This window comes from Betaproteobacteria bacterium, from assembly GCA_009693245.1.
GTDB lineage: Bacteria > Pseudomonadota > Gammaproteobacteria > Burkholderiales > SHXO01 > SHXO01.
On the sequence record SHXO01000012.1, the window covers coordinates 1 to 47,138 of the forward strand.

Genomic DNA, 47,138 nt, shown 5'->3' on the forward strand with positions numbered 1-47,138 from the left:
GGCTCATCGACCTCGGCCCCGAAGGGGGCGACGCCGGCGGCGAGATCGTGTGCGTGGGAACTCCAACGGAAGTAGCGCTGCACCCCACCTCCCACACCGGCAAGGCCCTGCGCGACTATGCGCGCGCGGCGGACCGCCACGTGGGGGAGGCGGGAGGAGGGAGGTGGCAGGTGGAAAGCAACTACGCCATTGCTCCTCCCTCCTCCCCCCTCCCTCCTCCCTCTATTCAGGTTCGCGGCGCGCGCGAGCACAACCTGAAGAACATCTCCGTCGATATCCCGCGCGAGCGCTTCACCGTGATCACCGGCGTATCCGGCAGCGGCAAAAGCACGCTTGCCTTCGACCTTCTGTTCGCCGAAGGGCAACGCCGTTACTTGGAATCCCTGAACGCCTACGCGCGCCAGTTCGTGCAACCTGCGTCGCGTCCCGACGTGGACGCCATATTCGGTATTCCGCCCACGGTGGCCATCGAACAGCGCACCAGCCGCGGCGGGCGCAAGAGCACCGTGGCCACGCTCACGGAGATCTATCACTTTCTGCGCTTGCTCTACGTCAAGTTGGGCATGCAGTATTGCCCTACCTGCGACGTGGCCATCGAGCCGCAGAGCTTCGAGGCCATCGCGGCGCGCATCCAGCGCGACTACCGCGGGCAGCACATCGGTTTGCTGGCGCCTTTGGTGGTGGCACGCAAGGGGTTCTACACAGACTTGGCCCGCTGGGCGAAGGGGAAAGGCTTCACGCATCTGCGCGTGGATGGCGCCTTCCTGCCCACTTCTCCTTGGCCGCGTTTGGACCGCTTCAAGGAACACTCCATCGAGCTTCCGGTGCTCGGCCTCGTGGTCTCTCCGGGAAACGAATCCGCTTTACGCGACGGACTGGCTCGCGCGTTGGAACACGGCAAAGGCATGGTGCATGTCATCGCGCCGTTGGATGGCCTGATGCAAGGTGGCGCGCAAGCGATCGAGACGGTGTTCTCCACCAAGCGCGCATGCCCCAGTTGCGGCACCAGCTTCGCGGAACTCGACCCGCGGCTCTTCTCCTTCAACTCCAAACACGGTTGGTGCGAAGCGTGTTACGGCACGGGCCTGAGTCTCGAAGATGTGCAGTGGGACGAAGAGCGCAGCCGCAAGGGCACCGAGGACCATGTGCTGGACTCCTGGCTCACTTGGCTGGAAGTCGATGAGGCGTGCTCCGCCTGCGATGGAAAACGCCTCAATCCCACCGCGCTGGCCGTGCGCATGCATGGCCAATCCATCGCGGAATTGTCGGCCAAGCCCGTGGCGGAGCTGGCGGCGTTTTTCAGCGGCGTGCGCTTCGAAGGCCGCGACGCCGAAATCGCGCGCGACATACTCGCCGAACTGAACTCTCGTTTGGGATTTCTGGGCGAAGTGGGATTGTCCTATCTCTCCCTCGACCGCTCGGCTCCAACTCTCTCGGGCGGCGAAGCGCAGCGTATTCGCTTAGCCGCCCAACTGGGCTCCAATCTGCGTGGCGTGTGCTATATCCTGGACGAACCCACCATCGGCCTGCACCCGCGGGACAACAGCATCCTGCTCGATACCTTCGCCAAGTTGCAAGCCAAGGGCAACACCTTGGTGGTGGTGGAACACGACGAAGACACCATTCGCCGCGCCGATCACGTCATCGATTTGGGGCCGGGCGCTGGCCGCCAAGGCGGCGCCATAGTCGGCCAGGGCAGCGCCGCGCAACTCACCGCCAATCCGAACTCCCTCACGGGGCGCTTCCTGGCGAACCCTCTGCGGCATCCCTTGCATGGCTACCGCGCCACCGATCAACACACGTCCTCCTTGCACATCGCGGGCGCGCGCTTGCACAACCTCAAGCAAGTGGATGCGCGCATTCCCTTGGGACGGCTGGTGTGTATCACTGGCGTGTCGGGCAGCGGCAAGAGCACGCTGGCGCGCGACATCCTGTTCACCAACCTTCAGCATCTGCTAAGCGAGGAGGTTCGCAAGGCCAAGACCAGTGCGGCATTGTTGGGTTGCGAGCGCATCGAAGGCTGGGAGCAAATCTCCCGCGTGCTCGAAGTCGATCAAACCCCCATCGGCAAGACCCCGCGCTCGTGTCCCGCCACCTACGTCGGTTTCTGGGACACCATCCGCAAACTCTTCGCCGGCACCACCGATGCACGCATGCGTGGTTTCGCCGCCGGGCGTTTCTCCTTCAACACCGCGGGCGGGCGTTGCGAGGAGTGCGAAGGCCAGGGCATGAAAACCATCGAGATGAGCTTCCTGCCTGATGTGAAAGTGGGCTGCGATGCCTGCCACGGCATGCGCTTCTCCCCCGAAACGCTGGCTGTGCGCTTCAAGGAAAGAAGCATCGGCGAGGTCTTGCTCATGAACGTGGACGAAGCTGTGAATTTCTTCGATGCCCACGGTAGTATTCATCACGCCCTTCGTCTGATGCAAGACGTCGGATTGGGATACCTCACCCTGGGCCAACAAAGCCCCACGCTCTCAGGCGGCGAAGCCCAGCGCATAAAACTCGTGACCGAACTTTCCAAGACGCGGGAACGCCTTTCCACTCCTCCCTCCTCCCTCCACGCGCCTCACGCCTCACGCCTCACGCCTCTCGCAAAATCCACACTCTACGTCCTAGACGAACCCACCGTGGGCCTGCACATGGCGGACGTGGAAAAATTGATTCTCGTTCTGCACCGCTTGGTGGACGCCGGCAACACCGTCGTGGTGATCGAGCACAACCTGGACGTAATGGCCGATGCCGATTGGATCATAGATCTCGGACCCGAGGGCGGCGATGGTGGCGGCCGCATCGTGGCGCAAGGCGCTCCACAGGCCATCAGGGCAGCCGCCGCGCAATCGCACACGGCGCGGGTGTTGGATGAGTTCTTGGAGCATCGCACGGGCGTCCCGGCGCCCTCATCCGAAGCCCGGACCATAATCTGACGCGGGCTCCTTCACCTGCTTGCGGGAGAAGGCTGGGATGGGGCGTTGTTTTGGTTTGTTCCTCGCTATTAATCTGTCACGTTCCTCTACTGCGTAAGGCAAAGTACACGAAGTCACACCGAAGATTTTGGTACGTAACCTTTCGTCCTCCTTCCGAGGGATAGTAGAGGCGATAACTCACCACGAAGCCGGGTTTGTGTCCTCGTATTTCCTCGTACGTTCTCATGAGTCGCGCTGTTGTGACGCCGAACTCCGAGCATGAGGGGCGCATGGAAACAGCCGAAGGCTGCCGTAAGGCGTCTCCTCGATGCGACAGTTCGGCTGATGGCAAGAATGCCACAGCATGCACCCCGACACCCCATGGCTTTTCTGACCTGAACGCATGCGCCTAGCCTCGCTACGCCGCAACCTCTAGTAACACCTCTGGATGCTTGTCGGCAATGCGCAGGATGGTTTGCGCTGCCCCTGATGGTTCTCTTCGACACACCCAACACCGCAGCAAATTGCGCTTGCGAAAGACCACTCTTCATGCGGACACGCACAACCTCAGAGGTGGGTTTGACTACCGTTCTTCTCCCCCCGCCGGCCTTTATCTCCTTCACACCATCAAGAACCTCTTGCCAAACATCACGCTCAGCTTCCAGCTTCGCCAATTCTCTCTTGGAAAGTTTCTTAGCCATTTCGGAATGCCTCCAACAACTGCCTACGGCGAAAAAAACGACGTGGGGCCTTCTTCCAGAGGTAGAAGGGCTTTTTGCTTCCTTCTCCCGGCGGGAGATGGAACGAGGGTGAAGGAAGAATCTGTCCTGAATTACGAAAAGATCAATAGCGTTACGCCGCGCTCCCGGCCTTCTTCGCTAGCTTCGCCAGGAAGCGCGCCCTGTCGATCACCGCGCGTTGGTGAATGCCTTCGCCGATGCGCTCTTGTTCATCCTCGGCCCAGACTTTGAAGGTCAGCATGCGGCCATCGATTTCGGTGAGTTCGGAATGGAAACGCACTTTCATGCCGGGCGGCGTGGCGGCCAGATGCTTGATGTCCACGCTCGTGCCGACGGTGGAGTGTCCCTCGGGTAGCAAGGCCTGCACGGAATCGGATGCGGTGCCTTCCATGAACCCGATCATGGTGGGAGTGGAAAGCACGTCAACTAGGCCGCTCCCGAAATTGGAAGCCAAATGCTCGCGGGCCACCTTCAGTTCCTGGGTGCCCCGAATGCCAAGCTTCAGAGAATAATCCTCACCCATGCGCGTTATGCTGTGTGGTGACACATTCACCGCCGCCGCAACCGTCCACGCCTTGCGCTCGCATGGCCTGCGCCAGCATGGCATCCATGGTCGCCGCATGGTTTTGAAACCAGACTCCCAGCTCGCGGGCAAGCACGCGGCCGACTTCGAATTTCCCCTCCTCCACGTACCGCCGGGCTTCGCGCATCACTTCCAATACGCCTTCGTGTTCCACGCCGTGGCAGCCCAGCAGTGGAAAACTCATGGATTCCATCCGCCTTGTTTCTTGCGAAAAATGCGCTTCCGTGTGGGTCATCAGCTCGGTCAAGCGCGCGAGCACTTCGGAATCCGGGGCGGTCTCCACCCACGCGATATGCTTGACGAATTCTTCGTGGGTCTGGTCCATCTCCGGGACGCCCAGGTGCGGGACCATCCCTCCTTCGGCGGGAATCATCTCAAATGCCTTCCATGAAAATGAGGTTGCGAGTTGCGTGCTTGAGCGCCACTTCCATTGCCTTGGCGTACTCGGGCGAGTCGTACCACTCGCGGGCTTTCGCCATGTTCTCGAACTCGCACACCACCACGCGCTTGGGGTTCCAGCTTCCTTCCACCACTTCCACTTTTCCGCCCCGAACCAGAAATTTTCCGTTGTACTTCTGTAGGGAGGGACCCACCAGCTTGCGGTACTCCTCATAGCCTTGCGGATTGTGCACGTTGACTTCCGCGAATAGATAAGCTGCCATCCTGACCTCCTTGTTATCTTTCAATATCGCCCTGGGCGGTGATGCTACGCGAGACCGTGGGAAAGCTATCGCTCGGATCGCTGAAGGCGAAACTCTTCTCGCCTGCCTCGTCCTCGTCGAAGATCAGCCCGCAGGTCCAGCGCGTGGCGCGCTTCGGATCCTGTCCCTTGGTGGCGTTGAAGGTGACGATGGCTTCGCCTCGCGCCACGCCGCCGGCCACCGCCACGCGATACTGCCCCGATCCGATGGGCGTCCCGCCTTGCCACACGCTGCACGCCACGCGCATGAAGCGGATTTCGGGAGGAAGGTTGGTGGCATCGAAGGGCACGGTAAAGGAAAAGTCCTCCGCGCTAGCATTCGCGCCGAGCAACGCAAACAATAGGGGCAAAGCCATTCTCATGTCACACAACTCTTCCTGTTATTTTCCGACCACCACTAGTTTCTCGACCTTGACCGTGAGATGGGTGCCGCGCACTTCCTCGCGCAACCGGCCTCGCCCGGCAATCTCAAGGGGCTCCACGATGATATCCAACCACGGTGACTGTGGCACCGCGGCCGCGCGCTCTTGAAGCACGCCTTTGCCTAATATCGACAAGTGCGTCACGCGCATCGAGAAGCTTGGCGAAGCCTCCTTCGCGACCGGTGGTTGCGCGTCGGCTGCCTGGGTGACGAGCGGCGGAATGGAGTCGCTTGGGCGCGTGGCGGGCTTGCTTGCCTCGCCCCCGGGCCGCGTAATTTTTTTCGCATCCTTACTGGCCTTTGCCGCCAACGCCTGTTCCCGCTCCCGTTGCGCGCGCGCGGTCTTGATTTGCGCGCGCACATTACAAAGCGCCAAATCGTAGGAAGGCATGGGCTTAGCCCAGCGGCCAAAGCGAACCAAGGGCCCTACCAGTTCGGCCAGCGCCTGGCACGCCACGACATTGGCCGGTTCATCCTTGGCGGCCGACACGCAGCGCTTGTTGGAGCACTTCCACAGAATCTTCCCAGTCCTCACCATACCTTGCTTGCGCGCGTTTTCGTTGGTCTCGGCCACGAGCAGCGATGCCTCCTTATCCGCAACCGTGCCCTGGGCCCGCGCAACAAGGCTGGCGGCCGCCAGCATGCATGCCAGAAAAAGTAGCCTCAACGCCATGCCGTAAAGGTAGCACAAGTTCGGGACCTGCAAGCGGGCTGTGCGCTTGCGCGCCGGGCGCCGCGAGGCGAGAATTCGGCGACTCCTTTTCATGGCATTCCATTGCTCTCATGACCTGCGCGCCAGAAATCGTTTGCCTGGGCGAACCGCTCTTCGAGTTCAGCCAACTCCCCGGCGAGGACCGCCGCTACCTGCAAGGATTTGGCGGAGACACCATGAATGCCGCCATCGCGGCCGCGCGCCAAGGGGCGCGCGTGGGCTACACCACCCGCCTCGGAGATGACGAATTCGGAAGGCAGTTTTTAGCGCTTTGGAAGGATGAAGGGGTGGACGCCAGCGCGGTGACGCAAGATCCGGATGCTCACACGGGCGTGTACTTCATCACCCACGATGCCGGGGGCCACCGGTTTAGCTATCTGCGCGCGGGGTCCGCGGCCAGCCGCATGAGGCCAGAGCACCTGCCCTTGAATCTGATCGAAAAGGCAAAGATCCTGCATACTTCTGGCATCACTCAGGCTATCAGCGCAAGCGCTTGTGACAGCGCCTTCGCCGCCATTGCTCATGCGCGCGCCTGTGGCGTGGGAGTGTCCTTTGACTCGAATCTACGGTTACGTCTATGGCCAATACAACGAGCAAAGTCCATCATTTGCTCGACCATCCCGCTCTCTGATTATTTCCTGCCCAGCCTGGAAGACGCGCAAGCGCTGTCCGGATTGAACGACCCAGATGCCATTCTGGACTGGTGTCATGCCTTGGGTGCGAGGCACGTGGCGCTGAAACTGGGTGCCCAGGGTGTGTTCGCCAGCGATGGCACACGGCGGCAACGCATTGCTGGCCACGAAGTGCGCAGTGTGGATGCCACGGGCGCCGGGGACTGTTTCTCCGGTTCGCTTCTCGCCCGCCTCGTTGCCGGCGATGATTATTGGAAAGCGGTCCGCTACGCTAACGCTGCCGCCGCGCTGGCCACCACGGGATACGGCGCCGTGGCGCCTTTACCCCGTCCAGACCAAGTCATCGCATTGCTGGCGGACGCCTAGAAATTCCACGCCACGTGTGCTCCGATCGCATGGTCCGGACTGCCCTCCGCGATCCCCTTCAGCACGTAGCCTTGCAGCTTCATGTTGGGATTAACGCGAAAAGTCACGGAAGCGGTGAGGTCGAATTGCTCCTTGCTGAAGGCGGAAGCCGCCTCGCGCTAATTCAAGGACAATCCGCCGGTGAACCGTTCGTCGAATTTGTACGTACCCCCCACAAAGCCGAAGAATACGTTGTCTAGCGGGATGGCCTCCGAATCTCCCAGTATCGCGTGGCCGAGGCCCGCGAACAACGTGAGTTGCGGGGTATAACTCTTGTACGCTTCAGCCTGGAAGCTCACATCGGTCTCGCCCGTGCCAAGTCCTTTATCCTCGTCCGCCGTGCCGAATTTGATCTTGCCGGTGATATCCAAGTTAATGCCCTGCGTGCCGTGCAAAGGCAAGGTATAGGTCACGGCACCGGCGACGTCCGCCATGCCTGACTCAGTCGTGCGCACGGCAGTGCTTGGCGTTCCTGGATTTCCTTTCCTCCTTCCTTTCACCGCGCCCACTTGGCCTACATTGGGGATCACATCGCCGGGACCTTCTATCCGCAGATAAGGGAGCGTACCTTGAAAGGTCCAGGGACCGGTTTCGTACTTGGCGGTGAAGGGAATGTAGAGGATATTGGTATCGGAAACCTATCCGTAGTCGCCTCTGCTGTACTCCATGCCAACACCCACTTGCGTGGATTGGCCCGCGCAATAAAGCGGAGCCAGCGAAAGGCCTGCCAACAGCGGCAGGATGATTTGTTTTTGCGTCATTAGAGGTCTCCTATGAATGGGCGAATGAATTAGTGGCGGCGCTCGGAACGATCGGGGCGCTGGGGGCGCTCTGGACACTCCACTCTCGCGGCTCTTTCCGCCTTCTCTACTCGCGTCGTTTTATCAGCGCTGGCGGTCTTGTCGCGCCGGGGAGACTTGGCCCCTTCCGAACTCGACCGGGGCCCCGCGGAGTCGCTGCGCTTCAACTCGCCAACCTTGAGTCCCAGCGAGTCCGCGATGACGCCCCAACCCTTGCCTTGCGCCCGCAGGCTCAGAACGCCCGCAAGCGTTTGAGTTCCCGAAGCAGTGGTAATGCTCCCACCCACGAGCGCCGCTTCCAATTGCGAAGGAGTGGGACCGGCGATTCCCGATTTGGCGAGCGAGATCCTCGCCATGGCCAGCGCAAGATCCACATTACCGTTACCCATGGTCTTGGTGGGAGGCGTGAAAGTCACGGTTTGCGCACCCGAGATCAATTTCACCTCACGGCCGGTGCGCAACCCTTCCACCAACGATTGCGCGTTTTCCTTGGAACCTGCGAGAGCGGTGTATTCGCTCACCATTCGCTCCACCGGTACACTGTCGTCCGCGAGCAGCGCGCCCTGGTGAACCATGAGCAATGCCGTGAAGGCCATCGCACCCAGCACCATGAATATGTAGTTTCCGGTCAATCGAAACATCGGCATTCTCCTTTACGAAGCTGTGTATCGGCATACGTGGCATTCTAGGGGCGAGGAACAATGCTTCTTGCGTTTCGGAACCGGTTCCTGGCAAAGTGTCGCCGAAAACAACACAGCGTTCTCCCATGACCTCTCCCATCGTCATAGCCCATCGCGGCGCCAGCGGTTATCTGCCAGAGCATACGCTGGCCGCCTATTTCGTCGCCATCGAACAGGGGGCCGACTATATCGAACCCGACTTGGTCATGACCAAGGATGGCGTGTTGGTCGCGCGCCACGAGAATGAAATTTCCGGCACCACCGATGTCGCGCAACATCCGCGCTTCGCCAGCCGCAAGACCACGAAAACGATCGACGGAGAAAAATTGAACGGCTGGTTCACCGAGGATTTCACCCTCTCCGAACTCAAGCAACTGCGCGCGATGGAGCGCATCCCGCAACTGCGGCCCGGCAATACGCGTTTCGACCGCATGTTCGAGATCCCCGCATGGGAAGAAATTCTATCGCTCGCGCACGACCTCAAAGTTCGCGGAAGCCTTGGCGGTAAGGTGGGTGTCTATCCGGAAACCAAGCACCCTTCCTACTTTCAGAGCGTCGGTTTGCCCATGGAAGCCAAGCTGGTGGAGACGCTCCATCGCTTTGGCTACGCAGGCCGCGAGGGCCGGGCCTTCATTCAATCCTTTGAAACCGCGAATTTGAAAGCTCTGCGCAAACTCACCGAGCTGCCTCTCGTGCAACTCATCGACGACCAGGGCAAACCTTGGGATTGCGTGCTGCGCGGCGAGGACACTACCTACGCGCAAATGACCAAACCCGGAGGTCTTCGGCAAATCGCCACCTACGCGAACGCCATCGGCGCCAACAAAAATCTGGTGATCCCCCGCGCGCCGAACCGCCAACTCGGCGAAGCCACCCCCCTAGCCGCCAATGCCCATGCCGCGGGGCTCAAGGTCCACGCATGGACTTTCCGCGCGGAGAACCATTTCCTGCCAGACAATCTGCGCAGCGGTGGCGAGGCATCCCAGCAAGGCCGCTTGCAAGACGAAATTGCAGCCTTTCTCGCCACCGGTTTGGATGGTGTGTTCAGCGATCATCCGGACTTCGCGCTGCGCGCTCGGAGGGCAGCGCATGGAAGGCAAGATTAGTTGGGCGGTGCGTTACTGGACTGCCGGAAATCGACCCACACCTACCTGTGCCGATTTCCTGGTCGACTGTCGCGTAATGCCTATACTGTGCGAACATCTTTCGCGAGGAGATATACGATGTCGTCACAATCAAGAGCCACAAGAGAGAATCAGAAGAAGCTGTCCGACGAGCGTCTGCAAGCGCGTCAAACCGTCCTCGAGAAACGAGGAATGGCCCCCAACGAGTTCAAGAAAGACAAGGTTTATGAGCACTTGAAGGCCAAACATCAGGCTGTCGCCAAAGCCATTGCCGCCATCGACGCTAGCCTCACACGCAAAGAGCACCCCGAGGCAAAGGACGCGAAGAAGGCGGCACCAGCGCCTGCCCCCACGGAGAAGAAGCAGAAGAAGGAGAAACCCGAAAAGGCCGCAAAGGCCGCTCCCGCTCACTCCGGCGAGTAGTCAGCCCGCGACTGGCTCGTCTTTCCGGCAGCATCCATCGCACGCCTTGCTTGGTCGGAAACGGTCAGTCACCCGGCCCATCAACGTTCCGGCGCTCGGACTCCGCGGCGATGACCTTCGCGCCGAGCTCATGACGGAGCAGACGCAGTACTTCTCCGGTGAATATCGCTTTGACCTCGTTCCTGGCGCGGGGCATTTCTTCCAGATCGAGAAGCCGAGCACGTGACACGACTCATTCTTGGCTGCTTCGATTCCGTTATCAGCGGCCGTTCGATGCGCTTTTCGGGCTGGTTGGCGTCCCAAAATTGGGGCGGTCTGCTTTGGAGATCGCTCGCCGCGTTTGCGGCATCGAGCTATGGCCGCTGCAGCTTCAGACCGGTCATTTCCAGCGCGAATTTCGGAGGTCGTGAGAGTCTGGAGTTGGCCGATAGACAGGCCCTATCCGCATATGGCCGCCTCCCATTGCCTGTGGAGGTTGCCCCGAAGGCAAAGGGAGATGTGACCTAAAGCAAGATAATATAGCCCGCGCCCTTGCAACACAAATCAATGCCACAATATACCTTCATCGATCTCGCTTTGGGACCGTCCTGGCGGATCACCCTTTCGGTGCCGCTCCGGTCTCTCCCATCGTCTAGCTAGATGCTCAGCGCAATCCTGCGCGAGTCAATGCACGATTTGGAGAGCACCATGCCTACAGGTAAAGTCAAGTTTTTCAACAGCGCCAAGGGATTCGGCTTCATTCAACAAGATGACGGTTCCAAGGATGTGTTCGTACATATCTCAGCCGTGGAGCGCTCGGGGCTCGATACCCTCAAGGAGAATGACGCGCTGTCCTTCGACCTTGAAAAAGGCGACAACGGCAAAATCGCGGCGGTCAATCTGAAGAAGGGCTGATATGCCATCACCGGAAATGCCGGTTTCCGGTTTCTAATACAGCATCACATCATCCGCCCGCGCACACCCGTATTTAGGCGCGCGGAGCGGCTGTAGTTATCATAAGGGTCGCAACCGTGGCAAAAGAGGAAGTCATCGAGATGGAAGGCCTCGTGAACGAGGTGTTGCCCAACACGCAATTCCGGGTAACGCTGAGTAACGGGGTGGGCATCATTGCCTACGCTTCAGGGAAGATCAGGAAGCACCGCATTCGTATCCTGGCGGGCGATAAGGTGACCTTGGAAATGTCGCCTTATGACCTGACCAAGGGCCGTATCAATTTCAGGCACAAGGAAGAGGCGGCCGCACCCCGCACGCCCATGAACCGCTCCTGGAAACGCTAACACCCGCTTGCGTTCGCGGCTACAAGCGAACGCGTCCGTGATAGCCCGTCAGCTCCAGATACCCAAGGCCAATTTCTAGTCCGTTGCGTTTCGCACGCACGGCACCTTCCCAGTACACCGTCCCCGTGCTGGCGCGCGCATCGAGTTCTTGATCATCCATGAGCGGTTCGAGATCCAACTCGAACTCACCCGCCCTTACGCGCATGGCAACCGGATAGTGCGCGCCGGTGCGTGGCGAACGCCAGCGGCGCGTGGGAGTGAATGCGACCCCATCCCTAGGTAGGATCTTGGTACGCCCCGCCGCATCGCGATGGCTCCCTCCCGCCCAATAGGTGTTGCCCGCCTTATCTCGTAGCCGGAAAAACATGAGGGCGCTGCCGTCGTGTAGATTCACTCCAGCCCAATCCCAGCCAACCGCTTCTTCCGCCAGCATTTCGCTGGACCACTCATGGTCCAGCCATGCAGTACCCGTCACTTGCAGCCGGCGGCCTTCCAACACTACCGTTCCGCTGGCATCCATGTGCGGCAAGCTGTAGTAGTAACTGGCTTGACTGGGATGCGGGCCTTTGCGGCTGAATCCCCCGTCTCCTTGCAACAGCACCGGCTGGCGTGGCTCGAAAACCAGCGCAAGACCGAAGCTACGCGCGGCGATGGCCGCCGCGTAGCGGGAGCCGTTACGCTTCAGCGACCATCCGTCCAGCGCCACATTCGTATCGCCTTCTTTCGCGAAAGCGAGCCCAAGAACTTCGCGTGCCGCTCGTTGATCGTGGAAAAGTCTTCCATGCTTGGCCTGCGCGATCGCCGCATGCGCGAAGATGAGTTGCTTGGGAGCGAACAGGCTGGGATTGTTCTCCTGAACGCGAGGCCGGTGCCGAAAGAAAGTGACCTGCACGCCCAGTTCCTCGCCGGTCTGGGTGCGCAGCCATCCGGTGATGTACCACCATTCGGTGCGAAAGGCAGGGTGCGCGCCGTGATCCTGGGGAAAACCAAGTGGCTGCCGTGCGATGACCTGATCATAGCTACCCGCCGGAGCGACGATCGATGCTAGTAAAAACAGAACGCCGAAATGACTAATCGCACAGTGGTTACATTGCATGCGATTTATGGCGCTACGGCTATGGTCTAGGATCACTGTAAGCAGTGTCGGAATCCTTTACAGTCCATCGCCTCAGATCCTTGTTTAATCTCATAAGAACTTGATTGTAAGATATAAAATATATATGGCGCAAATACTGCGTTATCGGAACTATCCACACCATGGCGCAATATAGATTGTCTGCGGGTCCGATATCAAACACATTGAAGGAGAAGGAAAATGAAGTCCGGATTATTGAAGCACACCACAATATTCCCCGCGATAATTGGAGCACTGATGTGTCAAAGTGCATACGCAATCCTGGTAACGGGGAATACCAACGCGACGGACTTGGGCAATGCGGTAGCCACAAGTGGGGGAGCAGGCCTGACCGTGCTCAGCTCCACGCTGAGCGGAAACACTTCGGGCAGCGCTGTGTCGCGCGGTACTTATACCAACGCCTCCGGTACCTACAACATCGGCGATGGGATCGTCATTTCCTCAGGCAACGTGAACGACTATAGCGACGGCCCTAACACGAGTACGGGTAATACTACCAATTATTCAACCGCAGCCACGGCCGCCCAGCAGTTATTGCTGAATCAGGTATCGGGCCTATCTAACTATCTTGACGTTACGCAACTGGATGTGACCTTCACGACCACCACCGGAGAAGTATTCTTCAACGTAGTGTTCGGCTCCGACGAATTTCAGGAATTTCAGAACAGCCCCTTCATCGATGCCTTCGGCCTGTTTCTAGATGGCGTTAACATCGCCGTGTTCAACGGCAAGCCCATTAACATAAACCATCCGGATATGGCCTTTAGGGCTGGCACCGAGCTCGATGGAGTCCTACCTGGAAGCGGCGGCCCCATGCTGTTTTCCGGCACAGGCTTGGATATCACCAAACAACATACCTTGACCTTTATCCTTGCAGACCGTGGTGACGGCGCTTTAGACAGCACGGCCTACATTGGTGGCTTAGGCGGTACCGCACCTCAGGGATCTGTTCCGGAGCCGACCACTCTAGCACTGATGGGCCTAAGCTTGGTTGGTCTTGGTGCTATGCGCAAACGGAGAACCTAGAATCCACTGTCGGAATTCTTTACACTCAACGGCGGCCAAGGCCGCCGTTTGTTTTTGGGAATTCGAACGAGAGACATTATCTCGACGGCGCGCAGCGGTGATCTATTACCAGTCATGTTTCACCGCCCGCACCACGTCGGCGCCCATGGCATTGCGTGCACTCCACCAGCTCGTCAGCGTCGCCAGCGCCAACAAACTTAGTGCAAAGACCGCGAGGCCCATCCACGGGATGAGTACCTCCATGCTCCAATGGAAGGACTGTTTGTTAACCACATGGATAAGGATCAGACTCATCACCCATCCCAGGGCGGCCCCTACGAGAATGCCAACACCCGTGGTCATCGATCCTTCCACGGTAAGCAATCCTCGAATCTGAGAGCGAGTGAGTCCGAGATGGCGCATCACGCCGAACTCGCGTTTGCGCGCCAGTACCAGCGCACCCACGCTGCTGGACAACCCTACCAACCCGATGATGACTGCCACCGCTTCCAGCGCGTAGGTGATGGCGAAGGTGCGATCGAACACGGATAGGGAAATCTCACGAAGCTCTCCGGGCGACGCGGTCTCCAATGCACCACCTCCTGGCAAGCGATGAATAGCCGTGCTAACCGCCTCCAAGGATCCGCCGGGCGCAAGCCATAGTGCGAACTCGTTGACGCGCCGGTCGCCTGTGATTTGCGCGTAAATCCCGCGGTCCATCAAGAGCGCGCCTTGCTGGCGCGCGTAGTCGCGCCATACGCCAGCAACCGTGAAAGCCACGAACTTTTCCCCGATGGGGAGAGACAGGGAGTCACCCGTCTTGAAACCGTAGAGACCGGCGGCGGCTTCGCTCACCCAAAGAGCGGGCGCGCGTGGTTCGCCTGATTCGGGCGCCTTCCCTACCACCGGAAGAACATCCCTCGAATCCGCGCCCCAGGTGTCGCGCGCGAGGAGCGTGACGCGGGGCCGGCCCGCCTCAAGCGCGATCTGCTGGCTGCGTTGAAACTGCACGCGCCTCACACCTGGGAGGGTTCGCACGGATTCTTGCAACTCTTGGTCAAGAAACGCCGAATCGTTGTACTTGACTGTTCTCACGTACAGGTCCGCGGGCAATACGCGATCCAGCCAGGTCACCAGGGAATCGCGAAAGGAGGCGACCATGATGGCCATGGATACCGTGAGGCTCACGGCGGTCACGGTGGCGGCAAGGCTGAGCGAAACCTGGCGCAAGGAGCCGCGCAACTGCGCCACGGGCAAGAATAATCCTAGCGGCAGGCCAAAGTTCGCCCAACGCAACGAGAATTCCGCCAAACGCGGGAGCAAGGCGATCGTTCCCAGCAATAAGGCGGCGATAGCGGCATAACCGAACACCGGAAGCCCGCCAATGGGAGGCAGAAAACTCAAGACTGCTCCCGAGACGAGTGCTGCCCACCCGGCGAGGGGACGAATGGATGCACCAGTTTCGTCGCGCAGGCCCTTCAACGCAGCGGCCACGGAAATCTTCGCGCTCCGCAACGCAGGCCCCAGGGCTCCGGCAAGTGCCGCGAGAATTCCGCAAAGGATCATCGCGAACGCGATGCCGTGGGAAAATTCTATTTGCGCATTGGCCAGCGGCCGCGCACCGGAACCCAGATCCCCCTGCGACCATCGCAGTACCAAGTTCGCGGCGGCGGCGCCGAGCAATACGCCGGCGACCCCTCCCAGCAAACCGATGGCCAGGGCTTCCAGCAGCAAGGAATTTCTTATCTGCGCTCGCGTGGCGCCGAGCGCGCGCCACAGCGCATGTTGCGCCGAGCGTTGTTCCACCGAGATGGATTGAGTCGCGTAGACCAGCAAAGCCCCGGTGAACAATGCCACCAAGGCCAGCACGCCGAGATTGACTCGGTAGGCGCGAGAGACCTGGGCCACGCTGGATTCGGTTTTCCGCGCGGTTGCCACGTACACTCCTGGCGGCATCAGGCGCTGCATCGCTTCGCGTGCCGCTTCCGCATTCACTCCTTCGCGTAGCTTCATATCGATTCGGTCGATGACACCGAGCCGCCCGAATAGCTGTTGCGCCGCGCCGATATCCATGACCGCTAGTGGAGTTTCGCTAGCGGCGCTACCAGCGATGCGTAGCGTGACGATGTTCGTACCAGCTTGTACCCGAAGCTCGCCGCCCGGCCACCTCTTGCGCGCGGCGGCGCTCAAGAAAACGCGATCATCGCGTAGCGATGCAAGCATATCGGTCTCGTCCGAAGGCAAGGGCAATAGCGCGGGTTGCACACGGGATACGCGGAAAACATCGAGAGCCAGCAATTTGAGCGGCTCATCCTGCCCTGTGACCTTGACTTCCAATTCCAGCGCGGGACTGGCGAACTCCACTTCGTCCCGGCTTGCGAGCAGGGGGTAGAGTTCTTCGGAGAATCCCGCCCTGGGGCCGCGCACGATGAGATGGGCCTCGCCGGAAAGCTCGCGCGTGGCGCGCACGAATTCGTTCTTGGCCTGGCGGTTGATGAGTTGAATGGCGCAACCCAAGGCCACCCCGAGAGATATAGCCAGTAGCGCGATGGCGAATCGCAAAGGGTCTTGGCGCACTCCTGCGAGAACGAGTTGCGCGGGCGGGCTATGCCGGAACAAGGCCCGATCCCGTGAGCATCATCACTCTATCGGCCCGCCGCGCCGCCAGTTGCGAATGGGTGACCAGAAGCAGGGTGATACCGGCCTTTCGCACGCAATCCTCCAAGACGTCCAACACGCGGACGGCCGTTTCGGGATCCAGATTCCCCGTGGGTTCGTCCGCGAGAATCAGCGCGGGGCGATGCACGATGGCGCGTGCGATGGCCACACGCTGCATTTCGCCTCCGGAAAGAACCGCGGGAGAATCCGAGGCACGCTCGGGCGCGATGCCCACTTGAGCCAGCGCTTCCCCAGCGCGCGCCAAACTCTCGGCGCCGGAATGCCCGAGCAATCGCAGCGGCAACGCCACGTTTTGCGCAATGCTCAGGTAAGGTAGTAGATGAAAGGCTTGGAACACGAAGCCGATTTTTTCTCGCCGGAGCAAGGTCATCTCATCCTCGCCGAGCGCGGTAACATCGGTGCCGTCCAGGAGGATTCGGCCTGAATCTGGCCTGTCTAGTCCGGCCACCAGATTGAGCAGCGTGGATTTGCCCACGCCAGATTCGCCCATCACGGCAATGAATTCTCCCCTGCCCGCCTGGAAACTTAGGGAATCCATGAGCCGCCTTCCACCGGGGACGGATTTGCTGACGCAGTCGAGGCAGAGCATAGGTGTGCATAATAAATGCTCTTCGGCGGCCATTGAACCGAAGAATCGATTGATGGAACCTTCATGACGAAACGCACGGTTGTCATCGCCCTCTTTGTTGGAGCACTTGCGGCGTGGATCATTTCCGCACCCGCCCGCACTGGCGCTCACCCAGGCGCCCTCACCGCCGACGGTGGCCGCTACTTCGGCAAATTGGCGAACGGCAAGCTGCACGGCCAAGGCCGTATCGAATGGGAGAACGGCGCCTTCTACGAAGGAGAGTTCGCCGAGGGTTTGTACTCTGGCCGCGGGCGCTTGCGATTGGCTTCTGGCGATGTTTACGAAGGGCAGTTCAAGAAAGGGCTGATGGAAGGCCCGGGCCGCACGCGCTATTCGGACGGCGATACCTACGCTGGAGAGTTCCGCTCAGGACGCATGCACGGTAAAGGGCGCTATGAGGATGCCCGGGGAGATGTTTACGAGGGAGAATTCGACAAAGATAAATTCGCCGGCCAGGGCCTTCACATCCGAAAAGGCGGCGGCCGCCACGAAGGCCGCTTCGCCAACTGGCAGCCCGAGGGACCGGGCCGCCACACCGATGCCATGGGCCGCGTCTATGAGGGCGAGTTCGCCAACGGAGAACTCAACGGCCGGGGCCGCTCGGATGGCAAGGCGGCGGGACGCTACGAAGGCGAGTTCAAGAACTGGCTCTTCCACGGACAAGGCGTCCTTTACCTTCCCAACGGAGATGTCTACCGGGGAGGCTTCGCCGATGGCCTCTACGACGGCGAAGGCACGCTCACTTACGCCAAGCCAATTCCCGGTGGCCGCACGCAAGATAGCGGCATCTGGCGTAACGGGGAACTGGAGGATGCGGCGCGCGAAAAACTAGATCTAGCCAACAGCGAAGCCGCGCTCTACAACCAACGCGCGCTGCTGGACAAGGCGTTGAGCGCCATCGAGGCGAGGGATGCGGGAAAGATCAACTTGTACATGCTCTCCGTCGCCGGTGAAGGCACGCAGGAAGTATTCAGGCGCGAAGTGGATTTCGTGACGGATTTATTTGGGCGCCAATTCGGCATCAAGGGCCGCGCGCTTGCCTTGGTCAACAGCCGCAACACGGTGGCCACGCACCCCATGGCCACGGTCACCAGCATTCGCGAAGCCCTTCAGGGCATCGCCAGACGCATGGATAGGCAGAAGGACATATTGTTCCTGTTCATCACTAGCCATGGTTCGAAGGAACACGAGATTTCGCTGGGCCAAGAGAAGATAAAGTTGCGCGGCCTGCCCGCCCAGGATCTGGGCCAGATGCTCAAGGAGACGGGAATTACCTGGAAAGTCATCCTGATTTCGGCTTGCTACAGCGGCGGTTTCATCGATGCCCTCAAGGACGATCACACCTTGATCATGACCGCCGCGCGCCGCGACCGGACCTCCTTCGGCTGCGCCGACGAAAACGACTTCACTTATTTCGGGCGCGCCTTTTTCAAGGAGTCGTTGCCCGCCAGCACCTCGTTTCAAGACGCCTTCCAACGCGCGGAGAAATTAGTGCGGGAGTGGGAGCGAAAAGATCTGAGCGGGAACGGCCGCGCCGGCGAGGAAGAATATTCTCTCCCTCAAATATTCAATCCCGCGCCGGCGGAAAGGTATTTGCGGCGATGGTGGGCACAGGTGCAAGCGAGCGCCCGTGCCCCGGAAGGTCGCGCCGCCCGCTAATGCGCTTCCTTGCTCAAAGTGGGAATGGGCACTTCGGGTGTCCCAGGCAGCGCGGGTTTAAGGGGTTCCTTCACCGCATCCTCCGGATCGCTTACCGTGCGCATCAGCAAGGTGTACATGGTGGGAATGATGAAGAGAGTGAAGAACGTTCCCAGCAGCAACCCGCCGACGATGACCCAACCGATGGCTTGGCGCGCTTCCGCGCCCGCGCCCGTGGACACGGCGAGAGGGATGGCGCCCAGCACCATCGCGGCAGTGGTCATCAGGATGGGACGGAGCCGCAAGGTCGCCGCTTCCACCACCGCGCCGAACTTCTCCGCGCCTTGGCGGCGCAGTTGGTTGGCAAACTCCACGATCAATATGCCGTGCTTGGTGATGAGGCCGATCAACATCACCATGCCGATCTTGCTGTAGATGTTGAAGGTACCTCCATTTCCGAGGCTCAAATTGATCTTCATCACCAGCAAGGCGCCCGCCCAGGCGAGCGGCACCGTGAACATGATGACGAGCGGACCGGCGAAACTCTCGAACTGCGCGGACAGCACGAGGTAAATGAACAATAGGGCCAGCCCCATCACCAAGTACATTTCTATTCCGGTTTCACGCAGTTCGCGCGATTCCCCATCGAGATCGGTGCGCGTGCCCGGCGGCAACACTTCGGCCGCGACCGCCTCGACGTGCTTGAGAACCGTTCCCAGGGCATAGCCTTCGCCCACGTTGCCATTGATGATGGCGGCCCGGCTCTTGTTGTAGTGGTTGAGTTCCTTGGGCGCCACGACTTCGCGCACCGTCACCAAATTGGAAAGCTGGTGCAGCGATCCGTCCTTGCCGCGCACGTAAATGGAGGTGAGATCGGAGGGCTGGCGCCGGTTGGCGTCTTCCACCTGCACCACCACGTCGTACTGCTTGCCCTCGCGCTTGTAACGCGTCACGTCGCGGCCCCCCATCAGGGTTTCCAAGGTATGGCCAATGGTTTCCATGGAAATGCCTAGATCCGAAGCCTTGTCGCGGTCGATGTCCACCTTGAGCTGGGGTTTGTTGAGTTTCAAATCCGTATCGAGCCCGGTGATACCCTTGTACTGGCTCAGCTTGGCCATCATTGGCTTTACCACGCCAGACAACTGCTCGTAGCTGGTGCCGTAGATCACGAAGTTCAATTTCTTGTCCAGGAAGTTGCCTCCCAGCGATGGCGGATCCTTGGTGAAGGACAGCACGCCCGGCAGCCCACCGAAGAGCCTGGGCGTCAACTCCTTGCTGATCTGCATCTGGCTCTTTTCGCGCTCGCCCCAGGGCGACAGCACCGAGAAGGCGATGCCGATATTGACCGGATTCGGGCGCTCCAGTCCCGGCGCTACCACGGCGAACATGGTTTCAATTTCCGGAATCGAGGTAGCCATGGCTTCCACCTGGCGCATGTAGCGGTCGGTGTACTGCATGGTGGAGCCTTCAGGCGCGATGACGAAGGCCATGAACATCCCGCGGTCTTCCACCGGGGAGATGTCGTCGGTGTCCTTCAAGGACCAGAACAAGATGCCCATGCCGGCGATAACCGCGACATAGACCGCGACCATGGCCCATCTCGCCCTCAGGGTGGCGCGCAGCATGCGCCGGTACAGGTCATTCATGCCGGTGAAGAATCTCTCCGTGGCGTTGTACAGCGCACCGTGCTCGCCGTGTCCCTTCAGCAGCCGCGAACTCATCATGGGCGTGAGGGTCAAGGCCACGAAACCAGACACGATCACCGCCGCCGAAACCGTCATGGCGAACTCGATGAAAAGCTTGCCCGTGCGCCCCGTGATGAACACCAGCGGCATGAACACGGCGGCCAGGGTAATGGTCATGGCAATCACCGCGAAGCCAATCTCCTTGGTGCCCTTGAGGGCCGCCTGTATGGGAGACAAGCCGCGTTCGATATGGCGGTGGATGTTCTCGAGCACCACAATGGCATCATCAACCACCAGCCCCACCGCCAGCACGATGCCAAGCAGGGTGAGCACGTTGATGGAAAAGCCTATCGCGTAGACGAAGAAAAACGCGCCGGTCAGCGACACCGGTATGGTCACCGCCGGAATCAACGTGGCGCGCGGGCTGCGCAGGAATAAGAAAATCACCAAAACCACCAGGGCCAAGGCTTCCAGCAGCGTCTCGAACACCGAAGCGATGGAAGACTGGATGAAAAGAGAGGTATCCACAGCCACCTTGAGGTTCATACCCTCGGGCAAGGTGGTCTGGAGCTTCGGAATCACATCCTTTACAGCTTGCGCGATTTCCAAGGTGTTTCCCGTGGACTGTTTCACCACGCCCAGCCCCAGAGCTTCCTGGCCCTTGATGCGCACGACTTTGCGGTTCTCGTAGGGCCCGGGTGCGGCGTGCCCCACGTCGCGCAGCCGCAGAGGGTAGCCGTTCACTTCGGCGATGATCATGTTGTTGAACTGCTCGGCGCTCTTCAGGTCCGTTTCCGCCAGCACCGTGAACTCGCGCTCCGTGCTCTCGATGCGCCCGCCCGGCGAATCCAGGTTTTGCCGTAATAGCGCGTCTTCCACGTCCTGGGCCGTCAGCCCTTGGGCGGCAAGGCGCTCTCGGTCGATCCAAACCCGCATGGAGTATTTGCGCTCGCCCCCGATCACCACGGTGGCAACGCCGGGCAGTGCCTTGAGCGGATCGGTCAAGTAGCGATCGGCGTAGTCGGTCAATTCCATGGCGCTGTGGCGGTCGCTGGTGATGGCGATCCACATGATGGGCCAGGCATCGGCTTCGATCTTGTTCACCACGGGATCGGTCACCGCGCGCGGTAGCTGCGCCTTCACCCGCCCCACGCGATCGCGCACGTCGCTCGCGGCGGCGTCCACGTCGCGTTTGGTCACGAAGGTGACGGTGATCTCGCTCACCTCTTCCTTGCTCTTGGACTTGATGGTCTTGATGCCCTCGATGCCTGAAAGCGCGTCTTCTATGGGCTGGGTGATGACACTTTCCACCACCTGCGAAGTGGCGCCTTTGTACACCGTGCGCACGGACACCGTGGGCGGATCGATCTTGGGGTACTCGCGCACCGCCAAGCGCTCGAAGGAGATCGCGCCGATGAGCACGATCATCAGACTCATCACCGTGGCGAGGACGGGACGCTTGATGGATAGATCCGATAGAACCATGGTGGGGTCTCCTGCTTGGAACTTACGTCTTGGGTTGCGCCGGCTCCTCCGCCGCAACAGGGGCCATGACGGACACCGGTGTACCCGGAGGCATCATCTGCAGCTTCATGGCGCCCTCCGTCACCACTTGGTCCTCAGCGCTCAAGCCGCTGACGATCTCCACCTGGCCAGGGCGGCGTGCGCCGATCTGGACCTGGGTGATTTCCGTGGCGCCGCCTTTCTTGATACGGTAGACGAAGGCATCCTTGCCCTGGGGAACGATGGCTTCCTCCGGGATAATGAGCGCACTGGTCCGGCTTTCCAGCATAACGATCACCCTGGCGAACATGCCAGGTTTGAGTTTCGCCTCCTGGTTCGGCACCTCGGCACGCGCGCGGACGGTCCGGGAACGCTCGTCCACCACCGGCTCCAAGGCGTATATACGTCCGGTGAAGCGGTCGGCGGGATAGGCATCCACGGCCACGGCGACATCCTGGCCTTTCTTGAGCCGGCTGGCGTGAGTTTCCGGTACTCGAAAATCGAGCTTGATGGCGCTGATTTTCTCCAGGCGAACGATATCCTCGCCGGCCTTGACGTAGGCGCCTGGGCTGATCAGACGTAACCCGACCGTGCCATCAAAAGGCGCCACGATAACCGTTTTTGCCAGCCTCGCCTGTTCTTGCTGCACGCGGGCCTTGGCCCGCTCCATGTTGTTGCGCGCCACATCGAGCGCTTCCTGGCTGATGAAAGCCTTCTCGAACAATCCGCGCGCGCGCTCATAGCGGCTGTTTTCCGTGCGTTGGTCGGCTCTGGCCGCAGCAAGGCCCGCCTCCCGTTCCGAGTTATCGAGGGCCACAAGGCGCGCGCCTTTCTTGACAGCTTGGCCTTCTTGGAAGGGTAAGCTCACCACGCGGCCATCGATCTCGGAGCGAATGATCACGGATTCATCGGCTAGTAAGGTACCCACCGCGGTGAGCTCGGTGCTGAAGGTCCCTACCTCGACGTGCGCTGCCTTGACGGGCAATCCGGAAGACTTTGCGCCACCGCCAGGTGCGGCTTTACCGTCCGTGGGTTTGGCTTGGGCCGCAGCAAGATCGTCTTTCTTGCCACATCCAAAGCACAGGGCCGCGCAGGCGATTAGCGCGATTAATGTTGGATTGCGGGTCATGGTCGCGTGCACTGCCTTCAAAGAGCTACGGGTCGGTCGTCGTAGTCATGCATCCGCAGGGGATGGGCGCGACACCGATAGCAGCAGAAAATTACAAGTATGACCAGTTTAGCTCAGTTTGCCGTGCTCCGGTCTTATTTGCGCGAACGCGCCGGTCCGCTACGCACCGTTGGGCAAGCCCGGCGCATGAGAAGCGCCTCCTGCGCCTGCCGTTGCGCTTCGATTTCCGCGTGCACCTCGTCCATATCCAGTTGCTGCATCCTCGCAAGCAAGGCCTCCAGCCCCGGCGCGGTGGGTTGAACCGGCTCGGCGTAAAGAGCGCCCCGGTCGCGAAAGATGAGTAAGTAGGGCGTTTGCACTACGCCAAACATGGCGAGAAGGCCGGGGATTTTCGTACTGTCCACCGCCGCCAGCGCGCAGGGCAAGGCTGTACGCTCGCACACCCGCGCCAACCCTTCGAGTTGCTCCGTGGCAAAGTTATCCGGCGCGTGAATCAGCACCACGGCCATGGCCTGCTAGGCGATGAAACCCTCGAAGTTCGCTTCCGTGACGTCGTTACGCAAGATGGCCACCTCCTCGATACCTATCGCGCGCGCCCGCGCATGGGCGATCCGCGATCCCGTGAGCCTTAGGGCGTTGGCGCTACGCCGGCGAGCCTGCCGCCGCTGGGGGGCTGGTTTTTTTTCCTTCCTCGATCTCCCGGTGGACGGCTTCCATATCGAGGGCCTTGGCTTTGCCGAGGATGTCCTCGAGTTCCTGGGGCCGCAAGGCCCCGGCCTCGGAATAGAGGATCACGTTGTCACGCAAGATCATCAAGGTGGGAATGGAGCGAATGCCGAACATGCCGGCAAGCTCTTGCTCCTCTTCCGTATTCACCTTCCCGAATACCACGTCCGGGTACTTTTCCGATGCCGCCTCGAAGGTGGGCGAAAAAAACCGGCACGGCGCGCACCAGGGCGCCCAGAAATCGACCACCACCATGGCGTTGCTGCTCGCGGTACGGTCGAAATTGTCCTTGGTTAGATTGACGGTGGTCACTGCGGCTCCTCGGATCGCTAACCCCGAGAAGAAGTTTACCTCCTAAAACGATAAACCTTATTTGGGGCTCGGCTGCGAGTCTGTGGGTCAAGATAAGCCACGCGCGCGCGAAGTACAAAGTCAAAGGGTTGCGATTACGCCTTGTGAGCGATCCGCAACCCTTTAAATAATGCGCGGTTCCGAACCAGGGTCAGGTCAGCCGGCGTGCCCGCCGCTCGGCCACCAACCCTGCGAGACTGAGCGCCATTAAGCTCACGGTCCCTGGCTCATGGACAAAGTTACCATTCCTGATTTGAACGTTGCCAGCAAGAGTAGTTGGAACGCCAGCCGCGTCGGTATCAACCACAGTGAGCCCACCCACCGCGCCAAAGGAATTGTGTGTCGGATCGTTCATGTCGGAGTTAGTCAACCCCGGAAACAGCGCTGCTCCCGCGACTGTCAGCGCATAGGGTGCCGATGTCGCAACTGACGTCACCACCACCGGGAGGAACCCAAAGAGATCCGGATTCGACCCTAAGGTATCGTCTAAACAAAAACCACTAGCCGGAGAACACTCGGAAAGAGCCAGTAGGCCACCACCTGCATTGATGAATGTCGCGATGTCCGTCTTTCGCGCGATGAGCGCGTCCAATTCCGCCTGCTTCAGCATGCCGCCGAAGGAGGAGGCGATAGCGATGGCTTCGTAGTTCGATAGATTCGCGCTTGCAAATCCCGCCGCATCCACCCAGTCATACTCCACCCCGAGGGTCAGGAGTATGGCGTTCAGGCCGTCCTCTCCAACAAGATGGCCTGGCGTCGGAGAATCAAAGCTCTCCACCCACAAAAACTTGGTAGTTATGTTGGTGTAAACCCCCCCGGTGACAAAGCTCAATCCAGCTTTCAGTAGGTTCTTGGCTCCTAGGCTGCTCCGGGCGTGAAAGTCCGGATCATGCCCCGTTAGAAATACGGGACCGGCAGCGGCTGGGGCCGTTGCCAGCGCCGACAACGCAAACGCCAGGGCAGTAATCTTTGTCTTTAGATCGGTCATGCTGAAGTCTCCTTCTTTCAGTTATGCGTGACAGCCGCCGACGCTACATCGGCAAACTTCTCTGAGCGAAGATATTGTGGACGCACCTCACTCTTCCTGAGGCCACTGCAATAATGGAGCCACCTGATCTAAGAACATACACATCAACGCGTTACGTATGTGGGTCCTCTGCCTGTGTAAATTCAGCCGACACCTGAGTTCTCGGTTGGATGGACCACCTAGGCCGATATTAATCGCACTAGATCAGCCGATTCGAGACCAAGGCTCTGATAACGCGACAGATTTACTCACGGGATGAGATACCGGGCAACCTTTCCTGTTCGCCAAGACACGCTAAATCAGGTGTAAAGAAAGCCGACAGTCATTGGATTCCCTATCCATTCGGCAACATTGAGAGCTTCCCAGCAATAATGAATACTGGATCACGCGGATGAAACAACTGGCACGCCGGAGTTGGCGGGAAAACGCCCGAAGTGCAACAGAATCGCCGGCAGGACCAACAAGTTGAGCAAGGTGGAGGTGAGCAAGCCACCCACAATGATGCTGGCCATGGGCCCTTCGATCTCGCGGCCGGGCTCGCCACTGCCCAAAGCCAATGGCAGTAAGCCAAGCGCCGTCACCAAGGCTGTCATCAGGATGGATGGCAAACGCTCGGCCGCACCGCGTAGCGCCGTCTCCGGCCCCCAGGGTAGTCCTTCCACTTCCACCAGATGCTGGTAATGCGACACCAGCATGATGGAGTTGCGAAGCGTAATGCCGAACAAAGTAACGAATCCCACCAGCGAGCCCAAGGTCATCCAGCCTCCGCCCGCCAGCACTGCCGCCACGCCACCGATCAAGGCGAAGGGCAAGTTCAGAAAAGTGATGATCAAGTTGCGCAGATTGTTGAAGGCGATATACAGCAGCAAGAAAATTCCCATCCCCGCGATGGCCGAGTGCACGATCAAGTCCTCGCGGGCCTGGGCTTGCGCCTGCGCCGCGCTGGAATAGACCGCGTAATTGCCCTTCGAGAGCCTGGCGTCCCTGGCGATGCGCTCCTTCGCGTCCTTCTCGAATTGGGCGGCATCGCGTTCTTCGATGTTCGCCGTCACCGTCTGGATGCGGCGCCCGCCCGAATGCAGAATCTTGTAGCGCCCGCCGGTCACGCCGATGTCGGCGATTTCGTTCAAGCGCACTAGCCGCCCATCGGCCGCTTTGACCTGTAGCTGCCCCACGTGCCCCACTTGGTTGCGCAGCTCCGGCGCGAGTACGGCCACGACGTCGATCACTCTCGCGCCTTGATAGACCTGCCCCACGCGCGCGCCGGCGTAGGCCGCATGGATGGCTTCCAGCACATCGAGACTCTGCAAACCCAGCACCGCCAGACGCTCCTGGCGCAATCGTATGGTGAGTTGCGGCGTGCCGGGTGGCGCTTGCAGTTGCACGTCGCGCGCGCCCGGCACCTGGGCCAGTACGGAGGCTACCGATTTGGCATCGTGATCCAGCAAGTCCAAGGAATCCCCGTGCAAGCTGACCACAAAATCGGCGGGGAACCCGGTGATGGTCTCACCGATGCGCTCCGTGAGAAAAGTGTTCACGCCAAAAGTGACTCCAGGGAAACTCCCCACGCGCTCGCCCGCAAGCGTGGCGCGAATCTCCTTCAGCACGCGCTCCTGTTCATCGCCCCCGAGGGGGCCGATCTCCACTTCGTACTCGCTATAGTGTGTGCCGAAAGTATCAGCGCCATTGGGTGCGCGTCCCACCCACTGCGCCACGGACTTGACCCCCTTGATGTCTCCGATGGCCTTGGCGATGCGCTGGCCGATGCGCAAGGACTCTGCCTCCGCGGTACCCGGCACTGCGGTGACATGGATGATGTAGTGTCCTTCGCGCAAGGCCGGAATGAACTCGCCGGATAACAGCGGCAGAACGGCCATGCCCGCCGCGATGACCACGAATACCGCGCCAATCAAGCGCCCCGGAACCGCCTCGATCCTCCGCAAGACTCCGGCGTAACGCGGTTTCAGCCAGCGCACGAAAGGCGGATCTTCCGGTTTGAGTGCGATGCCGCCCAGCAACAGATGACACAGGGCCGGTGTGAGGCTGACCGCCACCACGAGGGAAGCGAGAATGGCGAAGATATAAGCGAGGCCCAAGGGCGCGAAAAGTTTTCCGGCAATGCCCGAGAGTGTCAGCAAGGGCACGAACACGAGCGCCACGATGAAAGTTGCGTACAACACGGAACTACGCACTTCCATGGAAGCGTTCAGTACGACCTGGGAGACCGGTAGAGGATTGGCCAAGGCCATGTTATTTCGCAAACGCCGGAAGATGTTCTCCGTGTCGATGATGGCATCGTCCACCACTTCGCCTAACGCAATGGCGAGGCCCCCCAGCACCATGATGTTCAAACCCACGCCGAAGTAATCCAGTATCAAGACCGCGCCCAAGAGTGACACCGGAATCGCCGTGGCGCAGATGAAGGCCGTGCGCAGGTTATATAGAAACAAGAATAAGACGGTCATCACCAGAACCGATCCGATGAGTAGATCGCGTTGCACGTTACTCACGGCGGTTTCGATGAAGTTGGCGGGGCGGAACAAACCGGGATGCAGCGTGATGTTTTCCGGCCTGATGAGAGGTTCGATCTCGGCCAGGGCTTTCTCCAAGGCAAGCGTCACCGCCCGCGTGTTGGCACCCAATTGCCCCTGAATGAAGAGAAACACCCCTGGCGTTCCGTTAATGGCGGCGGCGCTGATGGAAGGCGCGGGCGCGGCCACGACGGTAGCTACGTCGGAAAAGCGCAACATCTGGCCGTTACGCAACGCCAGTAGAGAACGCGCGAGTTCCTCGATCACGGCGGGCTGGCCTTGCGCGTCCAGCGTGATGTGCTGGTTAGGGCTTTGAATGAACCCGGCGGGGACCAAACCCGTGATCCGTTTCGCGGCCTCCGTCACTTCGTTCAAGGTCACGCCGTGCTGAACCAATCGCGCCGGGTCAGCCTGGATTTGCCATTGCAGAACTTCGCCGCCGAAGACATTCACCTCCGCCACACCGGGCACCGCCATCAGGTGCGGCCGGATGGTCCAATACACCAGCGTGCGGATATCCATCAGCGTACGTTTGGCCGAGGTCAAGCCCACGCCCAACACGGTGCTGGCGGAAGAAGTGAGCGGGGTGATGGTGGGATGCGAAACACCCAAGGGCAGTTGCAGCCCACTCAAGCGCTCTCCCACCATCAGGCGGTTGCGAAAGACATCGGTATTGTCTTCGAATACCACCGTCACGACCGACAAACCGGGAATGGATTGGGAGCGGATCACTTCCACGCCCGCCGTGCCCGAGAGCGCATTCTCGATGGGCTGGGAAACCAGCCGCTCCACCAATTCCGAGGACAGGCCCAACGCCTCGGTCTGTATCACCACCTGGCTGGGAGAGAATTCCGGAAACACGTCCAGGTTCGCGCGCCCGAGAACGTAGAGCCCATAAACCACGATGGTGAGCGCCAAGGCCACCACGACGCCGGAATAGCGGATGGATTGGCGAACGATGAACGAGATCATTGGTTATTGAGCACTCCAAAATACATGACTGAACTTCCATTCAAGATCTTTTCCCTCATCCCCACCCTTCTCCCGGAGGGAGAAGGGCTATTTGCTTCCCTCTCGCGGCGGGAGAGGGACTGAGGGTGAGGGAAGAATCGGTCCTGAATTACGAAAAGACTAATAGCTGAACCGATGACTAGCTCGCTGCGCGAATGCAACGGCGTTTTGTCTCCGGCCGCTCGCGTTGCTCGCTTAACCTTGGCTGCGCAAAGGTTAGCCTTCGACGAAACGATGACTAGCTCGCTGCGCGAGCTAGTCATCGTTTTCTTCCCGTATCTGGAACTTCTGCTCTTCCGACAGCAACAATTGCGCGCCCCGCACGACCACCTTCTCGCCCGCTTCGAAGCCTTCCGCGTTGAACCAGCCGCCGCCAAGTTCTTCCGTGGTATTCACTTCCTTGCGCACGAATTTATCGGACTCCTCCTGCACGTAACACCACGCCTTGCCGCCGTGCCACACCACGGCGGCTTGCAGGACGAGAACGCCGCTGCGTTCCCCGCCGCCGGTTTCCAGGCGCCCGGCCACGCGCATGCCCACGCGCAAGTCCTTGCCTTGGGCCAAGTACAAAAAGGTCGCGCCCGATAATCCCGTATCGGGATGGTGGCTTGGCGACACGTAGCGCGCGGGCCGCACGCCGTCGCTAACACCGATGGGGCCGATCGTCATCTGCTGCTTGGAGGCATTCTCGCGAAGTTGGTAGGGCAGTGAGATCTGCACCAGCACCTCTCTCTGGCTGCTCAAATTTTCGAACGTTTTTGCGCGCGGATCCACTGCCAAGGACATCAATTTCTCTCCCCAAGCGGAGCGCACGCTTTCGCGTAGGGTGTTGGTCGTTTGCTCCACGGCCGCGAGCTTGGCCTGTTCGCTTTGCCATTGCGTTCGCGCCACGATGACGGCACGCTCGGATACGTTGCGGTCATCGGCGTAGAGACGTTCCAAGCGCTGGTGCTCGCCCTGGGCGCTGGCCAGGGCGATGCGCTGCGTTCGCGACTGCGCCAAGGCAGCCAGGTATTGGGCGCGCAGTTCGAATAGCGGTTGGGGGTTCAATACCACACCAAAAATTTCGGCGGAGGCTTTGCTGTCCATACCTCGCAAATCCGCTGTTGCAATACCGCTCGCTTGCTGGCTTTCCACCGAGAGCGATACGGTAGCGAACCCTTCCTTGTTCCCCACGGCGGAGCGGGTCGCAACCTCTTTCTCCTCATGGCTTGCCGCAGGCTTGATCTCGTCGCGTGCGTAGAACACCAGCGCGAAAGCCAGCACGGCGATGATGAGCGCCATGCAAGCGATGATGATATGGCTGCGGGTCAATTTCATTGGCCGTAAGCCTTTCTGAACGCCGGCAGCGGTCCGCCGCGCAGGGGAACTTGCATGGCGTTTTCCAACTCTCCCAAAGCTACCAGGGCGGCTTGCCGCGCGGCCCAGGCACCGCGCGCGGCGGTCATGGATTCGAGCTTGCCCTGCACCAGGGCTACGCGATCCGCGACGCCGCCGGCGAACAGCGCCTGGGTTTCGGCCAAGCGTTTTTGCACCAACGCGGTCTGGCTTTCCACCGCCGCTAAACTTTCCAGGGATTGCCGGTAAACGGCGGTGCTGGATTCGCATTCGGCCAACACCCGCGCTTGTGCCCGCTCGAACACTTTTGACGCCACTTCGCGCTTTGCCACAGAGTGCTTGATCGCCGGTGCGTTACCCAGCGCGCCAGGGAGCACAAACCCGAGTGCTAAGGACCACACCGAATCGCCCTGGTCCCAAAAATATGCCGGTGAAAGCCGCACTTCCGGGTACTGTTTGGCCACCTCCAACTTAATGGCACTCTCGGCGGCAGCGTAGGATAAAAGCTGCTGGCGCAGGTCCGTCCGATTGAGCAGCGCTTGCGCGCGCACCGACGATCCCTCGGGCGAAGCCGGAAAGGAATCGAAGCCGGTAAATGACAATACCAAGGCACGCGTAATCTCGAGCGGCACGCCCAGAGCGCCCGATATAACTCCCAGCGAACGCTCGGCGGCAAGCTTTTGAGTTTCCACCTCGCCGCGCGCCTGGGTGGCGCGCAATCGCGCCGTGGTCACTTCTCCCGTGGATGCCATCCCTTCCTGCAAGCGGCGCTGCAAGAGCTTGAGCAGCGTTTCGTTCTCTTGTGCTTCTTTCTCGAATAATTCCAGATTGCGCCGCGCGGAATAAAGGCCAAGTAGCGCATCTCTCACCTGCGCGCGCAGTTGCCAGGCGGTGTAACCAACCTCAAGTTCAGCGGTTTCCGCGGCGATCTGTTCACGTTCCACGACTACTGCCCGGCGCGAGCCGCCAAAAACCGGAATCTCCAATTCGAAGCCCAAGCTCCAAGGGGTATTGTCGCTGGCCGGCCTTTCGCTATGGTGTTCCACGCGCGGAGCGATGCCCCAGGAAGGACGCGACTTGGCAAGCTCCAAGGAAGTTCGCGCCGCGGCCGCCTGCGCTCGCGCGACGTTGAGATCGGGGTGAAAGTAGAAAGCGAGCAGCGTCAGTTCCTTCAACCCCCAGCTTTCCACGGGCCAAGCGGATACGCCGTGGGCCAGCATGTAGTGCTTGAGCCCCGCTTCCCCCGCCGATCGCGTTGCGTAAGCGGCAGCCAGGCGTTCCGGATCGATGGGCTTGGGACTGTAAGATTGACGCGCGCAGCCCGCGCACACGACCAGGAGCAGTACGCTGCAAATTCGCGCCCGCCTCATTGCAAACGACTGGCACGTTGTGGCGAGTAGCGCAACTCCGCGGTGGCCCACAGCGACAAGGCAAAGAGCAACATGGCGCCCGCCTGGTGAGTGGCCGCCAGCGGCACGGGCACACGCATCAACAAGGTGGCGATGCCCAGTCCGATCTGCACGAACGACACGCAGAGGAGCAAGTTAATGACAAGCCGCGCGGCGGGCGTCAAATCCCAACCGCGGCTCCTCCACCAAAACCAGGGAACCAGCACGAATAAAGACCACGCAATACAGCGGTGCACGAACTGCACCGCTCCCACGGTGTAGAAGAAATTCTTCCACCAGGGCGTGAGTTCGAAGGCTTCCGGCGGTACGAGGTAGCCGTTCATGGAGGGGAATGTGTTGTAAGCGAGTCCCGCGTGCGTGCCCGCTACCAATCCGCCGGAGAGCACCATGACGTAGATGAGAATGGAAAGTGCGCCCGCATGGCGCGCGAGGGGTTCCACCGGGTTCCCGCGTTCCTTAAGCAGCCCGAGAGCCGTCCAAAACATGGCGGCGAATATGAGAAACGCCAACCCAAGGTGAACGGTGAGCCGGAACTGGCTCACGCGCGGATCGTCCACCAAGCCGCTCTTCACCATCCACCATCCCACCGCGCCTTGCAATGCGCCCAGCACAAAGATGCCGAATAATTTCGGCACCAACGAGCGCTCGATGCGTTTGCGCACGATGAAGTAAAGCAGCGGAAAGAAGAACACGGCACCGATGAGGCGGCCCAACAGCCGGTGGAAGTACTCCCACCAGAAGATGCCCTTGAAAGCCTCCAAGGACATGCCCTGGTTAATCTTCTGGTATTCAGGCGAGCCCTGGTACTCCTGAAACAACTCTTGCCAATGACTTTCAGAAAGCGGCGGGATCGCGCCAATCAGAGGTTCCCATTCCACGATGGACAGCCCCGATTTCGTGAGCCTGGTCACGCCTCCAACCACCACCATGGCGAATACCAGGGCGCAGCAGACGAGCAGCCAATAGGCGATGTTTTCTCTGGAACCGCGTTGCATTACGGCTTATTCTGAAACGGTATCGTCACGCAAAGGGGTTGAATAGCTCGATCCCGCACCCATCGAAGTCCTTGGTATTACGGGTAGCCAGGGTGAGTTTGTTGGTGTGCGCGGTGGCTGCGATCAGGATGTCCGGCTGCGTCCGCGGAGAGCCCTTGCTCGCGAGCTGGCCTCGAATCCGCCCGCCCAGCTGGGCAATCTCTTCGGTAATAGGCAACACCGTGCAATGCAGGGAGAGGAACTGCTCAAACCAAGCCGAGATGCGCCGATTGGGTTTCCAGGCAAGGCCAAAGCAAATCTCTTCCACTGTTATGGCGCTTACCGAGATGTGAGTCACGCCTTGTGCCCAGAGCAGCACTTTGCCAGATGGCGCACGGCGCGCGAGTTCGCTGATAACGTTGGTATCAACTAGATACATCGTCCAGGACGTTTAAGAGGGCGTTGCGCCGGTTCTTGCGGCGGGGAAGCGTTAGCTTGTACCGCTCCTCCTTTGCCACCCGGCGTAGTTCCTCGAAGGCATCCGCGAGCGATGCTTGCCCAGATTGCTTTCGCCACGCCTCGAACTCACCGAAAGAACGCGCATCGATCACCGCCGCGACGCGCCGGTCGCGGTTGTAGATGAGCTGCGGCTCCTTGGCTGCGCGCCGAACCACATCGGAGAATTTCTGTTTTGCTTCGGCTACTTTCCAGTCCATGATCTTTTTCCGCCGGGGCGTACCATCAATTAAAGATGTCCAAGTTTATCACTTGTTATGGACATAACGCCCGAGCAATCTCATGAGCGGTTTGGGCGGTAATTGACGCGCTAATGACATCCGAGTAGTGTCTTACCTTATTAGCTTACCGTTGGAATGGAAACCATGGAAACCATCAAGACATCGAGCAAGGGTCAGATTGTCATTCCCAAGACTATTCGCCAAGCACTTGATATCCAGAGCGGGACCGAATTGAAAGTCGAGCTCTTGCCAGGGGAAGGGTTCAAGGTGACGGTCAGCCATGCCGGGCGCATGGGCAAAGTCAAGGCGCTCTCTGGCATGCTCGCGCGGCATGTGGCTGAAGAAGCTCCTGCCCTGGACGACCGGAGCTTACTCGGTGCGGTACTTCAGGACGATGCGCGCACCCGCTCCTACGGAAAAGCGAAGGGCCGAAAACGCAGATGATCGCCCTCGACACGAACCTTCTCGCGCGCTTTCTGCTCGGTGACGAGCCGGTGCAATCGGCGGCGGCCAAGCGGGTACTGGAAAATCCGGACGAGCCGCTCTGGATTCCAGTAACGGTGACGCTCGAGTTAGCGTGGGTCCTGAAGTCACGAGGTGTTCCGCGCGAGGCATGTATCGAGGCCCTGCGCACGTTGTTCGCGCTGCCGAATGTGCGGCCGCAATTACCCGGCGCGATTGCAACGGCTTTCCAGTCGAGCGATGGCGGAATCGATTTGGCGGACGCGTTGCATCTTGCGCTGAGTGCGAACGCTGGAAAGTTCCTGTCTTTCGATACGCAACTCGCGAAGCAGGCCCGCAGGCTTGGCACGTACCCCGTTGTGTCGCCGCCGTGATGAAAACCTTGCCGAAGTTGAAGGTCTAGCGCCGTTATGCACTGCCCGCGCTGCCATCACGAGACTCGTTCTGGGGCGAAATTCCGCTAAGAATGCGCCGCAGCCTTGCCGCGCTTCTGTGCGAATTGTGGCGCGGAGCTTTCCCAGGCAGCCAAGTTTTGTTTCGAATGCGCCCATCCCGCCAGCGGCGGCCAACAGGCCGCCCACTCCGCAGATCTACACCCCCACGCACCTAGCCGAGAAGATTCTGGCGAGCAGGCCTGCCTTGGAAGGGGAGAGGAAGCAAGTCACGGTATTGTTCCCGGATCTGAAGGGTTCCATGGAACTGCTGGCTGACCGCGACCCGGAGGAAGCGCGCAGGATTCTCGACCCGGTGCTGGAGCGCATGATGGAGGCGGTGCACCGGTTCGAAGGCACGGTGAACCAGGTTATGGGCGATGGCATCATGGCGCTGTTCGGCGCCCCGCTCGCACTGGAGGATCACGCCGTGCGGGCGTGCTACGCGGCGCGGCGCATGCAGAAGAGCATGCGGAGTTAGGCGAACCTAAACGGGGCCATCCATTGCTTGCTTACGACTGTCCGATCACCGTGCGCGCCTCTCGCGCGGACAAGTGCCGCTCGCACAGCGAGCCGAGTAACGCGGAGCATCCAGCAGGGACAGCTTGCGAGGGGCAGTCCTCTTTCGGTTCCAGGCATCGATGGACCTCCCATGCAGGCCATTTAGGAGGCACCCGCTACTCGATCACTTCGTTCGCCTAAACCAGTATTGTCTGCGGGAGCTTTATTCCAAGGGTTTTCGCGGTCTTCATGTTCACCTTCATCTTGAAGGTTGAAATCTCCTAGATGGGAAGATCCGTGGGCTTGGAACCGGTCAGCAACCGGTGGATGTAGTATCAGGCTCGCCGATAGTCGGCCCACGAATCCGTACCGTAGGCCAAGAGGGTATCCACGCCATCGAAGCCGTAAATGTTGATCATTGGAATCTTGTACTTGAAGCTCAACCTGCCGGTGATCTCGCGATTCACGTAAAACACCGGCCCGAAGAGGTGCATAGCGGCCGGAATTTTCTTCCGCTTGATCTGCCTGAACGCCGGTGCCGAGATCGATCTTCTGATGCTCAAGTACGGGCGGCGGATTGGCATGGAATTCAAACGGACCGACGCGCCCGCACTAACGACTTCCATGCGCATCGCGATGAATGACTTGAAATTGGATCGCATGCTAGTGGTCTATCCGGGTACACGGCGTTATTCTCTGGCACCCGGCGTGGACGTCGTGCCCGCGGCCGATGTGGCGGTGTTCGTACCCTAGATCACTCGAAAAAAGCTCCTGCACACGAAGGACGCGAAGTAACACGAAGAAAACAATGTTTCGGTGGAAGCCAATGGACGGAGAGCGTTTCTCTCTACAAACTCCGCAAGAACGCCACCACCGCCTCGCGGTCGCTCTTGGTCATTTCCGCGAAGGCCTTGCGCGAGATTTCGGCCTCGCCGCCGTGCCAAAGAACTGCCTCGGTGAAATTGCGCGCGCGGCCGTCGTGAAGAAAGGCGTTCGCGCCGTTCACCGATTCGGATAATCCGATGCCCCACAAAGGCGGGGTGCGCCAGTCGCGGCCGCTCGCCTGAAAATCCGGGCGGTGGTCGTCCAACCCTTCGCCCATGTCGTGCAACAGCAAATCCGTGTAGGGGCGGATGGTCTGGTTGGCTGCCTGGGGAAATTGTGGGTGCTCGCCGGTTTTCAGCTCGGGGACGTGGCACGCGGTGCAATGCGCTTGCGCGAACAGAGCTTCGCCGCGTTGCACTTGGGGATTGTCCAAGTCGCGGCGCGCGGGCACGGAGAGGCTTTGCAGGTAGGTGACCGTTGACGCCAGCCTGAGCGCTGTGATCTCGGGCCGGCCGGAGACCATTTGCTCTTGGCAGCTTTTCTGGATGGGCGGGCAGTTTTGATCGGGATAGAACGGTGTGCTCAAGCCCAGGTCATTGAGGAAAGCCGCAGCCACCTGCTCCTTGAGGGTGGGGTGATTGGCCTTGAGTCCGAAGCGGCCGATGACGGTTTTCTTCTGCTCCGGTTCCCACACGTAGTTGGGTCTGCCCTGGATGCCGGCGGGTTTACTGGCCTTGGCGAGCACCAGCAAAGTCTCGCTGGGAACTGCCTCCAGCAAGCCAAGGCCGATTACGGGCGGTGCAAGACGCGCGGCCACCATGACGTCGTCGCCCAGCGGGCCGTAGGCAAGATCGCTCAAGATGATTTTGGGCGAACGCAGACTCACCGCTTCTCCATCCACCAAGGTGACGGCGTGCTCGTTCCATTGCACGCTGAAATTGGCCTCGATGGGAACCACCCCCTTGACGCCGAAATTCTGTAGCTGGTCCCCGTAGTGTGGATGAGGCAACGGCCCGCCATGAGGTCCCTCGCCCTTCATGCTCACGCGGATCACCAAGTTGGGCGCGGGCTCGAAGCGCACGGGAATGTGGCTGTCGAGGGTCGGGCCGTCGGGACCGTCCAGGTTGGCCGCTTCGGTCCCCGGTGCCGCTCCCCGGCCGTTGCCCGCGTGGCACGTAGTGCAAGCCTGCGCGTTGGAAGTGGGACCGCGGCCCCATTCGGCTTGCTCGAACCAGAAGAAGGCCCAGCGGTTCTGGAACATTCGCTTACCCAAGGCGAAGGCTTCGCCTTGTTGGGCGGTCAATAGCGCCGTGGGGATGGAATAGGCGAGGCGTCCTTGTTCCGGGTTGGTGAGCACACCGCCCGAGAGCGCTTGGGCCGGTAAAGCCGGCGCGAGGGAAGCGCCGGCCGGCGCCAATGCCAGCACGGCGGCCGCTGCCCACGGCGCGCCAATCTTCCAAGCGCGAAGGGTCACTTCTGGGTTACTCCTCATCTTGAATTTCATTTACCCCACACAGTCTCCGTGGTTAAGCAGTTCGAGGATTTCCCACCAAGATCGTCGCGTTTTCCTTGGCTGGAGTCACCCGAAACCGGGGCCTTGTCCTACCGGCCGCCTGGGCGAAGAGCGCATCGAGGAACTCGTCGCTGTGTTCAGGATCGTGGTGAAATGGCACGAGGTGTTTGGTCTGCGATATCACGCCAAAGGCGAAGGTGCCGGAGACCGAACTATGCCACCAACCCACCCGGCCCTCATACTCCGCATCGGTATATTGCGCGTCATGCAAGAGCAGATCCACGCCGTGAGCCAAGGCGAATCCCGAAGTCCATTCCCCCGGCAAATGCAAGCGCTTCATGCCCAGGACCGGTTCGTGATCTGGTAGGTAAGCCATGCTCAAGCCATCGGTGGCGATGCGGTAACCCACCGTGGGACCTGGGTGGCAAACCAGGGCGGAAGTCACCTTGAAGGGCCCGATGGCGCTCTCCCCGCAGGGCACTTCGTGCAGCGTGAGCTTGCACGGCAGATCCCTCAGTCTGACGGGGAATAACGGCGGCGACAGGTAGCGCGCCAATCGTTCGCGCAAATTCTGCGTGGTGCTGGCCGGGCCCCAAATGTGGATCTCCATGCCCTCTTCGTACAAAGGCTGAAAGAAGCCCAGCCCTTGGATGTGATCCATGTGCAGATGCGTGAGCAACAAGTCCACGCGGCGCAATGTGCTCGGGAGCGCTTTACCCAGCGGCCGAATCCCCGTGCCGGCATCTAGCACCAGAGTCCAGCCTTGCTCCCAGGTGACTTGCACGCAAGACGTGTTACCGCCGTAGCGCGTGGTGTCCGGCCCCGGAGTGGCCAGGGAGCCGCGCGTGCCCCAGAAGGACACCTGCATCACGGTTTGATTTCCCAGAAGATTGCCACGGCGCCGGTGCAGCGCTGGGCTTGGCCGGTCAAGGGAAGCGCCGTGACCGCCAGGTGCCTACGCTGGCCGTCCAACCCGCGAATCCAGAATACGCGGTGGGCCGGGCGGCCCTCGCGCAGGGCGATGATAAGCGGCAATTCGTCCGGAGGAATCATACGGCCCTCCTCATCCACGGGAGTGAACACGGTGGTCCACTCGGGGGCCGCCATCTCTCCGGTATCTTCGAAGCGATGCCCCAATATCACTTCCGCCGGTTCGTTATAGAACAGCATGGTGCCCTCGGCATCCACAAGGAATACCGGCGTGGACAGATAGCTCGCGAGCTGGCGAGTGAGGATGGCCTCTATCTCGTGCTGCATGGGTTTCATGGGTGAGCCTCCTTGCGGTTGCATCACTTTCCCCTCCGTTAATGCGCGCCTTAGCCGCGATTGTACGAAGTATCCTCGCCTGGCTTGCGCGGCGGCTTAGAATCCAACCATGACGACAAGCGCACTGGGCACCTCCTTCATTCGCACGGGTAAACGAATCACGGCGGGGCTCGAAGAGTTGGGCGCGCTACATGGCCTCGCGCGCGAGCTTTGCCCAGGCGGTTTCCCGGCGGAGGAAACGCGCGAACTCCCCGCGCTCCACGACCACATCCGCCTTGGGTTCATCGATGGCCTGCGCGACCAGATCGTTCATGAACTCGGCCTGCCCCGCGCGATTTTCAGCCGCGACCGCTTCTCGGTACACGGCTGCGGGCCGGTGGGTTTGCACGACGATTTCTTCCGCTTCCCCTACGTGTACTTCGTGGTGGTCGTGGCGCATTCGGGCCGTCTGGGATTGGTGGACGAAACCAACACAGCCAAGCGCCACGAGGTAGGCGAGATTATTTTGCTGGACCCTCGCCGCAAACACGGCCTGGTGCGAGAGGGCACGAACGCCGCGCAGCATGTCTACGACCAGACCCATCGCGAGGTCCGCGATCCGGACGAGCAATTTCTATTTCTCGGCTTCGACGTCATGCGGCCGGATTTGCGCTCCCGGTTTCGCCCTCGATGATGCATTGCGCCATGGGTGTCCTATTCACAAGAGCCTTGCTTCGCGGCGAAGGAAGTCTTATCTTGGCGGCGCAATCGGCTAGGCGAGGCCCGGCCAATAGTTTGGAAAGAAGCCGTACCGCGCATGGAGGAGGAAACCCAGCGGGGCGGTAAATAATAACTTCGCGCGAGCAGGTGCCCAAGAAGCCGTGAATTCCATCCCATTCTTCTTCAATGTGGCCGCCTACGGCGCCATCTTTGTCTTGGTAGTGCTGGGGCTGGGTGTCATCGCCAGCATGATGGGCATCTTCAATTTCGCCCACGGCGAGTTCGTGTTGTTGGGGGCCTACACCGTTTATTGGTTTGACCAGCATGGGCTGCCCCCGTGGCTCGGCATGCTGGCCGCACCCCTCGTCGTGGGGGTCATTGGCGCCGCGCTGGAGCGCACGGTCATCCGGCGCTTTTACGCCGCGCCCATAGTGGCCATGCTGGGCACTTACGCCATAGGAATGGTGCTGCGCGAAGGCGTGCGCATGCTGCTGGGCGGCCAGTTCTTCAACGTCCTGGCGCCCTTCGTCGGTTCCTTCGAAATAGGCCACACCAACATCTCCAAGTGGCGCACCGCCGTGATCGTCATCACGGCGCTGATCATGGTGGGAAGCTATTTGCTGCTCGCCAAGACGCAATGGGGATTGCGCATGCGAGCCTCGTTGGAGAATCCTTCCCTGGCCCGCAATTCCGGCATCTCCACGAGCCGCGTGTACGCCGCCACCTTCGCCTTCGGGGCCGCCTTGGCGGGTTTGGCAGGCGGGCTCATGGTTCCCATTTATGCCATCAACGCGGACATGGGAGTCCCCTTCCTCATCAAATCCTTTTTGGCTGTCATGCTGGGCGGCATGGGCAGCTTCGAGGGTTCCATCCTGGGCGCCGCATTGGTGGGGACGACCAGCGCCGCGCTGCCTTGGGCCATCAAGCCCGTGGTGGCGGATGTTTTAGTCTTCTTGATCGCCATCGCGATCGTGAAGTTTCGGCCAGATGGCCTTTTGACCACAAGGAGGAGTTAGCCATGAGTAATTCCAAGAAAGAACCACCATATCAATCCCGAAGGGAGTTCATCCAACGTAGTTCGCTGTTAGCTGGAATGACCGCCTTGGGCGCGGGAAGCTTCCTGTACAACCCGGAAAAAGCCCACGCCGCCGATGCTATCAAAGTGGGCATCGCGACGGATCTGACGGGCGCTATCAGTTGGGGCGGCATTCCCAACTCGCAGGTGGCAAAGATGGTGATCGACGAGATCAACGCCGCCGGAGGTTTGCTGGGCCGGCCGCTGCAGATGGTCCTCGAGGACACGGCCACCAACGAGCAACTGGCCGTCACCAAAGTGCGCAAGCTGGTCACGCAGGACAAGGTGGCCGTGGTGTTCGGCGGTATCACGAGTTCCATGCGCAATGCCATCAAGGACACCATCGTCAACCGCGGCAAGACTCTCTACATTTACCCGCAGCTCTACGAAGGACTGGAGTGCACCAAGTACCTGTACTGCACGGGGCCTTCACCCGCGCAACAGTGCGACACGTTCATCCCGTGGTTGATCAAGAACGGCGGCAAGAAGTTCTATCTGCCCTCCGCGGACTACGTGTGGCCCCACACGCTGAACAAATACGCGCGCAAGGTCATCGAGAAACACGGCGGCGAAGTGGTGGGCGAGGAGTATTTCCCTGTCGATCACAACGAATACAGCGCCACGGTCAACAAGATCATGTCGAGCGGCGTGAACAACGTGTTCAACACTACCATTCCGCCGGGTGTCGCGGCCTTCTTCAAGCAGCTCTACGAGGCCGGTTTTCAGAAACGCGGCGGCCGCCTGTCCTGCGTGTACTACGACGAGAACGCGCTCAGCATCACGCCCGCCCACGAAATCGAAGGCTTGGCCAGTTGCCTGGATTACTTCAAGGAAGTGAATGACCCCTTCGGTAACAAAGTACAAGCGACGTACAACCAGCTTTACGGCACCAAGAACCCCCTCACTGCGGGGAGTGCCGCCACCGGCATGTGGCGCGGCATCAATCTATGGGCCGAGGCGGTGAAGAAAGCCAAGAGCATCAAGCGCGAGGAGGTCGCCGCGGCGCTTGAAACGACGAAGCTCGCCGATGGTCTGGGCGGAGGCTGCGAAATCGTACCCGGCAAGTGGCACACCAAGATGAACATGTATATCGCGGTGGCCAAGAGCGGCAAGTACGAGATCGTCGAGAAAAGCAACGGGCTGGTCGATCCGCGCGAGTGCTAGATTTAATGCATCACAATGCGACTTAGTGTCGGCGTTCTCCCTCACCCCAACCCCTCTCCAGCAGGGAGAGGGGTCTTTCCTCCCTCGCCCTCCGGGAGAGGGAACGAGGGTGAGGGAAAGCTTTTGACGCCATCGGTTCAGTTTGCGACACAGCAGGGCTAACCAATTGCCATTCCATCCGATGCCACAGGCCTTGCCGGCCTGTCCTTCTAATCCTCGCCGCCTTCTGGGGGCGAGAGGACGGCTCGTGAGATGAACGGCAAGTCCAGGAAGATCCGCGTCGCGCTTCCCGTCATCGAGGCGGTGCTGCTGGCCGCCGCGGTGCTGCTTCCGCTCGTGCTGGATGATTTTTGGATTTTGTTCACCACGCGCGTGTTTATCCTTGGACTGATCGCGCTGTCCTTCGATCTCGTGTGGGGTTACGCGGGGATCATGAGTTTTGGGCAGGCTTTATTCTTCGGCATGGCGGGCTATAGCACCGCGCTGATCGCCACCAAATTAGACGTTACATCGGTATTCATCATCGTCCCCGCCGCAGCGTTGGTAGGTTTGATCGTTTCGTTCCTGATGGCCGTATTGGTGATTCTGGGAAAACGCCAGCCCAGCATGGTGTTCATCGCATTGGGTACGCTCACCGGCAGCTACGTCGTGGAACGCCTCGCGCGCGGCTGGTCCTACGTGGGGGGGCAGAACGGAATTCCCAGCCTGCCCCGGTTAACGGCCGGCAGCTTCGAGATTACCGAGGGACCGATCTTCTACTACATGGCGCTCGGCGTACTGCTCGTCGTATACGTGTCGTTGCGGCTTCTCACTCGCTCGCAGTTCGGCTTGGTTCTCGCCGGTATCAGGCAACAGGAGAACCGCATCACCTTCTTCGGTTACAACACTCAGAACTATAAAGGCATCGCCTTCTGTCTCGCGGGGGCCATCGCGGGATTGGCGGGCGGCCTCTATGGATTCCACGAGGGCTACATCGGACCGGGACAACTCGGGCCCGTGTTGTCCACCCAAGTGGTGCTCTACACCTTGTTTGGCGGGGCGGGCACCTTGATCGGTTCGATCCTCGGCGTGGGGCTCATCGACTTGTTCAGCTACCACCTGTCCCATGTGTGGGACATGGGCTGGCCCATACTTTTGGGATTGCTACTGCTCATCGTGGTGATGTTCAGGCCCACGGGGTTGATCGGTTTCATCGTGAGCGACCGCGAGCGCATGGGCGTCTTCGGGCGCCCTGGAAAAAAAACCTCTTCGGGCAAGGATTCAAGCGAGGTCAAGACTAGCCATGAGCCTGCTTGAGTGCCGGGGTTTGACCAAAACCTTCGGCGCGCTGACGGCGCTGGATAACGCTCACCTGGACGTCCAAGCCAACGAATTTCATGGCTTGATTGGCCCCAACGGCTCGGGCAAGACAACGCTGTTGAAATGCATTGCCGGTGCCGAGTTGCCCAGTTCTGGAACCGTTTCCTTGGCGGGCGCGAACATCACCAACCACACCTCGACGCAACGTGCGCGTGCCGGATTGAGCATGAAATTTCAGATCACCGCGGTGCTGCCACAGCTTTGCGTTTACGACAACGTGTTGCTAGCACTGCAGTCGCGGGAGTCCTCCATGAACTTGATGTTGTCGCGTTCGCGCCGGAGGATGCACGGGGAGGTGATGAACACACTCGAGCGCTTTAATCTGGCGGATCGTTCCGGGGAAATGGCGGGCTTCCTATCCCATGGCGAGCAGCAATGGCTGGAAATCGCCATGGCCTTGGCGCGCGAACCCGCGCTGCTGCTGCTCGATGAGCCCACGGCTGGCATGAGCCAGCAGGAGCGCCGCGCCACGGGGGAGCTGTTGATTTCCATCAAGCGCACATGCTCCGTGCTGATCGTGGAGCACGACCTGGATTTCATCAAGGACATCTGCGATTCCCTCACGGTGCTCGACCAAGGGCAAGTGGTCGCCACCGGCCGCACGCGAGAAGTGCAGGAAGACCCGCGCGTGAAGGAGGCGTATCTAAGCCATGTCTGAGGTACTACTCCAGGCTAAGGGGCTGAGCACTTTCTACGGCACCAGCCAGGCCTTGTTTGACGTGTCGCTATCGGTGCCAGCGCGCGGCGGCGTGGCCATCCTGGGACGCAACGGAGCCGGGAAAACGACTTTGCTCAAATCGCTTTCGGGCGATCTGCATCCAAGAAATGGCAGCTTGTTTTTTAATGGCATGGAGGTTGGCGAGCGCTCCACGGAACAGCGGGTGCGGCAAGGCTTGGGTCATGTACCGCAAGAGCAAGCCGTATTCGGGGGGCTCACCGTGCGCGAGAATCTCTTGGTGGGCGCCATGGCCGATCCGAGAAAAGAAGTCCGCATCGAGGAAGTGGTGCAGCTTTTTCCCCGCTTGGGTGAGCGCATGTCGCAGCAGGCCGGCACCTTGAGCGGTGGCGAGCGTAAGATGCTTGCCATCAGCCGCGCGCTGTTGGGACGCCCAAAACTGCTGATGCTCGATGAACCCACGGAAGGCGTGTGGCATGAAGTCATCGAGGAGATCGCGCAGCGGCTGGAGGCGTTGGTGAAGGACATCGCGGTGTTGATCGTCGAGCAGCACGTTCAGTTGGCGCTGCGAATTTCGCAGTACTGTTACGTCATGGATCGCGGGCGCGTGGCCTTGGAAGGGCCTTCCAGCCAAGTGCGCGACGATCCGAATCTCATGCGCCTGCTGGCGCCCTAGTCACCTGGAAGGAGGAAACCATGGCCGTACCACCCATCACCCCCGAGCAAGTTCTCGACGCGGCGGACACCGTCGGACTATCGCTGACCGCCGCCGATGTGGATTCCTACATCGGCTTGATGAAGGGCTTCATCGATGCCTACAACGCGGTCGATGCCATGCCGGATAATTTGCCGCCCGTGAAGTACCCGCGCACGCCGGGGCGTTTCCCCACCGCGGAAGAAAATCCGCGCAACGCCTGGTACGTGAAGACCTCCATCAAAGGCGCGGCGAGTGGCAAGCTGGCGGGAAAGAAGATCGCCGCGAAAGACAACATCATGGTGGCGGGCGTGCCCATGATGAACGGTTGTTCGATCCTGGAGGGCTACGTGCCCGAGATCGACGCGACCGTAATCTCGCGCATTCTGGATGCGGGCGGTGAAATCGCCGGCAAGGCGCACTGCGAAAACTATTGCATCTCGGGCGGAAGCCATACGGGCGCGAAGGGGCCGGTGCACAATCCGCACAAGATGGGTTTCTCCGCTGGCGGTTCCTCATCCGGTAGCGGCGTATTGGTGTCGCTCGGTGAAGTGGACATGGCGCTGGGGGGTGACCAAGGCGGCTCCATCCGCATGCCCTCGGCTTGGTGCGGGATCGTCGGCATGAAACCCACCCACGGGCTGGTGCCGTACACGGGCATCATGCCCATTGAGATCTACGTCGATCACACGGGGCCCATGACCAAGAACGTCAAGGACAACGCGCTCATGTTGGAAGTGATCGCCGGAGCGGATGGGTATGATCCGCGCCAGTTCTCGCCGAAGACGCATGCTTACACGCAAGGATTGGATGCCGGTGCCAAGGGCATGCGCATCGGCGTCATCAAGGAAGGCTTCGGCAGGCCCGAATCCGAAGCTGCCTCGGACGATAAGGTGCGCAAGGCCATCGAGATGTTCAAGAAGCTGGGCGCAACGGTGGAGGAAGTCTCTATCCCCGAACACTTGGTGGCACCCGCCGTATGGACACCCATCGGCACGGAAGGGATCGCGCAGACCATGATGTTCGGCGACGGCTACGGGCTCAGCCGCCAGGATCTCTACGTGACCAGCATGATGGACAAATTGCACGGTTGGGAATTGCGCGCCAACGAACTCTCGGAAACCACCAAGATCCTCACGGTACTGGGCGTTCACATCAAAAAACACTTCGGCAGCCGCTACTACGGCAAGGCAGTGAATATCTCTCGCCGCATCGCGGCGGCCTACGACGCGGCCTTGAACAAGTACGACGTCTTGGTGCTGCCCACCATGCCCATGAAGCCCACGCCCCTTCCCCCCGCCAATGCGCCACGCGAACTCTATGTACAGCGCGCCCTGGAAATGATCGGCAACACCGCCCCCTTCGACATCACCCACCATCCCGCCATGACGGTGCCCTGCGGCATGGTGGACGGATTGCCCATTGGATTGATGATCGTGGGCAAGCACTTCGACGAGCCCAGCATCTACCGCGCCGGTTATGCGTTCGAGCAATCGTGGGATTGGAAACAAATGTGATGGTGGGTGAGGCGGGAAGCGTTAGGCGGGAGGCGTAACTACCCACAAGACAGGCCCCGCGATGCGGGGCCTGTCTTCAGAAGCGGCTCGGCGGATCGATATTGGATCATGCTGAATTCCCTTCGAGCACCTCGCCGGCGCAAATCCCAAGAACATCCGGTCGCGGCTCCCCGCCGCGCATTGGACGAGGCCACGAAGAACGAGATACGCAATCAGTTCCGGGATTGCGCCCAGCGCCTGGGGGGGTGAAGTCTCGGCGCGAATTCGGGCCGCACGCCTGGGCGAAACCTACTTGGCCTTGGATGAAACGGGCCGGCACGAATTTCTGCGCATACTGGCCTTGGAGTTCGGTCCCGACCCCAAGGAGGTGGAGATCGCGCATACGGTTTACCAATCCATGGTGGGCACCCATATGCAATGGGATGCCGAAGCAGCGCTGCGTACGGTGATGCGTTCCAAGCGCGTGCGAATCCTTACCCAATTCAACGCATTGCCCCAAGGCGTGAAATTTCTGGTGGACATGCGGGAGGATCTGCTGCGCTACGCCGGCGACGATCCCGGTTTGGCCGCCTTGGGCCGGGAGATGGAGGCGCGCCTCTCCGCGTGGTTCGACGTGGGCTTTCTGGAACTACAGCGTATCACCTGGGATTCGCCCGCGGCTCTGCTGGAGAAATTGATTGAGTACGAAGCGGTGCATGCCATAGGCTCGTGGAACGATTTGCGCCACAGGTTGGATTCCGACCGGCGCTGCTACACGTTTTTTCATCCTCGCATGCCGCGCGAGCCGCTCATCTTCGTGGAAGTCGCGCTCACCCAAGAGTTGTCGGGCAGCGTTCAGCGCTTGCTCGACGAGCACCGCCGCGTGTCCGATGCGGACAGGGCCAGTGCCGCGATTTTCTATTCCATTTCCAACACGCAACCCGGGTTGCGCGGGGTCCACTTCGGAAATTTTCTTCTGAAGCGCGTCATCGACGATTTGCGCGGCGAGTATCCCCGCCTAAGAATTTTCTCCACTCTTTCTCCCATTCCGCAGTTGTCAAAGTGGATCGAGCAGAATCCCGCGGCACTGGACGCGGCTCTCGGCCAAAGTGCGCGGCGCAAGCTCTTCGCCGAGATGGGAGAAGCCAGCATACCGGTTACCGAGTATCTTGCCTCCGGCCGGTGGGCCGGTAACGAGACCCTCGGAAAACTACTGCGCGCGCCCCTTACGCGACTGGCCGCGCGCTATCTCCTGCAAGCCAAGGAGGAGGGCCGCCCTTTCGATCCAGTCGCGCGCTTTCATCTCGGTAACGGCGCCAGGGTGGAGCGCCTCAATTGGCTGGGCGACGTATCGTCACGGGGCATGCGCCAGTCCTACGGATTCATGGTGAACTATCTCTACGAACGCGAGGACATCGAACGCAACGTGGAGGTGTTCGCCAGCGCGGGCGTGGTGAACGCATCGGGACAAGTGAGAAAACTGCTCGATGGAGCAAAATAGCCGCTTTCACCCCCACGACAAAAATGCCCAATCACCGGGCGGCAATCGCTCATTTACATCGTGGAGACTGGCAAGCCGCTCACGAGATCGTCCAGAACCTCGATGATCCCCTGGCCTACTGGCTCCACGCGCTGGCACACCGGCTTGAAGGCGATCTGGACAATGCGCGCTATTGGTACCGGCGCGCCGAAAGGACCTTCGATCCGGGCCTTTCCGTTGCGGATGAATTAGGGCTGGTCATGGCTCAGGTCAAGCCATAAGCTTTCCCATAAGGGAACCTCTAAAAATCACTCCGCACGGGGAAGGGAATATCCGGAGCGTCTGAATAAGTTGCATTCGAGATGGGGTCGCACGCAATCGTGCGGCTTCACCGGCTTGCGAGGCGGTTGTGCGGCCTTTTCATCCCCGTTTCTCTCCTCTTACCCAACCGCACACGGATTGACCCCTTGCGGGGCTAATGCGCTTTTTGCGGCACGCTTGATCAACTGCATCAGGCGCACCATGTTGTAGACCAGGTTCATCATCGCGATCTTGGCCCGTGCACGGGCCATTCCGATGGTGCGCACG

43 protein-coding genes and 3 pseudogenes are annotated in these 47,138 nt (G+C 60.2%); 21 read left to right on the forward strand and 25 right to left on the reverse strand.

Annotated features, from left to right (window positions below):
- Positions 1 to 2,927 (forward strand): excinuclease ABC subunit A (uvrA, locus tag EXR36_03270; GenBank protein MSQ58675.1); only part of this gene is annotated, 2,927 nt, incomplete at its 5' end.
- Between the two features lie 397 nt (positions 2,928 to 3,324).
- Here uvrA and EXR36_03275 read toward each other — a convergent pair.
- The 6 genes and pseudogenes from EXR36_03275 to EXR36_03300 all read right to left on the reverse strand — a co-directional run bounded on the left by EXR36_03275 (position 3,325) and on the right by EXR36_03300 (position 6,116).
- Positions 3,325 to 3,607 (reverse strand): annotated as a pseudogene (locus EXR36_03275) (transcriptional regulator).
- Between the two features lie 151 nt (positions 3,608 to 3,758).
- Positions 3,759 to 4,169 (reverse strand): thioesterase, encoded by a 411-nt coding sequence (locus tag EXR36_03280; GenBank protein MSQ58676.1) that lies wholly within the window; start codon positions 4,167 to 4,169, stop codon positions 3,759 to 3,761.
- On the reverse strand, positions 4,162 to 4,602 hold the full coding sequence (locus EXR36_03285; protein MSQ58677.1) for a bacteriohemerythrin: 441 nt from the start codon (positions 4,600 to 4,602) through the stop codon (positions 4,162 to 4,164). The genes EXR36_03280 and EXR36_03285 overlap by 8 nt, the downstream gene beginning before the upstream one ends.
- 1 nt (position 4,603) lies before the next feature.
- Positions 4,604 to 4,891 (reverse strand): DUF1330 domain-containing protein, encoded by a 288-nt coding sequence (locus EXR36_03290; GenBank protein MSQ58678.1) that lies wholly within the window; start codon positions 4,889 to 4,891, stop codon positions 4,604 to 4,606.
- Positions 4,892 to 4,904: 13 nt separating this feature from the next.
- Positions 4,905 to 5,291, reverse strand: a complete 387-nt coding sequence (locus tag EXR36_03295; protein ID MSQ58679.1) for a hypothetical protein — start codon at positions 5,289 to 5,291, stop codon at positions 4,905 to 4,907.
- An 18-nt stretch (positions 5,292 to 5,309) separates the two neighbouring features.
- Complete coding sequence (locus EXR36_03300) at positions 5,310 to 6,116, reverse strand: hypothetical protein (protein ID MSQ58680.1); 807 nt, start codon at positions 6,114 to 6,116, stop codon at positions 5,310 to 5,312.
- Between the two features lie 17 nt (positions 6,117 to 6,133).
- Here EXR36_03300 and EXR36_03305 point away from each other — a divergent pair, with 17 nt between their 5' ends.
- Positions 6,134 to 7,060, forward strand: coding sequence for a sugar kinase (locus tag EXR36_03305; GenBank protein MSQ58681.1), 927 nt, complete (start codon positions 6,134 to 6,136; stop codon positions 7,058 to 7,060).
- A gap of 158 nt (positions 7,061 to 7,218) precedes the next feature.
- Here the strand turns inward: EXR36_03305 and EXR36_03310 are convergent, their stop codons facing one another.
- Both EXR36_03310 and EXR36_03315 read right to left on the reverse strand, forming a co-directional pair.
- Positions 7,219 to 7,554 (reverse strand): hypothetical protein, encoded by a 336-nt coding sequence (locus EXR36_03310; protein ID MSQ58682.1) that lies wholly within the window; start codon positions 7,552 to 7,554, stop codon positions 7,219 to 7,221.
- A 335-nt stretch (positions 7,555 to 7,889) separates the two neighbouring features.
- On the reverse strand, positions 7,890 to 8,540 hold the full coding sequence (locus EXR36_03315; GenBank protein MSQ58683.1) for a hypothetical protein: 651 nt from the start codon (positions 8,538 to 8,540) through the stop codon (positions 7,890 to 7,892).
- Positions 8,541 to 8,665: 125 nt separating this feature from the next.
- Between EXR36_03315 and EXR36_03320 the strand changes: the two genes are divergently transcribed.
- The 4 genes from EXR36_03320 (at position 8,666) to EXR36_03335 (ending at position 11,403) form a co-directional block, all read left to right on the forward strand.
- The gene (locus EXR36_03320) at positions 8,666 to 9,685 is read left to right on the forward strand and encodes a glycerophosphodiester phosphodiesterase (protein MSQ58684.1); all 1,020 of its coding nucleotides are present in this window, start codon (positions 8,666 to 8,668) and stop codon (positions 9,683 to 9,685) included.
- 210 nt (positions 9,686 to 9,895) lie between these two features.
- Entirely contained in the window at positions 9,896 to 10,126 is a 231-nt protein-coding gene (locus tag EXR36_03325; protein ID MSQ58685.1) for a hypothetical protein, read from the forward strand.
- A 687-nt stretch (positions 10,127 to 10,813) separates the two neighbouring features.
- Positions 10,814 to 11,020, forward strand: a complete 207-nt coding sequence (locus EXR36_03330; protein MSQ58686.1) for a cold-shock protein — start codon at positions 10,814 to 10,816, stop codon at positions 11,018 to 11,020.
- A 116-nt stretch (positions 11,021 to 11,136) separates the two neighbouring features.
- The gene (locus EXR36_03335; protein MSQ58687.1) at positions 11,137 to 11,403 is read left to right on the forward strand and encodes a translation initiation factor IF-1; all 267 of its coding nucleotides are present in this window, start codon (positions 11,137 to 11,139) and stop codon (positions 11,401 to 11,403) included.
- Between the two features lie 19 nt (positions 11,404 to 11,422).
- On the opposite strand, the gene EXR36_03340 is transcribed toward EXR36_03335, so the two are convergent.
- Positions 11,423 to 12,499, reverse strand: coding sequence for a carotenoid 1,2-hydratase (locus tag EXR36_03340; protein MSQ58688.1), 1,077 nt, complete (start codon positions 12,497 to 12,499; stop codon positions 11,423 to 11,425).
- A gap of 219 nt (positions 12,500 to 12,718) precedes the next feature.
- Between EXR36_03340 and EXR36_03345 the strand changes: the two genes are divergently transcribed.
- Complete coding sequence (locus tag EXR36_03345) at positions 12,719 to 13,564, forward strand: PEP-CTERM sorting domain-containing protein (GenBank protein ID MSQ58689.1); 846 nt, start codon at positions 12,719 to 12,721, stop codon at positions 13,562 to 13,564.
- Positions 13,565 to 13,669: 105 nt separating this feature from the next.
- On the opposite strand, the gene EXR36_03350 is transcribed toward EXR36_03345, so the two are convergent.
- A complete protein-coding gene (locus tag EXR36_03350; protein ID MSQ58690.1) occupies positions 13,670 to 16,162 on the reverse strand; it encodes an FtsX-like permease family protein in 2,493 nt (830 codons plus the stop codon).
- Positions 16,149 to 16,811 (reverse strand): ABC transporter ATP-binding protein, encoded by a 663-nt coding sequence (locus EXR36_03355; protein MSQ58691.1) that lies wholly within the window; start codon positions 16,809 to 16,811, stop codon positions 16,149 to 16,151. The genes EXR36_03350 and EXR36_03355 overlap by 14 nt, the downstream gene beginning before the upstream one ends.
- Positions 16,812 to 16,874: 63 nt before the next feature.
- On the opposite strand from EXR36_03355, the gene EXR36_03360 reads away from it, so the two are divergent.
- On the forward strand, positions 16,875 to 18,509 hold the full coding sequence (locus tag EXR36_03360) for a peptidase C13 (protein MSQ58692.1): 1,635 nt from the start codon (positions 16,875 to 16,877) through the stop codon (positions 18,507 to 18,509).
- On the opposite strand, the gene EXR36_03365 is transcribed toward EXR36_03360, so the two are convergent.
- The 11 genes from EXR36_03365 to EXR36_03415 all read right to left on the reverse strand — a co-directional run bounded on the left by EXR36_03365 (position 18,506) and on the right by EXR36_03415 (position 32,888).
- Positions 18,506 to 21,658: an efflux RND transporter permease subunit gene (locus EXR36_03365; GenBank protein ID MSQ58693.1), complete on the reverse strand. Its 3,153-nt coding sequence runs from the start codon at positions 21,656 to 21,658 to the stop codon at positions 18,506 to 18,508. The two genes, EXR36_03360 and EXR36_03365, sit on opposite strands and share 4 nt — an antisense overlap.
- 22 nt (positions 21,659 to 21,680) lie before the next feature.
- Positions 21,681 to 22,805, reverse strand: a complete 1,125-nt coding sequence (locus EXR36_03370; protein ID MSQ58694.1) for an efflux RND transporter periplasmic adaptor subunit — start codon at positions 22,803 to 22,805, stop codon at positions 21,681 to 21,683.
- A gap of 134 nt (positions 22,806 to 22,939) precedes the next feature.
- Positions 22,940 to 23,314, reverse strand: a complete 375-nt coding sequence (locus tag EXR36_03375; protein MSQ58695.1) for a hypothetical protein — start codon at positions 23,312 to 23,314, stop codon at positions 22,940 to 22,942.
- A 133-nt stretch (positions 23,315 to 23,447) separates the two neighbouring features.
- The gene (locus EXR36_03380) at positions 23,448 to 23,843 is read right to left on the reverse strand and encodes a thioredoxin (GenBank protein ID MSQ58696.1); all 396 of its coding nucleotides are present in this window, start codon (positions 23,841 to 23,843) and stop codon (positions 23,448 to 23,450) included.
- Positions 23,844 to 24,033: 190 nt separating this feature from the next.
- Positions 24,034 to 24,870, reverse strand: a complete 837-nt coding sequence (locus EXR36_03385) for a hypothetical protein (protein ID MSQ58697.1) — start codon at positions 24,868 to 24,870, stop codon at positions 24,034 to 24,036.
- A gap of 422 nt (positions 24,871 to 25,292) precedes the next feature.
- Entirely contained in the window at positions 25,293 to 28,412 is a 3,120-nt protein-coding gene (locus EXR36_03390; protein MSQ58698.1) for an efflux RND transporter permease subunit, read from the reverse strand.
- A gap of 294 nt (positions 28,413 to 28,706) precedes the next feature.
- Complete coding sequence (locus EXR36_03395) at positions 28,707 to 29,771, reverse strand: hypothetical protein (protein MSQ58699.1); 1,065 nt, start codon at positions 29,769 to 29,771, stop codon at positions 28,707 to 28,709.
- Positions 29,768 to 31,159, reverse strand: a complete 1,392-nt coding sequence (locus EXR36_03400) for a TolC family protein (protein ID MSQ58700.1) — start codon at positions 31,157 to 31,159, stop codon at positions 29,768 to 29,770. The genes EXR36_03395 and EXR36_03400 overlap by 4 nt, the downstream gene beginning before the upstream one ends.
- Positions 31,156 to 32,193, reverse strand: a complete 1,038-nt coding sequence (locus EXR36_03405) for a heme A synthase (GenBank protein ID MSQ58701.1) — start codon at positions 32,191 to 32,193, stop codon at positions 31,156 to 31,158. Before EXR36_03405 ends, EXR36_03400 begins: the two co-directional genes overlap by 4 nt.
- Positions 32,194 to 32,218: 25 nt before the next feature.
- Positions 32,219 to 32,611 carry a type II toxin-antitoxin system VapC family toxin gene (locus tag EXR36_03410; protein MSQ58702.1) on the reverse strand — a complete coding sequence of 131 codons (393 nt, stop codon included), beginning with the start codon at positions 32,609 to 32,611 and terminating at the stop codon, positions 32,219 to 32,221.
- Positions 32,598 to 32,888, reverse strand: a complete 291-nt coding sequence (locus EXR36_03415) for a type II toxin-antitoxin system prevent-host-death family antitoxin (protein ID MSQ58703.1) — start codon at positions 32,886 to 32,888, stop codon at positions 32,598 to 32,600. The genes EXR36_03410 and EXR36_03415 overlap by 14 nt, the downstream gene beginning before the upstream one ends.
- A gap of 156 nt (positions 32,889 to 33,044) precedes the next feature.
- On the opposite strand from EXR36_03415, the gene EXR36_03420 reads away from it, so the two are divergent.
- The 4 genes and pseudogenes from EXR36_03420 to EXR36_03435 all read left to right on the forward strand — a co-directional run bounded on the left by EXR36_03420 (position 33,045) and on the right by EXR36_03435 (position 35,056).
- On the forward strand, positions 33,045 to 33,353 hold the full coding sequence (locus EXR36_03420; GenBank protein ID MSQ58704.1) for an AbrB/MazE/SpoVT family DNA-binding domain-containing protein: 309 nt from the start codon (positions 33,045 to 33,047) through the stop codon (positions 33,351 to 33,353).
- Positions 33,350 to 33,745, forward strand: a complete 396-nt coding sequence (locus tag EXR36_03425; protein MSQ58705.1) for a PIN domain-containing protein — start codon at positions 33,350 to 33,352, stop codon at positions 33,743 to 33,745. Before EXR36_03420 ends, EXR36_03425 begins: the two co-directional genes overlap by 4 nt.
- Before the next feature lie 55 nt (positions 33,746 to 33,800).
- Positions 33,801 to 34,383: pseudogene (locus EXR36_03430) on the forward strand (adenylate/guanylate cyclase domain-containing protein).
- A gap of 436 nt (positions 34,384 to 34,819) precedes the next feature.
- Positions 34,820 to 35,056 (forward strand): hypothetical protein, encoded by a 237-nt coding sequence (locus EXR36_03435; GenBank protein ID MSQ58706.1) that lies wholly within the window; start codon positions 34,820 to 34,822, stop codon positions 35,054 to 35,056.
- Between the two features lie 94 nt (positions 35,057 to 35,150).
- Here EXR36_03435 and EXR36_03440 read toward each other — a convergent pair whose 3' ends face one another.
- The 3 genes from EXR36_03440 to EXR36_03450 are packed head-to-tail and all read right to left on the reverse strand — an operon-like array spanning position 35,151 to position 37,898.
- Positions 35,151 to 36,620, reverse strand: a complete 1,470-nt coding sequence (locus EXR36_03440) for a c-type cytochrome (protein MSQ58707.1) — start codon at positions 36,618 to 36,620, stop codon at positions 35,151 to 35,153.
- Positions 36,621 to 36,654: 34 nt separating this feature from the next.
- Positions 36,655 to 37,512, reverse strand: a complete 858-nt coding sequence (locus tag EXR36_03445) for an MBL fold metallo-hydrolase (GenBank protein ID MSQ58708.1) — start codon at positions 37,510 to 37,512, stop codon at positions 36,655 to 36,657.
- The gene (locus EXR36_03450; protein ID MSQ58709.1) at positions 37,509 to 37,898 is read right to left on the reverse strand and encodes a hypothetical protein; all 390 of its coding nucleotides are present in this window, start codon (positions 37,896 to 37,898) and stop codon (positions 37,509 to 37,511) included. The genes EXR36_03445 and EXR36_03450 overlap by 4 nt, the downstream gene beginning before the upstream one ends.
- Positions 37,899 to 38,016: 118 nt before the next feature.
- Between EXR36_03450 and EXR36_03455 the strand changes: the two genes are divergently transcribed.
- From EXR36_03455 to EXR36_03495, 9 genes and pseudogenes are all read left to right on the forward strand, one after another.
- On the forward strand, positions 38,017 to 38,580 hold the full coding sequence (locus tag EXR36_03455) for a hypothetical protein (protein ID MSQ58710.1): 564 nt from the start codon (positions 38,017 to 38,019) through the stop codon (positions 38,578 to 38,580).
- 187 nt (positions 38,581 to 38,767) lie between these two features.
- Entirely contained in the window at positions 38,768 to 39,622 is an 855-nt protein-coding gene (locus tag EXR36_03460; protein MSQ58711.1) for a branched-chain amino acid ABC transporter permease, read from the forward strand.
- A gap of 2 nt (positions 39,623 to 39,624) precedes the next feature.
- Entirely contained in the window at positions 39,625 to 40,845 is a 1,221-nt protein-coding gene (locus tag EXR36_03465; GenBank protein MSQ58712.1) for an ABC transporter substrate-binding protein, read from the forward strand.
- A gap of 252 nt (positions 40,846 to 41,097) precedes the next feature.
- Positions 41,098 to 42,141 carry a branched-chain amino acid ABC transporter permease gene (locus EXR36_03470; GenBank protein ID MSQ58713.1) on the forward strand — a complete coding sequence of 348 codons (1,044 nt, stop codon included), beginning with the start codon at positions 41,098 to 41,100 and terminating at the stop codon, positions 42,139 to 42,141.
- Positions 42,128 to 42,862, forward strand: a complete 735-nt coding sequence (locus tag EXR36_03475) for an ABC transporter ATP-binding protein (GenBank protein ID MSQ58714.1) — start codon at positions 42,128 to 42,130, stop codon at positions 42,860 to 42,862. Before EXR36_03470 ends, EXR36_03475 begins: the two co-directional genes overlap by 14 nt.
- On the forward strand, positions 42,855 to 43,556 hold the full coding sequence (locus EXR36_03480) for an ABC transporter ATP-binding protein (GenBank protein ID MSQ58715.1): 702 nt from the start codon (positions 42,855 to 42,857) through the stop codon (positions 43,554 to 43,556). The genes EXR36_03475 and EXR36_03480 overlap by 8 nt, the downstream gene beginning before the upstream one ends.
- A 20-nt stretch (positions 43,557 to 43,576) precedes the next feature.
- Positions 43,577 to 45,091, forward strand: coding sequence for an amidase (locus tag EXR36_03485; protein ID MSQ58716.1), 1,515 nt, complete (start codon positions 43,577 to 43,579; stop codon positions 45,089 to 45,091).
- 108 nt (positions 45,092 to 45,199) lie between these two features.
- Positions 45,200 to 46,571: pseudogene (locus EXR36_03490) on the forward strand (Malonyl-CoA decarboxylase).
- 23 nt (positions 46,572 to 46,594) lie between these two features.
- Positions 46,595 to 46,831, forward strand: a complete 237-nt coding sequence (locus EXR36_03495) for a hypothetical protein (GenBank protein MSQ58717.1) — start codon at positions 46,595 to 46,597, stop codon at positions 46,829 to 46,831.
- The last annotated feature ends 307 nt before the right edge of the window (positions 46,832 to 47,138 follow it).

Bases quoted from the DNA above. Each gene is read 5' to 3' on its own strand.
- EXR36_03280 (MSQ58676.1), bottom strand. From the start codon at position 4,169: ATGGGTGAGGATTATTCTCTGAAGCTTGGCATTCGGGGCACCCAGGAA.
- EXR36_03285 (MSQ58677.1), bottom strand. From the start codon at position 4,602: ATGATTCCCGCCGAAGGAGGGATGGTCCCGCACCTGGGCGTCCCGGAG.
- EXR36_03290 (MSQ58678.1), bottom strand. From the start codon at position 4,891: ATGGCAGCTTATCTATTCGCGGAAGTCAACGTGCACAATCCGCAAGGC.
- EXR36_03295 (MSQ58679.1), bottom strand. From the start codon at position 5,291: ATGAGAATGGCTTTGCCCCTATTGTTTGCGTTGCTCGGCGCGAATGCT.
- EXR36_03300 (MSQ58680.1), bottom strand. From the start codon at position 6,116: ATGAAAAGGAGTCGCCGAATTCTCGCCTCGCGGCGCCCGGCGCGCAAG.
- EXR36_03305 (MSQ58681.1), top strand. From the start codon at position 6,134: ATGACCTGCGCGCCAGAAATCGTTTGCCTGGGCGAACCGCTCTTCGAG.
- EXR36_03315 (MSQ58683.1), bottom strand. From the start codon at position 8,540: ATGTTTCGATTGACCGGAAACTACATATTCATGGTGCTGGGTGCGATG.
- EXR36_03320 (MSQ58684.1), top strand. From the start codon at position 8,666: ATGACCTCTCCCATCGTCATAGCCCATCGCGGCGCCAGCGGTTATCTG.
- EXR36_03325 (MSQ58685.1), top strand. From the start codon at position 9,896: ATGGCCCCCAACGAGTTCAAGAAAGACAAGGTTTATGAGCACTTGAAG.
- EXR36_03330 (MSQ58686.1), top strand. From the start codon at position 10,814: ATGCCTACAGGTAAAGTCAAGTTTTTCAACAGCGCCAAGGGATTCGGC.
- EXR36_03340 (MSQ58688.1), bottom strand. From the start codon at position 12,499: ATGCAATGTAACCACTGTGCGATTAGTCATTTCGGCGTTCTGTTTTTA.
- EXR36_03345 (MSQ58689.1), top strand. From the start codon at position 12,719: ATGAAGTCCGGATTATTGAAGCACACCACAATATTCCCCGCGATAATT.
- EXR36_03355 (MSQ58691.1), bottom strand. From the start codon at position 16,811: ATGCTCTGCCTCGACTGCGTCAGCAAATCCGTCCCCGGTGGAAGGCGG.
- EXR36_03360 (MSQ58692.1), top strand. From the start codon at position 16,875: ATGACGAAACGCACGGTTGTCATCGCCCTCTTTGTTGGAGCACTTGCG.
- EXR36_03365 (MSQ58693.1), bottom strand. From the start codon at position 21,658: ATGGTTCTATCGGATCTATCCATCAAGCGTCCCGTCCTCGCCACGGTG.
- EXR36_03370 (MSQ58694.1), bottom strand. From the start codon at position 22,805: ATGACCCGCAATCCAACATTAATCGCGCTAATCGCCTGCGCGGCCCTG.
- EXR36_03375 (MSQ58695.1), bottom strand. From the start codon at position 23,314: ATGGCCGTGGTGCTGATTCACGCGCCGGATAACTTTGCCACGGAGCAA.
- EXR36_03385 (MSQ58697.1), bottom strand. From the start codon at position 24,870: ATGACCGATCTAAAGACAAAGATTACTGCCCTGGCGTTTGCGTTGTCG.
- EXR36_03390 (MSQ58698.1), bottom strand. From the start codon at position 28,412: ATGATCTCGTTCATCGTTCGCCAATCCATCCGCTATTCCGGCGTCGTG.
- EXR36_03395 (MSQ58699.1), bottom strand. From the start codon at position 29,771: ATGAAATTGACCCGCAGCCATATCATCATCGCTTGCATGGCGCTCATC.
- EXR36_03400 (MSQ58700.1), bottom strand. From the start codon at position 31,159: ATGAGGCGGGCGCGAATTTGCAGCGTACTGCTCCTGGTCGTGTGCGCG.
- EXR36_03405 (MSQ58701.1), bottom strand. From the start codon at position 32,193: ATGCAACGCGGTTCCAGAGAAAACATCGCCTATTGGCTGCTCGTCTGC.
- EXR36_03410 (MSQ58702.1), bottom strand. From the start codon at position 32,611: ATGTATCTAGTTGATACCAACGTTATCAGCGAACTCGCGCGCCGTGCG.
- EXR36_03415 (MSQ58703.1), bottom strand. From the start codon at position 32,888: ATGGACTGGAAAGTAGCCGAAGCAAAACAGAAATTCTCCGATGTGGTT.
- EXR36_03420 (MSQ58704.1), top strand. From the start codon at position 33,045: ATGGAAACCATGGAAACCATCAAGACATCGAGCAAGGGTCAGATTGTC.
- EXR36_03425 (MSQ58705.1), top strand. From the start codon at position 33,350: ATGATCGCCCTCGACACGAACCTTCTCGCGCGCTTTCTGCTCGGTGAC.
- EXR36_03440 (MSQ58707.1), bottom strand. From the start codon at position 36,620: ATGAGGAGTAACCCAGAAGTGACCCTTCGCGCTTGGAAGATTGGCGCG.
- EXR36_03450 (MSQ58709.1), bottom strand. From the start codon at position 37,898: ATGCAGCACGAGATAGAGGCCATCCTCACTCGCCAGCTCGCGAGCTAT.
- EXR36_03455 (MSQ58710.1), top strand. From the start codon at position 38,017: ATGACGACAAGCGCACTGGGCACCTCCTTCATTCGCACGGGTAAACGA.
- EXR36_03465 (MSQ58712.1), top strand. From the start codon at position 39,625: ATGAGTAATTCCAAGAAAGAACCACCATATCAATCCCGAAGGGAGTTC.
- EXR36_03470 (MSQ58713.1), top strand. From the start codon at position 41,098: ATGAACGGCAAGTCCAGGAAGATCCGCGTCGCGCTTCCCGTCATCGAG.
- EXR36_03475 (MSQ58714.1), top strand. From the start codon at position 42,128: ATGAGCCTGCTTGAGTGCCGGGGTTTGACCAAAACCTTCGGCGCGCTG.
- EXR36_03480 (MSQ58715.1), top strand. From the start codon at position 42,855: ATGTCTGAGGTACTACTCCAGGCTAAGGGGCTGAGCACTTTCTACGGC.
- EXR36_03485 (MSQ58716.1), top strand. From the start codon at position 43,577: ATGGCCGTACCACCCATCACCCCCGAGCAAGTTCTCGACGCGGCGGAC.
- EXR36_03495 (MSQ58717.1), top strand. From the start codon at position 46,595: ATGCCCAATCACCGGGCGGCAATCGCTCATTTACATCGTGGAGACTGG.